Here is a 48,034-nt window from a genome sequence, read left to right as displayed (position 1 = left end):
CCGCAGCCTCGCTCACCTGATCCGCAATCTGATCGGCCACATCGGACATCTCAACCCTATGGTGCGGCGCAGAGGCGAGGGGGGAAACATGGGGGCCGGCCTCGCGCAGCATGGGCTCGCTTCCTGGAACGGGTGTGACGAGAAGATAGTTAATGACTCATTAATAGCCTTTTCTAACGAATTATCGACCCTGTTACAAGCTGCGCTATACCGGTAATCACAGTCTAACTTGCGTTCATATTATGCGGCTATGCAATGTAGCGAACGGGATTAGCGGCGGCATTGGCGGAAACGGCGGGGGGACGATGCTGTCATGGGCTGCAGGTTGGTATGTGTCGGTCTAGTGTCCGTATAGGCATGAGCCGGTTGAGAGCACCGCTTCCTTTGGTGCGGCGCACGCGAAGCGGACTTCCAGGGTCCGGTTTACCGCCCCTCGCTGGCCCAGACCTCGGGGGCGGCTGATGCTCAGCTTGCATGCGGGCTCGAGCGCCGGCGGCCGCGGCCGACGCGCCGCCTCGCTGAAAACTACGCACCCGCCTGAGGAGACGATGCCGGTGGTCGGCCGTGTCATCCGCGCCCGGCCAGACAGTTCTTCGTCGGGTCAGGCGTTTCGCGACGTGCGGTCGGTCCGTGCGGCGCGTGACCGGGCGCCATCCCTGCGGATCAAGCCGGCAGCGGGCCGCGCCGATGGTCGGGCCAGCCGTAAAGACGGCCTGACCGAGCGCCCCGGACCAGTGCCGATGGGCGAACCGCGACTTTGCTCTGTATAGGCGTGTCGACAAATCGAATTGTGCGGGTCGGGAGAGACGTGATGGCGGTTCTGGTGACGGGCGGGGCGGGGTATATCGGCAGCCACATGGTTCTGGCGCTGCTGGACGCGGGCCACGAGGAGATCGTGGTCCTCGATGACCTGTCCACCGGGTTCGACTGGGCCGTGCCCGAGGGCGTCAAGCTCGTGGTCGGCGACGTCGCCGACCAGGCGCTGGTCACCCAGACCATCCTCCAGCACCGGATCGACGCGCTCGCCCATTTCGCCGCCCGGATCGTCGTGCCGGACTCGGTCGCCGACCCGCTCGGCTACTACTTGGCCAACACCGTCAAGACCCGCGCCCTGATCGAGGCCGCCACCCGCGCGGGCGTGCGCCACGTGATCTTCTCCTCGACGGCCGCCGTCTACGGCGAGCCCGAGGTGGTGCCGGTGCCCGAGGACCTGCCGCTCAACCCGATCAACCCCTACGGCCGCTCCAAGCTGATGAGCGAGTGGATGATCGCCGACGCGGCGGCGGCCCACGGCTTCACGTACGTGGTGCTGCGCTACTTCAACGTCGCCGGCGCCGATCCGGCCGGGCGCTCGGGGCAGTCGACCCCGGACGCCACGCACCTGATCAAGGTGGCGACCCAGGCCGCGCTCGGGCGGCGGGCGCGGCTCGACGTCTACGGCACGGATTACCCGACGCCGGACGGCTCGTGCCTGCGCGACTACATCCAGGTCTCGGACCTGGCGGAGGCGCACCGGGTGGCGCTGGACCACCTGCGCGGGGGCGGCGAGAGCCTGACGCTGAACTGCGGCTACGGCCGGGGCTACTCGGTTCTGGAGGTGATCGAGGTGGTCAAGCGGATCTCGGGGCGGGATTTCGAGGTGCGGCTGTGCCCGCGCCGTCCGGGCGATCCGGCGCGGATCGTGGCCGAGGCCGGGCGGATCCGGTCGCGGCTCGGCTGGCAGCCCCGCCACGACGACCTCGACGCCATCGTCGCCCAGGCGCTCGCCTGGGAGGACAAGCTCAGTACGCGCAATCGGGTCTGAACGCCGCTAAAGCGTGCTAATACAGGCCACAAGACATGAATCCTGACAGAGGCCGGCTGAATGCGCGTTGCAATCGTACATTATTGGCTTGTGGGCATGCGCGGCGGTGAGAAAGTCGTTGAGGCGCTCTGCAAGATGTATCCGGAGGCCGATATCTTCACCCATGCCTATGCGCCGGATTCGATATCGCCGACCATAAAAGCCCATCGCATCCAGACGTCCTTCATCGGCCGGCTTCCGTTTTCGGCGACGCGCTACAAGTCCTATCTGCCGCTCATGCCCATGGCCCTCGAGCAGCTCGACCTGCGCGGGTACGATCTCGTGATCAGCAGCGAGTCCGGGCCGGCGAAGGGGATCATCCCGCCTTCGAACTCGACCCATATCTGCTATTGCCACTCGCCGATGCGGTACGTCTGGAACATGTTCCACGATTACCGCGAGCGGACGGGGTTCCTGAACCGGCTGCTGATGCCGCCGGCCGCGCATTACATCCGGAACTGGGACGCCATCTCGGCGAGCCGCGTCCATGAATTCGTGGCGAATTCCGCCACCGTGGCGCGCCGGATCGAGACCTATTACCGGCGCAGCGCCACCGTCATCTATCCCCCGGTCGATACCGATGCGTTCGGCGCCGTTCCCGAGCAGGAGATCGGCGATTACCATCTGATGGTCGGCGAGCTGGTGCGCTACAAGCGGCCGGAACTGGCCATCGAGGCGTTCAACCGCCTGCAGAAACCCCTGGTCGTGATAGGGGGCGGGGAAATGCTGCGGGAGTTGCGCGCCTTGGCCGGTCCGCATGTCACGATGCTCGGCCCCCAACCCTTCGCGGTGCTGAAACACCATTACGCCCGGTGTCAGGCGCTGATATTCCCCGGCGAGGAGGATTTCGGGATCGTGCCGGTGGAGGCCATGGCGAGCGGCCGGCCGGTGATCGCCTACGGGAAGGGCGGCGCCACGGAGACGGTGCAGGAGGGGCTGACCGGGACGTTCTTCCACGAGCAATCGGTGGAGGCGTTGATCGACGCGATCGAGCGGTGCAAGGCGATCGCGCCGAAACCCGCCGACCTGATCAGCCGAGCCTCCGAGTTCAGTGTCGAGCGTTTCACCGGCGCGATGACGCAGTTCATCGACGGTGTCCTCAACCGTGAGGATCACGGCCACCGTCCCGCGATGGCCGGTGGACAGCTGGATCTGTTACATTGAGTTTTAGCTGAGCGCCTTGTTTTAAAGCGAAAAGACCTTCGTTCGAAAGATTGATCTTGATGCCTGAGCCTATCGATACGGTCTATCCGATCATCCTGTGCGGCGGCACGGGGACGCGTCTGTGGCCGGCCTCGCGCGAGAGCATGCCCAAGCAATTCGCCCGCCTGGTCGATCCGCGGACCTCGACCTTCCAGGCGAGCCTCGAGCGCGTCGCGGAGGCGGGCGTGTTCGCCAAGCCCACCGTGATCGCCTCGGCCGAGGCCCGGTTCATCGTCGCCGAGCAATGCGGCCAGCTCGGGATCGCCGCCGACATCCTGCTGGAGCCGCAAGGGCGCGACAGCGCCGCCGCCGTGGCGGTGGCCGCGCTCCACGCCGCCGCGATCGATCCGCAGGCCGTGGTGCTGATCATGGCCGCCGACCACGTCGTGCCCGACACCAAGGCGTTCGTGGACGCCGTCAAGGCCGCCGCCGTGGGCGCGCGCGCCGGCTACACCATGACGCTGGGCATCGAGCCGACCCGCCCAGCCTCCGATTACGGCTATATCCGCCGCGGCGCCCCGATCCCCGAAGCCCCCGGCGCCGCCCAGGTGGAAAAGTTCGTCGAGAAGCCGGACCGGGCCGGCGCCGAGGCGCTGATCGCCGACGGCGCGCTGTGGAACTCGGGCTACTTCCTGTTCCGCGCCGACCTGATGCTGGCCGAGCTCGAAGCCTTCGTGCCGGACGTCCTCGACGCCGCCCGGTCCGCGCTGGACGCCGCCGTGACCGACCTCGACTTCGTCCGGCTCGACGGCGCCGCCTTCGCCAAGGCGCCCAAGATCTCGATCGACTACGCGGTGATGGAGCGCACCGCGCGCGCCGGCGTGCTGCCGGTGTCGTTCCCGTGGTCGGATGTCGGCACCTGGGACGCGGTCTGGCAGGTGCTGGACCACGATGCCGAGGGCAACGCGGTGCGCGGCCGGGTGTCTCTGGTCGAGACGAAGAACAGCCTGGTGCACAGCCAGGGCGGCGGCCTGACCGCGGTGGTCGGGCTGGAGGACGTGGTCGTGGTCTCGACCCCCGACGCGGTGCTGGTGGCGTCCAAGGCGCGCTCGGGCGAGGTCAAGCAGCTGGTCAACGCGCTGCGGGCCTCGGGCGAGCCGGAGGCGGACGCGCATCTGCGGATGTACCGGCCGTGGGGCTGGTACCAGCGGATCGACATCGGCGAGCGCTTCCAGGTGAAGCGGATCCAGGTGGTGCCGGGCGGGCGCCTGTCCTTACAGAAGCACTATCACCGGGCCGAGCACTGGGTGGTGGTGCGCGGCACCGCGGAGGTGACGGTGGATGACCGGGTGGTTCTGGTCCACGAGAACGAGGCGGTGTACCTGCCGATCGGCTCGATGCACCGGCTGAACAACCCGGGCAAGATCCCGCTGGAGCTGATCGAGGTCCAGGTCGGCTCCTACACCGGCGAGGACGACATCATCCGCGTCGAGGATATCTACGGACGTTGAGGCGCCCGGACGGCGCCTGCGACGCGATCGCCCCCGGGCGAGGCGGAACCTTGCGGCCTGCCGGGCGACTAACCCCCTGAGCGTGAACGCGCCGGCCCCCGTGGCCGGTCGCGGGGATCGCGGATGTGGGGAAGACCGATGAAGCACAAGCCGCTCAGCGAGCAGGTCGTGGTGATCACCGGCGCGTCGTCCGGCATCGGCCTCGCGACCGCCCGGATGGCGGCCGAGCGCGGGGCCCGGGTCGTGCTGGCCGCCCGCAGCGGCGAAGCCCTGGCGCGGATCCAGGCCGAGATCGAGGGCGTCGGCGGCAAGGCGCTCCACGTCGTGGCCGATGTCGGCAACCGCGCCGACGTCCAGGCGGTCGCCGACCAGGCGATCGCGACGTTCGGCGGCTTCGACACCTGGGTCAACGTCGCGGGGGCCTCGATCTACGGGCGCCTGCGCGAGATCAGCGACGAAGACCATCATCGCCTGATCCAGACCAACCTCTGGGGCACGATCTACGGGTCGCTGGTCGCCGTCGAGCACCTCCACAAGCAGGGCGGCGCGCTGATCAATGTCGGCAGCATCGCCTCCGACCTCGCCTTCCCGTTCCAGGGCATGTACGCGGCCTCGAAGCACGCGGTGAAAGGCTTCACCGACGCCCTGCGCATGGAGCTGATGGTCGAGGATGCACCGATCTCGGTGACGCTGGTCAAGCCGGCCTCGATCGACACGCCCCTGCCCCAGCGGGCCCGCAACTACATGGATCGCGAGCCGAGCCTGCCGCCGCCGATCTACCCGCCCGAGGAGGTCGCCAACGCGATCCTGCACGCGGCCGTGCACCCGCAGCGCGACATCTTCGTCGGCGGCGCCGGCAAGGCCTTCGTGGCCGGCAAGGAATTCGCCCCGGGCGCCTACGATTACATGGGTCCGGCGATCATCGCGATGCAGAAGCGCGGCATCCCGCCCCGCGACCCGACCGGAGCCCTGCACGCGCCGGTCCCCGCCGGCGCCACCCGCGGCGACCCGCCGGTCTACGTGATGCGCACCAGCGCCTACACGCGCGCGAGCCTTCATCCGCTCGCCACGGCGGCCGGGCTGGTCGGAGTCGGGACCGTGGCGGCCCTGGCGCTGCTCGGGACCGCTCCCGGCCGCAGGAAGCGCCTCTAATTGCCGGTCGCTGCGCATTCCCTCCCGGGGCCGGCCCGGCCGACCTCCGGGGAGCAGGCCGATCCCCGCATCGTCCCGCGCCGGTTCGTCCAGCTGCCTGACGAGCGGACGATCGCCTATGCGGAGACGGGTTCCGGCCCCGACCTCGTGGCGATCCACGGCACGCTGATGTGCCTGGAGGATCAGTGGCTCGGGCCGGTCCCGGCTCTGGCCGAGCATTTCCGGGTCGTCGCCGTCGATCGCCCGGGCCACGGGTTCAGCCTGCGGCCGCGGGGGCGCGGAGCCGATATCTGGGATCAGGCCACGCAGATCCGGGCAGCGGTCCGGGAGCTCGGCCTGGAACGGCCGGTCATCCTCGGCCACTCCTTCGGGGCGGCGATCGCCCTGGCCTACGGGATGCTCTACCCGGACGAGATCGCCGGGATCGTTTCCCTGGCACCGGTCTGCTTCCCGGAACTTCGCCTCGAGCACCTGCTGTTCGGGCCGCGGGCTTTGCCGCTCGGCGGCGATCTTCTGACCCGGATCCTGCATGCGTCGAGCGATCCGGCCCTGCTGCCGCTGCTCTGGAACGCGATGTTCCTGCCCCAGGCGATGCCGCAACAGTTCCGCCAGAACTTCCCGTTCGAGCTCGCCGGCCGGGCCGCCCAGATCACCGCCGAGGGCGAGGATGCCGGCTGGCTCTGGCCGGCCCTGACCCGCAGCGCCATGGGCTATTCCAGCCTCCGGGTGCCCACCCGCATCCTGTGCGGCGGCGCCGACATCGTGGTGAATTCCTACCTGCATGGCGTCGTCGCCGCCCGGTTGATCCCGGGCGCGAGTCTCGAGATGGTGGCGGGCGCCGGACACATGTTCCCGCATTCGCATCCCGAGGTCGTCGTAAGGGCGGCTCTGTCGCTCAGGAATTAGGTGTCCGAGCGCGGGCCGAGCAGCCAGCGCTCATCGATATCGGTGGCGTTGCGGTCGGCCAACGGTTGGGCCTCGTCACCCTCGGCGAAGATCACGACATCACCCGGCCCGACATCGCGGGTCGCGTAGAAATCCCAGCGGCGGTGGATCACCCGCGGGCCGCCGAAGATCCGGTAGGCGTTCCAGTAGCGGTCGTCCCGGAAGCCGACGTAATGGACCGACGGTGCGGACGACCCCTCACCCAAGCCAGAGGACCTTGCGCGCCTCGGCAAGCAGGACGGCGTGCTGCACGGCGGCCGGCCCCTCGTTCGGGATCGCGCTGCCCGCCTCGGCGATCAGCCGCCGGAACTTCTTGCGGTCGAGGCCGCGCCAGCTCTGGCTCGCGAGCACCGCCGCCAGCACGGTCTGGACCGCCTCCGTCCGATAATGGGCCTCCGCCAGCGCGAGCCGGGTGACGCCGGCCTGGGACGGGCGGTCGGCTGGGACGGCCCTCTCACGCGGCAGGCCCGGATCGGAGGCATCCTCGGGCATCAGGTTGATGTCCCAGCTGACATTCTCCCGAACGACCCGGGCCGGCGACCCATACGCCAACGCATTGGCCGGGATCACGCCGCTGACGATCGACTGGGCCCCGATGATCGAGCCGTCGCCGATATGCGCGCCCTTGAACACGCTGACATTGCGGCCGAGCCAGACCCGGTGGCCGACATGGATCGGTCGCGACGGGTTGATCCGGCGGCCGGATTCGAGGTCGATGATCGAATGAGCGTCGCTCACCCAGAAATTGACGCCCTCCGAGATCAGGCAATTGTGCCCGATCGTGATCGGCTTCGTCTCGTGGACGAAGATCTGGCCCTCGTTGGCGAAGGCGCTGTGATGGCCGATCAGCAGCTTCGAATGCGGGCACACGTAGATCTGCACCGAGGCCAGACGCACGCCGTGCCCGATATGCACGGTGGAGCTGGGGCCGCAGGTGAGCGACATCCGCTCGAACGCGTTGGCCCCATCCCCGATCAGGACGTGACTGCCATCGCCGTTGATGGTGATCGTCCCGTCCGAAGTGTCCAAAAAATCCTGCGCGATCTGGATCTTGTTATTGCCGTTGTTCAGCAGGCGCACAGGCACACGACATCTCCGGTGATCACTCTCGCCCCGGATATAGTGCCGGCGCGAAGCGGATCGACCGCGGTTGGTGAATCGTGCGGGAGACCGGGCCCCGGCCTGCTGGCGCGTGTCCGCTCGGCGTAAGCCGGGGACGGAGCCGCGCCGGTCTCCTTAGTCCGGATCAAGCCTAAGGCAGTGCCGCAAAGAGCGGATGATCTGCAGATCGGGCCGCCCTTTCGAGGATCCCGGAACCGAGCTGTATCGCCCTGGTGGGCGGTGAGGGACTCGAACCCCCGACCCTCTCCGTGTAAATGGGAAATCCCGAGTATTCAGGAGCGCTCGGGGTGCATCATAAGCGCCGAATTCGCTCCTGGACCTTCTCTGTGTTAGCGTCTCAGGGTTTCAGGAGGTTCCGAGAATTGCACCCCCACTGCACCCCGGATGCACCCCAGAATTCCACGGAGAGGGTCACGAATGGCACGCCGAGCCGCCGCCGATAACGTCCTCCGCATCACTCAAGCTGGGCTCGCACGTCTCGTTCTGGATCCGGGCCAGACGGATCGTGTGTGGTGGGATGCCGATCTTGCCGGGCTCGGGTATCGCCTCCGTGGCACGCGCGGGACATGGGTAGTGCGTCCGCCCCGGTTCGGTGGGAAGTCGGCCCTCATCACGCTTGGCGCCGCTGATGCCCTGAGCGTGATCGAGGCGCGCCGTCTCGCTCAGGCTCGAATCGGCATGGTCTCGAAGGGCGAAGATCCCCGAGCAGATCGCCGACGTGAGCGGAAGGCCCCGGCTCTAACCCTTGGAAAGGTTTTCGAGAGCTACACCGCCGCGAAGTCCAAGACGGAGGGTCGGAAGCCCAAGCTACGCGACTCCACGCTCGCCAACCTACGGACCCACGTCAACAAACACTTCGCCGACCTTCACGCCAAGGAAGTCGCCACGGTCACGCGGGCCGATGTCGCCAAGATGCTGCGCGACACGAGCGATAAATCCGGGGAGCAAGCCGCACTGCGCGCCCGCCGCACCCTGAGCACGATCTTCTCGTGGGCCATCGGCGAAGGCATGACCGAGACGAACCCCGTCATCGGAACGAACGCCCCGGCCGAGGATATCCGACGCGACCGGGTGCTGAGCCGGGATGAACTGATCGCGGTCTGGAATGCCTGCCCGCCTGATGGCGACTTCGGCCGAATCGTCCGCCTTCTCGTTTTGACCGGACAGCGCCGCGATGAAGTTGCCGGCATGCTGTGGTCTGAAGTTGATATCGACGCCGCTCTGTGGCGACTCCCGCCCGAGCGTACAAAGAACGGCAGGCCCCACGCCGTGCCGCTGAGCCCGGCCGCCCTCGCAATCTTGGAAGGGATGCCGCGCGTTGCCGAGCGAGACCACGCTTTCGGTTCGGGCGATGGCCCCTACCAAGGATTCAGCAAGGCGAAGGCCAGGCTCGACAAGGTGGTCAAGATCGCTCCCTGGCGGCTCCACGACCTGAGACGCACCACCGGCACCGGATTGGGCGAAATCGGCATCCTCCCCCACGTGATCGAACACGTCCTCAATCACGTGAGCGGATACCGGGCCGGCGTCGCGGGCATCTACCAGCGCCACAACTACGCGACCGAGATGCGCGAAGCCCTGATTCGATGGGCCGAACACGTCGCCCAGATCACCACGCCCTAGGGCAGGTTGTCGCAGGCAACGGGTGATTCGGTCTGATCCGTTTCGACCAATCGAAATGGCAAGTCCGATGTTTTGTCAGCATCGTCGGAGGTTTTGCTCAGTAAAAGTGCAGCTGTTTCGATTTATGCAAACTCAGATGCAGTACTAAAACGGTCTTGATCTTTCGGAACGTCGCGTAGATCTTCGTGGCGACGAAAGGATCGGCTACATGCCCTCTACTGCTTTTAGACCACTCCTGAATCCCCGCGACGCTGCGAAGGCGTTGTCGGTCTCGCCATCGACCTTGCGCCGACTCGTGGAGATGGGCCGCCTGCCGCCGCCCGTGCGTCTGTCGGAGCGCCGCATCGCGTTCCGTCCCGAAGACCTCGACGCTCTCTGCGACGCCAGCCGCGCCCCGAAGCGCTGAGCCCCACCAACGCCGATCACGCCTCTCTTCAAGGAATCATCATGACCAAGACCAAGACCGCCGCCCTGCCCGATCCCGGCACCGGTGAGCTGCACGATGACGACAAGCTTGTCATCGCGCGCTTTATCGCTGGTAATACTGATCATTCACCGTCGAGGTTGTTCGATGATCTGGTCGGAAAGATTGATGGACTGGCCGAGTTCCGCAACACCGTCGCCCCAGACCTCATCGACCAGCGTAACTACTTCCGGAAACTCCTGAGCTACGCGATTGAGATCGACGAGCCTCACGACGATGCTCGGAAGGCCCGAGAAGCCGAGCGCCGCGAACTGAAAGCCGCCGCCGCCCACTATACGCTCGATTCCGACATTCCCTTCTGAGCCTGAAATGAAAGAGGCCGGCTTGGGCGAAAACCCGAGCCGGCCAAGAGCCCGCACTCGCGATGCGGCCCCGTACACCAGCGCAGGGAACGCGCCGATGCCGATGAGTCTTACCACTATGCCCGCCGTGGCGCACCTTCGCCCGGCCTCCCCGACCATGACCACGAAGGAAGTCGCCGACCTCACGGGCAAGAAGAGTCACAATGTGATGCGGGACGTTCGCAGGATCGAAGCGGCGCTCGGAGGGGGTGGCCTCAAATCTGAGGCCACCTACTTGGATGAACAGGGAAAGGAGTTGCCCTGTTACACGCTCGACCGCAAGGCGATCATGGTCCTTGTCTCGGGCTACAGCATCCCCTTGCGCGCTTCGATTATCGACCGACTCGATGAGTTGGAGCGTGCCGCCGCCGCGCCCATGGTCCCGGTGGTTCCTCTCACCTATCCTGAGGCCCTGCGCCTCGCCGCCGACGCTTCCGAAGAGGCCGAGCGCCAACGTGCCTTGGCCGACGACCGTCAGCGGGTGATCGAAGCTCAGGCGCCTGCCGTAGCCGTGGTTGAGCGCATCCGGGCATCTGACGCCACCTTGTCCGTCACCGAAGCGGCGAAGATGCTCAAGGTTCAGACTAAGCCGCTGTTCACCTTCATGCAGGAGCGAGGTTGGATTTTCCGCAAGGGTGGTAGGGGACGCTGGCAGGGATCGTCCAAGATCCTCGCTCAAGGCTTGCTGGCGCACGACGGTTTCCCTGTCATGACCGCCACTGGTCCCGTTGAGGCTTACACGGTGAAGGTAACGCCCAAAGGCGTCGCGAGACTGGCCGCTCTGCTTGTCGGAGTACAGCTTGACCTTGGACTCGCTGCCGAGGGTGACTCCAATGCCGCGTGAAGCCGATCATCCCGACCACGGCGAAGAACTGTGCCGACTACTGTGCGACGCCCTCGATGGCGCCGGCACCGATCCCACCCGAGTCGCCCTGATGACCAAGCTGTTCATGCTCGACGCGGACGACGATCGGGATGCCGACCTTGCCCGGCTGCGTCAGTCCGGGCCGCTCGACGTGTTGTACAAGTCCTGATTTTCCTCCCGATTTATCTCGCTCGGATTTCATCGCTCTAGCGAGGCAGTTCTGCCGCCGATGTATTCGGTTCATCCATATAAACTGGATGAGGTAGGTTGACTTTTTCCGCGAATTGTGCCATAAAACGTATAAGATTCCTACTCACGCATCTGCCCAGCCCTCCGGCTAAATACCGGGGGGTTTTTTGCGTCTTTCCTCAGAAAGCCACCTACCCATGATCTCTGAAACGCTCCGGCTTCCGCCTGACGTTCGTGCCGCTTTGCGCGTACAGGCCAAGGCCCTTGGCCTCCGATACTCCGAACATCTCCGCAGTCAGCTTGTCGCCGTTTCTCGGAAGCCGATCGATATCCTGACCTCCACCCGAGAAGCCGTGACCCGATGAACCGCCAAGGCAACGACAAGCACAACCGCCCCCGCACCGAACTAAGGATCATGCTCGATCCTGTTGACTACGCCGATATCTGCTCGCTCGCCAAGGTTAGCGGTCTCGCGGCCAGTCAGTTCAGCCGACAAGTCTTGAAACGCTACCTCGCACGCATCCACGCGGCTGGCGAGACCAAGGAACAGAACACGTGACGAACCCAGACATTGCCGCGCTGAAGCGGGAGCTGGCCGAAGCCAAGGCTGAACTGGCCGCCACTCGACGCGCCCAGGCGATCACCGCCGCCATCGCCGGCCGCAAGTTCAAGAGCCCGGATGCCGTATCGGCCCTAGTCGAGAAGCAGGTCGCCTTCAACGAGAACGGGACCCTCGTCGCTGTCGATCAGGACGGTGTTTACCGCATCGGTCGGGCAGACGGCGCGTACATGTCCGTCAACGAACTGGTGGATGAAATCGAACGCTCCGGCGCCGAGACCGCCAAGACAGAGAACCGCACGACCCCGAAGCACAACCCGTTCATGGGGCCGCACAAGAACGTGACGGCTGCCATGCAGCTGTATCGCGACAACCCTGAACTGGCCCGGGAATACGCCCTGGAAGCTGGAATTAGACTGGACAACATTCGATGACTCAAGCTTCACCCACAATGACCAGCGGTTGGAAGGAGCGCCGCAACAAGGCCGACCGCACCGATTATCATGCTGAAGAGCGTGCCACCGTCCGCGCCATCCGCAACGCCGCCGCCGCAGAGAAGGCCGCCGCCGAACGTGTCGCCGTCGCTGCACGGGAAGCTGCTCTGGTCGCCGCTCGATGCGAGTGCCCCGTATGCCGGGATGGTCTCGTGACCCTCGATCTCGCCGAACGCGTCATCCGCGCATTGGCGAAGCTGCCGGCCGGCTCGCCCGTTGACCAGGACGTGCTTCAGACGCTCCGGGCTGCCATCGTGACCCACGCCGCCCCGACCGTCGATCCCGTCACCGACACGCGTGCGGCGATCACCCCCAAGGACGTGCCGATCATCGCGCAGAAGCTCCGCCGCCGGCCCTCGGCAGCCGAGATCTTCGCCGCTGGCGATGACGGCGTAGTGGACGGGCTGGACGACTGAGCGTGACGATCTTCTCCACGCTGGCGTACCTGCCCGAGACCATCATGCTCGGCCTCATCGTGGGACTGCACTTCCCCCCGTAGGATGCCAGGGCCGCCGATCCTCCCATGCCTCATTCACTGGAAGGGTGAACACACGCTCCAACCCGACCAACGAGATGGGAGTCGATGATCAGCGCCTCGCCGATATGCGGGGTGCCGGTCACCGGGAGGATCATAGGAGCATGGCGGCCCACAGCTTGGACGCCCCAACGATCTACCAGTTGGTAGGGTAACGTCCTGTCGCTCGATCGGCGTGCAGACGATCCGGAAGCGTGGAAATCCTGCCGTATCGAGACCTCCGATCGACAAAAAGGGAATTTAATTATTTTCGGATTGCTTCAAATCGAATTTGAGGCCGTCCGGACAAGCAAAAGCCCCGCATCCGGTTGGATACGAGGCTTGGCGCCGGCTGGGTTCCTATGAGGGGTTGCTGGCCGGTGCCCCTCTCTACCTCACGTGGACCTAGATCAGACCTCGATCAAGCCCACCGGGCCAACGCGGCTTCCGCTTCGACCGGATCGGCCTGCACGCGGTAGATTGTCTGCCGGGTCAATCCCGTCTCTCTCGCCACGGCAGCCACACCGGCACCCTGGCCGAGCATGCCAGAGATCACCGTGAGCTGGTCGCGCGTGTAGCTGGGCTTGCGGCCGCGGTAGGCGGTCTGCTCAGCCTTCGCTCTGGCATGGTCGATCCCGGCTCGCTGGGCTTCCCTAGTCGCCTCCAGCTCAGCTTCACCGGCCGCCGCCATGAAGGCGATCAGCGCATCCCGGATCGCCCGCTGCATCGGGTCTCTGGTGGCGCCGTCGAAGGTCATGTTGCTGATGATGGTCCGCACGATCACCCCGCGCTGCATCAACTCCCGCATGACGCCGGTCACGTCCTCATAGGACCGCCCGAGACGGTTGATCCAACGCACGACCAGAACGTCACCGGTGCGCAGCATGTCGTACAGCCGGCGCCCCTCGGGACGTTCGCGCAGAGGCTTGCGACCGCTCTCGCCATGGTCGGCCACGACAGCATCGAACACGAACCCAGCGGCCTCGGCTTGGGTCTGCTGGTGCGCCAGGGTCTGCTCAGCGGTGGACACTCGGGCGTACAGGATGGTGGACATGGGCTCGATCCGTCCGTTGAGATGGTGTACGCACATATGCATGTACGTTGACCACATGCAACCCTAACGGACAGGAAATCCGTACACTCCCACCGAGTCCGCACAGGCATGCCCTAATGGACGGCCGAAATATCGAAAAGGACCCCCAAGCCCACGTCATCTTCACCATTGGATGCGTCCACGGCTACTAGCGTCGCTCGGTGCATTGGACGAGGTCAGTAACTTGGAAGGCTTTATAGCTGCGTACCTCACCTGATCCCTAGTTCTCGGCCCCCACGCATAATTTATCCCACCATGCCCCCTAGTGAAGCCAACGTTAACCGGGCCGCCATCTGCAGCTTTCAACCCGTGGTACTGACCCCAGTAGCCATAAGGGTACCTGCCATGCGCTAGAGGTCCCTTAACTATCACTGCGACATGTCCATTTCCTGATGCTTCAAGACCTGCAATGACAAACTCGCCGTGTTCTGCGGCGTAAGCAGCATCTCGTCCCGACTGAATAACGCGCCATGGCTCGCTAGCATCCGAGATAATATTTCTGTATATTGAATTAGCATTTCCAACTACCAGAACTCCGAATTTACCTGCAACTGACTTAAGAAATCCAGAGCAGTCATTCGAAAAATTTTCAATCTCTTGATCGCATGTGCCGATTATCTGCTGAGACAACCCATCATCTGGCATATTATTTCTCCATAATACTTTCTTCTTACACTATAAAGCAGTTATAGAATCGCCTCAAGGCGAGCCTCGTACGTTGTGCCATACCTCAGCGGACGAGACATGGATCCTAGTTGGGACCAATAACCTAACGCATGGTCGGGCTGATCAATTCGGCAAGCAACCCCAAGATCATGGGTGTTCGTGCGGTGTTCGACCACGGCCACGGTCAGCACAGGCTCAGCGCGACGGCAATCAACGTGCCAGAATAATCGACCACCCCCCCTCTTTTTTATTAGACCCCCCACCCGGGGTAGCTGACACCAATATGCTGTATATCAATTTTCGCTCCGATTTACTTCTCATGAGCGCACAACGGAAAAACATTTAGGTCGGTTTCCAAATCGATCTCTGGTGTATCAAGTTTTTCGTTCGGATTTACCGGACCTAGCCCACCAATCCCGAAACAATCCGCACCGCATGCCGCGCCGATACTGAGCGCGAATGCAGCCGTGTGCCCAAACCACAGATGAAGACATGTCCGATAAAGTCGATATCAAAGTTAACCTCGACGTAGAGGTCAACGAGCTGGAGGAAGCCCGTGCCTTGCGCCGTGAGTTCGAGCTGATGGACCGGGAGCTTTCCCAGTTGGGTCGGGATCTCAAGGCGTTCGGCAACCCCATGGCGACAATCGGCCGGATGCGCGGCAAGATCGGCGCCGATGCCGTCCAGGCCGGACGAGAAGCGATCGGCATCGAAGGCGACGTGTATACCAACCTGCGCAAGCGCTTTGCTTTTGAAAAGCGAATGGCGGCCCAGCGCAAGGCACAGGACACCGACGCGGCACGACAGGTTCGGGACGACTCGAAGGAAACACAACGCGTCCTACGGGATCAGCTCGCCTTCAGCGCCCGCATGTCTCGCCAGCGCGCCCAGGCGGAAGCGGCGGCCGAAGCCGAAACAAGGCGTGAGATCTCGGCCACCGCCAAGATGAGGGATCGGGAAACCCGCAAGGCGATCTCGGATGCCAAGGCTCTAGAACGTGCTCGGACCCACGCGGCGTCACAGGCCCGTGCTGGTGCTGGTCAGATCCGATCGGGCGCCGGCCGCATCGCAGGAACCGCCGCCGCCACAGGCGCCGTCGCCGGTTACGGCCTGGAGCGTGCCGTCGAGCGGGGCGTGAGCACCCGAGCCGATATCGACGAACAGGAAACGAACCTCAAGATCTTCAGCGACACGGACGATGGCAAAGGCGGTCGCCGAAAAATCACCGACGCCGACATTCGCAAGCTTCGCCGTGGGCCTGCCGGTCTCGATCAGCTCGCCATCGGCACCGGCAACACCGTCGCGGATACCCTGCGCGCCTACAGCGAGTCATCCAAGGCCGGGTTGATCGACCCGATAGCGCAGACCCGCAACATCCTGAAGGCAGGATCTGCGCTAGAGCTGGATACCAGTAAGACCACCAAGCTCACCGGCACGCTAGCGCGCAATCTCGGCAGCAAGGCGACGCCAGACCGCATGTTTTCAATACTGAACGCCATTGGCGTCGGTGCGCGAGAAGATCCGACACAGAGTGACGAAATTGTCGAAGGCCTGAATAGATCTCAGGGCCTACTTTCAATGTCTAAGGGCTTTACCCCTGAGGACTTGGTGGCGATGGTCTCCGGAGGGCAGAGCGTTGGCGTGCAACCGGGCAAGGCCGGAACCTCGATCACAGCGCTTGCCAGCTCAATCCTCCAGGGTGGCAACAAATTTGTTGATCCGAAGAAGCGGAAGGAACTGAATTTCGCAGCCAAGAACCTAGGTTTTGGTTCTGCCAAGAATATGGCAGCCCAATTCGCAGGGGAGAACGGCAAGGCTGTATACTATCAAATCATGAAGGGCCTTCAGGGTATGGCCCCACAACTTCGTCAGCAAGTCGCAGATGCCTTGAGCGGCGGGCAATGGTCCGACGAAGATTTGCAAATCGTCCAGGGTATCGACGGCCAGATTAATACCGACCGTGAAATCCACGATCCGAAAAACGCAAACTTCATCAATGAGGCCAGCGCCGAGAAGATGAAGAGCTGGAAGATGCTCTGGCAGCAGTATCAAACTATCTTTTCACTGTTCTGTGAAAGTTTTGGCAAAGGGTTTGATGGCGTTCTTCGTGAGATCAATGGGTTTTTCCGCGATCTGCACTCAAAGTTCAACTATGACCAAGTCTCGCAATACGTTCGTGACGCTCTGGACGGCCTAAGACAAGGGCTCGGCTTTGAAAATTGGAAGCAAGCCCTGGAGGCCATTTTCCCTTCCAACATAGGGGGCCTCGGCAGGCGGATCGGCGAATTCAGCAAGGGCTTCGCATCCGGCATCCGCCAGATCGCCGGCGCAGTATCGTCAGTCGCCACCGTCTTTACAGGGTCTGGTGCCAGCGCTGAAACGGTCGGTCGGTTGGCAGGGCAGTTCCTGTCTCTCGGGGTGGCCTGCGTCGCGCTCGCCCCGGTCATGGGCGTCATCGGCGGCGTAGCAAGCCTTGTCCTCGGTATCGTCGGCATCGCCCGTGCGGCTGCCGGTGTGTTGGGAATAGGTGCGGCTGCCGCTGGTGCAGGGGGCGGTGCTGTTGCTGGCGCCCTGGCCGGCGTCGCAAAGCTGATGAGTGGCGGGTTCATCCTCGGGCTGGCCGGGGCCATCGGCTCGATGCGCGGTCCGATCTCGACGCTAATCTTGGACGCCGTTCGACCTATGGTCCAGGCGCTCTGGGACGGCCTGAAATCGGCATTCTCTCTGGAAGGGCTGAAGGCCGGCGGCAAGGCGCTGCTGAACGAGGTGATCCCCGCGCCGCTCCAGCGGTGGTTGGATGGTGACACGCCCAAGCCAACGGAGGGCACCACCGGATGGGTCGATCCCCCGACCAGGGCCAAGCCCGCAGAACAGGCCCCGGCCGAAAAGCTGAAATCGGAGCAGGAGAAGCAGACTCAGATCCTGGAGGACTCCCTCAAGGTACAGAGGGAGGCCCTGCGAAACGATAAGTCGCAAGCTCTGGCCGACAGCGCCAAGAAATCCCCTGCCAGCGCGATCACCAGTTCCATCAATGATTCCGCACGACAGGCATCATCGTCTGTCATGTCGGGAACGGTCGGCAACGTCGGCGGTGGCGGATCATCGGGCGGACCACTTGCCGATACCGGGATGCGCCGTAACGGGATCATCGGCGGTGGCGGTGCTCCCACGAACGCACAGGGTGCCGGCGGATCGGACACCGCATCTCCCGACCAGAAAAGCGGGGGAAGTAGATCTTGGAGAAACAACAACCCTGGCAATATTGAGTTCGGACCATTCGCTAAGTCTATGGGCGCTATCGGCTCAGACGGTCGCTTCGCCAAGTTCCCATCATACGAGGCCGGACGTAAAGCTCAAGAAAAGCTCTTGTTCGAGTCCAAGGGCTACAAAGATCTTACCCTTAGCGGCGCAATACGTCGTTGGGCGCCCGCCTCCGAAAATAATGTTCCAGCTTATCTAAAAGCCATGGGCGGCGATCCCGGCAAGAGAATGTCGGAATACTCCCCGGAGCAACGCGGTCGACTCCTCGACGCTATGCAGCAACACGAGGGCTGGAAGGTCGGCACGGTACGCGGCGGTGGTGGTGGTGGTGGCGGCAACGTTGCTGGATCGGCGACGCCCGGTTCTGCGGCCGGCGCCGTCGATACGATGTCTCGGTTCCTCGGCCAGAACGAATACCGGGACCGGGGCACTCTGTCGAAGTTCGTCGGCCACGACGTGGCGGGAAGCGTGAACGCGTGGTGCGCCCGCATGGTCAACGCCTCCCTGGCCTCTGTCGGGATCAGGGGCACCGGCAGCCCGGTCGCCAACTCCTACCAGAAGTGGGGAATTGGTGTTGACCCTAAGGACGTAGCGAAAGGCGACGTTCTGCTCGACACGCACGGGAAGGGCTACAACCAAACCGGTGGCCACGTCGGCATGTCGACCGGTCAGACCCGCGTCGATCCCCGCACCGGGAAGCTCCAGTTGGAGCGCATCGCGGGCAACCAGTCCGACAACGTGGCCAAGACGTGGGTGGACGCCGATCGTTTGATGGTCCGCCGCGCCCAGGAGTCCATTGCGCAGTCAAAGGCGCTGGCCCAGGACGCCGCACGATCAAAGACCCCGACCATCGGTGGCCAGTCTGCCGGCGCCGGGGTTGGCAGCTCAGGTTCTCCGGCTGGTCTCGGTCAGCTTGACGTGGCGCCGCCGAGGAGTGGCGGTCTCGGACAGTCCACCCCTCTAAGGGTCGGTGGAGGTGGTGCGGCTGGTGCTGGCGGCGGCGGCCGAGTGGGTCACACGATCAATGCGCCGATCAGCATATCCGGGCACAATCAGTCCCCGGAGGAACTTGCCAACACCGTCCAGCGCAAGCTCCAAGACTCCATGAACCGGCGAACCCACGATTATGATGGTTTCGCCTAACGCATAACTATCATGCATCCAGGACATGGCAATGTGATCTGGATGCAGCACCATACGCTCAGGTCATGTCTGAACGGTCAGTGCCCTATAGGGATGTTCCTGACGCCTAGCTCAATGAAATTATAGGCACAAGCTATCGATCGCGCTCAACACGATAAGCCTGTCTTGTTGGACAGGGCGGAACATAAGTGGTACAGGGCCTGTCGTTCGATTAATCGAATCGAACCGGCGCAATGCCCCTAACTGCGATCAGGGTACGCCGTCCGTAAAATCAGGTCAACGGAAAAATCCGTGGCCATCAGCCGCCCAAAAGGGGCACCCGGTCGCCGTCTCACTGAGCAGAGCTGACGGACGACCGGGCTGAGTCGTTGTATGCTTAAGAAACTTAGCACATGCTATATTGGTGCGCAAGGCTTCTGGGAAGATCCGGAGGCGAAGCGCGATATCCCTATGATGTTCCGGTGGGCAATGCCGGGATGCTTCCGCGATTACCGGGACCTGCCCTGGACCGGCAACGGCGACCGTGACCACGCCGTCGCGTCTATCCTGGCGGAAGCCATGTCGGTGGCCGGCACCGAGCAGCGTATCAGCGTTTCCCTGCGCAAAGAGTGGTACGTGAGGCGCAGCGGGATTGTCGGCCGGGGCTACACCTATCAACACGTTCGCGGCGCCCTGGAGAGCCTGCACGCAGCCGGATGGATCCATGTCCTGAAGGGCGTGGCGATGGAAGGCGGTTCGGGCATCCAGACGACGTTCTGGCCGACTCAGAAGCTGGTCGATCTGATCGGAGTCGAAGTCGCCCTGGTGTACGGCTTGCGCGACCCTATCGTGATGCGCGGCAGTGACGGGCAGATGATGCCGGTCCCGGATACGCGCGAGCTGGAGCGCAGGCGCCGCCATATCGAACGGCTGAACGAGGCCATGCGCGGTATAGTAGTCTCGCTCGACGCGCCGGACGTGGCCTGGACTCAGAACGCGCCGATGATGATCGACGGCCGGGTCTACGATCCGCGCCGGGATCAGGCACACGCGGTCTACAACATGACCACCCGCGCGGGCGGGAGACTGTACGGTCTGCCGTATCAGACGTTGTCTAATCGCCAGAAGGGCCGCCGGGCACAGCTCAGGATCGACGGCGCTCCCGTGGAGGAACCGGATTTCTCCGGGTGCCATCCGCGGCTGCTCTACCACCTGAGCGGCCTCGACTTCGACGGGGATCTGTACGCGGTCGCGCACCCGACCTTCGGCCGAACCGAGGCGAAGCTCGCGACCCAGATCCTGATCAACGCCAGCGGCGAGCGGTCGGGCCTGCTCGCGTTCTGCTACCGGCTCGCCACCCAGGCGGCCGGGGCGCAATTCGAGACCACCCAGATCCGCATGACCCAGGCCGAGGTCGACGCCATCGCCAAGGGGCATATGGCCGGCGCGAAGGCCTTATTCGAGGCGCTGAAGGCCAAGCACGCCCCCATCGGCAAGAGTCTGTTCACCGGGGCCGGCATCCGCCTCCAGTGGGAGGAGTCGATGATCATGACGGCGGCGGCCATGGCGTGCCTGGATAAGGGCGTCGCCACCCTGCCAATGCACGACTCGTCGATCACCAAGGCCGGGTCTGACGCCTCCCTGATGCGCGGTGCGATGCATGACGCCTACCTCCAGCGGGCCGGCAAAGCCCCCCTGATCGGAGGCCACTGAGGATCGGATGAGGCGTCGAAAACGGCCGGAAAACGGGTCCGGTCCGCGGCGCCTCATGTCGTTGTTTCCATTTATGATTTTTCCGGTTTGGTTCCACAGGTACTAGAAGGGGGGGGCCCCTTCTCTTCTCCCTTCCCTATCTCTTCTTCTCTTCCGGACCTCAGAGTTAGCCTTTGCTATACCTCTAGACTTGGCCATCGGGTTTCCTGACCTCATGACCTTCGCCTCGATCAGCTCTTGGCCCTCACCTCGGCTCAGTCTCACCTCTGGTCGGGTCGGCTCTGACCTCGACCACGGGTCTGTCGTGTCCGGTAGGGCTCCGAGACCGGCGGATTTCCTGATAATCAAGCAATATCAGTGACATAGTGGTATAATGGCCCCTACAGATCTAGGGGGCATGCCTCATGACCGACGCCGCCGACGTTTCGTCCACCTCACCGACCGGCCGGGATCTCGACCGTGCCCGCCGTGCCGCTCGTGCTCGTGCCCGCCGCGCTGCCAAGGGTGCCACGCCCCGGTCGCAGTCGTTCAAGGCGCAGCTCGACCAGATGGGGGTAAAGCCCTCGACCCACTACGCCCAACAACGTCGCCGTCGTCTCAAGCGTCTCGCTGATGATCAGACCGCCAATCCGGGGATGCACACGAATTCGTACCCCGAGATGCACACTAGTTCGTACCCCGAGGCGCACACGGTTTCGTACCCTGCACACGAATTCGTACCCGAGACCGCACCGACCACGGCTCCCGAGACCGTCCGGCTCTACTCGGATCTTTGGGGTGGTTGGGTTCCTGTCCCGCCGATCCGCACCCCGGCTGCCGCATCCGTCCAGCATGACCACGGCGTGTCCCGTGCGGACGCTCTGATCGCTGCCGTCGCCAATCTCCCTGGCGGGGATGACCCCGCTTTCCGTGCCTGCCTACGCCGCCTTGTCGAGGCCGCTGAGGCTCGCTGATCACCCGACCAAGAGGAAAACCATCATGACCACCGCTCCCCTACCCAGGCGGAAGTACGAGACGCGCCGACGCGGTTTTAAGAGCCGTCTCGACCCGAAGCATAAGACGATCGACACGAGTCAGTGGCTCCGGCCTACTTGGGTTCCGGCGCCGATCACCATGCCGACCCTGCCGGACCGGGGAATCACCGACCAGTGGCTTGGTCTCGATCCCAACGGGGCCGCCAGGGCCGAAGCCTTCCTATCCGCTGCGGTCGGGAAATGGCTCCGGGACGACGCTAAGGCTCGACAGGCTGCCCGGCTGGCCGCCTGATGCCGCACGACGCCTATGTGGCGGATTGGCAAATATTGCGGGAGCTGACCCGGATCATCGCCCGGTCCCCGCGCCGATCACCGGAAGCCGCAGTTTCGGGGGGAATCCCCCGAGAAATCCGACCACTAGACCAACCGGTAGCGCTCTCCGAACCGACCCCCGTCGACTCAGACCGTCGTGCTCACATGGGCGCCGACGATCACCATAATGCGGAAGCTTGACCGTGGTTCCCGGTGAATATGCTTTTCGCCTGAGAACCCGCTGTGCCGCCGATCAGGCGCTCGACAGCACAGCGGGGAACCAGCGTAGCTGAGGGATAAAGCTCGCCGGCCTTCGCTAGATAGCGCCTAATTAAATTGCGCTCAACCGGTCTGATTGCGGATGACCCGCATCGGCTGCCCCATTCACCCGCATGGTCGGGAATCCCCTAACTGATCCAACCCACGAATCGACCTATGACCTCGACACCCTTTGCCGCCCGCCCCTCCCGCACCGTTGGCGTTGTCCTCGATGACCTCACCCTCGATGCCGTCGATCTCATCCGCCTCGCCGATCCGTCTGAGCCCTCACGCTCAAAGGTACTGCGGGATTTGATCCAGTTCGCCCTAGCGATGGTCCTTGACCCCGCCGCAGCCGACGCGTTCGTGGCTGAGCATATCGGCCAGGACGACGATCACGCCACGACACCGCTTAAAGATGCCGTGCCAGCCGGCCGAGCCTAAGCAAAACGTCGGTATCACCGCCCTTATCCCGATTCTCAGATCCTGCCGGGTGCCGCGGGGCCAATGGTGCGTGCCACGTATGTTTTGCCTGAGCCGCCGCCGGCCGTGATCCATACTTGACCCTGATCAAGTTAGAACCCGCCGCCGACGGTTGGCCTATTCCTTGGCCGGGCCTTCTCTGTGCCTTCGGCGCTCTCGGATCTGCCGCAAGACCACCACGCAGGCTGAGACTACGCTGGCCGCCCGAGCGAGGTACGTCGTCACGCTGTCCAGATCCATCGGTCACCCCTCAGCCCATTCGATAAGGGTATCGTGACCGTGAACTCGCTAATGCCGGCTAAACCCGTTCATCATTTTTTAACCGCGCTCTGATCCCGCCCGCCGATCACTCGGATGCTGTCGGCACGAACCGGACCTTTCGCGTCCTGCTTTGTTCGGACGCTGGCGCGAACCGCACCGTGCGCGTCCTGCCATGCTCTGGGGCCGACGCGACCATCTCCTTAGTGTTCGCCACTGCTCGATCGCTCCTCCGGTCTAACCACCGCTGTTGAAGCGCTCGACGCGGTGATGCTGATCGCCCCGACCGACACGCTCGATGGAGTGGATCAGGGCATTCTGCGAGAACCGCGCCTGACGGCCATGCCGCCGGCCCGTTGGCGGGTTGCTGCCGCCTGAAATGCGGGAAATTCCCGTCTCTCGGATCGTGAGCTTTCGGGGGCATCCCCCCCCGAGAAATCGACCCTGTAGGCCAGCCGGTAACGTCCCCTGAATCGACCTTCGCCGAACCGGACTATCGTCGCTCACATAGGCGCCAATGATCCAAAACGCGTAAGCTTGGCCGTGGTTCCCAATCCACTGTCTGCAAATCTGACGGTGACAAATCTGTCACTACGGGATCTCCCCGCACAGCCCCGCCAAGCCTCCAATTCGACCCGCGACGGCGACGACTTGTTTCCGGCACCCCGAACCACCGGCCGAGACCACGAACGCCGCCAGCGGCCCGCTTATGCGCTCTCAGGGCACTACCAATAGAAATGGTAGTGGAACGCCCGCACCGGCCGCCCCCATTCACCCCCTGGATCGACAACACCGCCGGATCCGCAACCCTCACCGAATCCGATGCCCCTCCCCCTAAGTGCCCGTGCATCCCGGCAATGCTCTGTGATCCTCACCAACGACGATCTCGATGTCCTCGACAATCTCAGTGCCATGTTGGGCGTGTCGCGATCCGAGCTAATGCGCACGTTCATCCGCATGGGCACCGACCTCATGACCGATCCGATCACCGCTTTGCCGGCGCTTCTGGAAGGCTTGGAGAAGAACCTCGCGACGATAGCCAGTCTCGATGACGACGTCGCGTGACCGGCGATCCCGTCTAGGACGACCCTGTTTCTTCAGACGAATCCCCACGCCCTAAGTTATCCTGTTCCTTCCTCGAGCGGCGCTGAGCCTCACTTTAAGCCATGGCTCACGTTTCGATCACACGATATCACCCCATCTTCAAATTCGTACCTGCGGGGGCATATCGAAGGTGGCATTCACGCTTGATATAAATGGACCGCCTTATCAGATGGATCGCCTTGTCACAGACGATGCATCGTCCGTTTTAAGTCCTATCGGATATGACACCGAAGCCAAGCGTATCTATTTGGTCATTGTATCCCTATACAATTGGCAGGAGTTTGGCTGCTCCTTGATATCCCGTCGTGTCGACACAGGAGAAGAAGCCGAGTTTACTAGCGGACTTGCAACCAAATCCTTCCTGACGGGAACGGATCGCGCAGCCGTGTTGGACGTTATCCTCGCAGCCACGGATAATCTGATATGCTGGACCCAGCCTCATACCTTCAAGCGCATCACGAGCGACGCCAACCTGACAGCCGCAGCGATTGCGAAGCACGAGGCCATCGGCCGGGTCTTCACTCGGAACGGCTATCGCGTGATCGCGGAACAGGGCTTCCATGGCCAAAGGGTCTGGCGAGTTTCACGCTCTTGATTGTTGCAATTGGAGCGAGTAGAATGATCGACATTATGAAGGCGAATGTTGAAGCAGAGGCTCGCCGCAAGGCTCTTGTTGCCAGTGCTGACGCAAGGCGTCGCGCTGCCTCCAGTCGCATTCGAACCTCGGCCCCGTACAATGACCTCATGGCCAAGTATGAGGCTCAAATGGCCTCAAAGCTCGCGCATGAGCCGGCATAGAGCCGGAAACAGTTCGTGACCGATTGGCCCCGCTTCGGCGGGGTTTTTTGTTGCCGCGCGACCACTGAGGTCGGACCATCTTGCTATCCATAACGCAAGCCCCGCCATGCTTTAGGTCCGAGACGGCGGGGCCTGGAATGCCACTCAATCTGTCGATGTGAGGCGAGCTGCTTCCGCAGCCTGCATGGCCGCGAGACGACGCGCTTCGTTCTCGCGTACGAAATTCTCCCCGAACTCTAACTGCTCACGGCTCATATCTGCCGACATCGCCTTGTTGAGATCAGCCTCGAGCGAACCTTCGACGCCGGCGAATGACATGTCGTTTTGGAGGCCATTCTTCATCGCGTAGTTCAGCAACTCCCCGGATCGATTTCCGATCTCTTTGCCGTCAAGGGTGCGCTTAAACAGCCAAAGAATGACATCGATCACCTGAAGTCCTGCGCTATTCTGTTCGGTCGACATCTTGAACTCGCTGCCGAGAACCCGACCGAAGCGATATGGCCGGTCCTCCCCAGGCAAATGCAAGGGCCTCTCGTCTTTTCGCGAGCTATCACTGATGATCGCATGCCATTTGGTGAGGGTTTTTCCGAACTGGGACTGCTCGTCGTGGACAATCTGTCTGACAGGCCGATCCCATTTCTTGGAATGATGTTCGATTCCATCTAGTAGATTCGTGAACGCCACGAAATTTGGAGCGTTTAGAAGCCGGTCGACTTTACTTTTTACGAACGTCGTGAAAGCCTGCGGATTGTCTCTAGCCCACGTCAAAGCGTCCGTTGCGAGTTGTCGAGACCGAGCATCATGCAGCCGATCTACATGTTCAAGCATGGCCTCCGCACCTTGAACGAATAACTCCTTCGAGGTTCGCTCGTTCGGAGCTGTCAAACAGTCCCATACGATGCTTGCCACTTCATCAGTGACAACCGCGTGAGACAGTTTGAACATCAGCAAAAGCTTTAAGTGCTTTACCCAGTAAACATGCCATGGCACCGCGACATTCTCGCCCGCATCGAAGTATGTATCGAAAACCTTGGCAGTCGCGAGATAGCGCTTCTCGAGCCTTGAAAAGAAAAACCGCGACGGGCTCTTTTTCAGAAGACGATGGATATCCAGCGCGATGGTTTCGATTTTTGCGACGCCAAGCTCGTTCGCGTGCAAGGCATCACTGTCAACTTTGCGTGAGATTTTGAATAAAGCATATTTGTTCAATAAATCGAAGTTAGTCTTGGATATCAGGGCAGCTGTGATGTAATGAGGCTGGTTTGGGTCGAATATTTTGTTCCCAGTATTCCCGCTTTCGTCGACATACGCCCACATATAACGCCTCGTCGGTCCACCGATCTATTTCAACTGGAGCTTGTAGCGGCAGAGATCGTCAAGCGGCAAGGCGAACCCGGCCAGACCCTCGGTCTCGCGGCCTTACGCTCGATCACGGTCAAACCGCATTGATGATCAACGCGCGGCTGGACATCTTGGAAGGGGATCACGCCAGCTCCGGCGCGATATGTGGAACGCCGCCTTGACCGAGGCTGAAGAGCAGGGCGCTGCCTGAGCGGGGGAGTGTACGTGGGCCGCCCCGAATGTCACGGCTGTATGCTGTTGTCCCCTCTGAGCGTGCGCTTCACGCCCGAAAGACAGAGAATCTGATCCTGGCGAAGGTAGACCTCCTTTTGATCGAGCGCCTCTTCCAGCAGCGGCTTGCTATTTAGTTCGTTGAAGGGATTTGACCCGAACGGGACACTGCCATCCTTGGGATGCGTCGCCAGCTTCCTGGCCGTCTCGAGCGCGCAATACTCAACCCAATCCGTCCCGAGTTCGAGACGCTTTGCTTGCTCCCCAACCGCGGCCCGCACGCGCTTGTTCATAGCGATTATGGCTCGTCCTACATCGGCGCGACTAAGGTCCTGAGCGACGGACACAGCAGGAGCGGAACATAGCGCGGTCGCCGCCAGCATCAGCCGGAAGTAGGGGGGCATCATCGAATCCTTCTTCGATCGGGGCCAGCATCGCTCCATCACCCTCGCCCTCTGCCAGAAAGGGACTCAAGAGGCGAACCACAGCTTCTACACTGCCTTTCCCTGAGCGCTTCCACGCGAACCTTACGGTAGTGGCCCAGGCCCAAGCCGAATTCGAAGCGGCCGCTTCCCAGCTATCGCTCGGCATTGATCAACTGGCCAAATCGCCCCCGGATATCGATCGCTCGCGTAGCTCGCTTCCTCGAACAAGCACAGCGGCAGGGCCTAAAGCTGCGCCCTGGCAATTGTGGATCGTATGATGTGGAGCAATGCCACAGACATAGATTGCGATGAGGACACAGCCGCCTGTCGTCCCAAGATAAGCGAGTGTTTCCGTTGCTCGCCGATTTCAATCTTCACCTTATCGATGAGGAATTTACGGCCTAGTGTAAGGTCATCGAGATAGGGCCTTACGTCCGATGTTCCATTAAGGACGATCTGAGCGGACACCGTTTCGGACAGGGATAACTTGGACAGCTGCAAGCTAAGGAATCGGCATCGTTCACCGACCTGATCGCCGATCAGCGTTCCCCAAACCAATGGGTTGATATCCATTGCCTGGAGCGCCAAAGCATCGTCGCACGCCTCGGATAGAAGATTCAGAAACATCGTCGTCGATCTAGGCGGGTTGATGATCTCGAGCCCGTGATCGCCGTCAGTCGCACGGAATTCAGCGACCCGAAATTCGACTCGATCGAATAACTGTTCTCCCCCGAGCGGATTGACCACCCGCTCTGAGACCGACACTCGCTCTACGAACCTGCCCTCGACGATATCGGCGCGAGCACGATCCAAGATAAAGCCGGTTCGGGCATCCGACTTATATTCGAGCTTGCCTAGCCGGCTTGCGAGCGTCCGCATATCGATCGGCCACTGCGCTCGAATCCAACGATGCCGGATCACGGCTTATCTCCGCGCTCAGGTGGGTTAGTTTTGATATCCGCCAGAACCTGCTGAGACGCCGTCTCGATCATGCGCCATATGCTCGGTTGACGATGGACTTCCAAGGGCTTGAAGTCGCTTGTTGGATTCCCGTTCTGAAGTCGTCGAGCGATTCTGGCATTGAACCGAAACCCTGTGCCTTCTCGAGCGCGCTTAAACGACGCGTCAAATTGCAAAACATCGCGTGGTTCGGCCTGCTGCTCAGATTGCCATGTCATCGAGGTGATGAAAAATCCGCTTCGCCGAAGATTTTGATACTCCGCGGATTGGAGAAGGTTATTTCCCGAAAGAACGATGCTGTTTACACGGCCCACCAATTCCGGCGCGGCAGCAACGTCATTATCCTTATCAATGTCGATCCCTTGTTCCAGATCTTGATCATCACCCTCAGACGCAATACGCATGTTTACGACAGTCATGAGGCGATATTCTGGAAGGCTCCTGATCAGCGCTAGAAAGAAACGCGATCGCTGCTCCGAGGACAGCCCCTCAAGACTGATAGAAACTGGCGTGATGTTGACGCGCTTGAGATCTTCGATCTTCCTTGTGATTGCCGCAACGACCTCATCGGCTTTCGTGGTTGACTGACTTCGTATAATCGTTTTGCCGTTCTCGAAGCTGAACTCGATTTCCGTATCTCGTCGAGTTCTCTGCATGAGTCGCGTTTTAGAATAGTCAACCTCATCATAGGCAATGTTAACCGTCACGCCAGTAGCGCGCTTATGATGAATTGTAAGCTCATCTTGATAGCCCGGCTCACTCTTATAAACGTTCAGAACAAGGTCGAGTTCTGGGAGATCCAATTCAACAGGTAACGTCGTGAATGTTCTCTTCTCTTGCCGAGCAGGCGCCTCGCGGGCATCGATTAATCTGACAACGGAGCCGTAATCGTGCGGCAACAACGAAATTGCGTCGCATAGATACTCACGATCAGATCGCTCCGAGTATAATATTCCCCGCTCTAGGGCTATCGAACGCAGAGCCTTTTCCGAAATTCTCTGCTTTGCAGACATCAAAAGGTCGAAAAGATCTTTGTCGCTGGCGCTCCGAAACTTTAGATTATCGGGCATATTCCATTCCAATTTGTTCGTCCACAAACTTCACCGCGATGCTGTTCACTGGTTCAATAACGATTCTTCGAACCGCGGCAGCAAGACTATCAGGATCGGTGAGCGATTTTGCGACGAGTTCCGCATACTGTTGCTGCGCACTCTGAAACGTAGAGGAAGTCGCAGATCCGTTTTCAATGTATCGAATCCTGATTTTGTCGTGATCGGCCAGCATGCCATAGCGACGCATATAATCTATAAAATACAAAAAGTCGTCAACTGACGCTTCATCATCGCGATAGTAAATTATGTATCCGTTCTGACGCATTTCTTCATTACGATACCTTATTATAATCCACGGCCCCGTTAAAACCTCCAATATAGCCGCACATTTCTTAGAACCAAGAACTTGAATTCCTCTATCGCCCTGCGGATAAAAATAAGTGCAATGTTCGGCGCTGGGCAATTTGTCATCTTCTGAGCTTCCTCGTAGCCATTGCATGTCGTGGCTAACATTATGGAGCCAGCGGATCTCCATAGGTCCTAAAACGAAGATGCGGCGATTTCGCGGGATGTCTAGCCCGTCGAGTTTGAGGCGCTTGAGTTCATCGCTGAAGTCACGATCATATCCCACATCGTGGTTGTAAACAAAGAGCATGCCCACTATTTCGCTCGTCCTGTGGGCATGTGTGTAGTCTTTCTGGTATTCGGCACTTACTTCAGCGCAGCTGATCTGCTCGGCGAGGCTTCTAATTGCGGCCTCTAGCTTGGAGCGAACGATCGACCCTGTTTTATAGCTTTTAAGATCCGTCTGGACGTATGTCCTAACATCGCGATACGGTTCATCATAGAAAAAGACAACATCGGTTGGATGGGTCTCTTTACCGTGCTCGCCTTTTTTGACACAGTCCCAGTTGTGATCTGTAGGCCCACGCTTCTGCCACATGAACATCGAGAAGATCTGATTGGAGATCTTCGTGGCCATGGCTGCGATGTGAACGGTCTCGGCCATCTATCCGCTGAACCATCTTATAACAATTGCATGCACCCTGCTTTCGATCAGGGTGCAAACTCATAGTACATGGATGGGCATCTCAGGTAAGGCGGGCCGAGCGCCGAGGGCTCTTTGTGGTTGCGCAATCCACACCGGCTTTCGCCCTGAGGGCGCATCGCCGCGCGCCCCCCCCTGTAGCTCAGGCTTACCGTTGCCCCCCCCCGTGTGGCGACGATAGCAGGAGAACGTCGACTGAGGCGGTTGGTGATGCCGACCCAGGGCAAGACGGGGTTGGCCCGGCGCCCAGCGCGATAGCTTACCGAGTCAAGACCTTGTCTGTCGATCGGCTGAACCCGATCTCGAGGCCAATGACAACAGATGCGTAGAAGGGCTGAGACGATGGGTGCGGCAGCGGTACGGAAGGCTCAAGAGGCGGCCTGGCTGAACGGGCTGACGAGCGACGAGCAGCAAGTCGTCACAACCGCCCGGCGTCTGACCGAGATCCTGCCGCTCCAGGGCGCCTGCTACCGGGCCTCGCTCTTCCTGAAATACCATCTCGAGATCGTTCACGGCATCGTCGGCACGGCGGTCGTCGGTTTCGTAAACGACGGCACGGACGACATTGATTGCTCGCATGCATGGTTCGAGTTCGGCGGGCACATGACCGATCTCGGGCTTGTCCGGCCGCTCAATCCGCAGATCCAGCGCGCCGGTCCCCTGATCATCCACGGACGCGAATTCCGCTCTGGCCACCGATGGAACTACCAGCCCACACGCAGCGTCGCGGGCCTGGCGCAATTCGCTCAGCTGCTCGCCGATCCGAAATATGCAGTGAAGATGCGTCAGGCCGATCAGTTGCACCGGACGATGGTCGCGACAGCACAACGCAACGATCTAATTCGAACGTATCTGGATAACGCGCCGGACGGCGGAACCTACGACGTGATCGCCGGGCGCCTCTAACTCTTCTCGCGATATCTCCACCCGATCGGCTCGACCGATCACTCGTTGGCTTAGCCCGCGAGCTAATCCGTCGGCTTCTTGAGCACGCGACGGCGGTTGATTCGATCTCGAAAGTACCGTTCTGCGGGGAAGACAGAGGCCGATCTCTGATCCACGCCCAGACAGCACACCGAGCGCTTTGCACCCCGTATGCACCCCAAATTGAATCAGTGGAGTGCAGATACGCAGTCAAAAACCAGATAAGCGTGCGATCTGATACACTTGATGGTGGGCGGTGAGGGACTCGAACCCCCGACCCTCTCCGTGTAAAGGAGACGCTCTACCAACTGAGCTAACCGCCCGGCGGCCGACCGTTACGGCATGGGGTCGGTGCGATGCAAGGGGGCGCCGTCGGGGGCGGCGAGGCGGCGGGCCAGCGCAGGCGCGAGGCCGGTGCTTTCGACCGGAACCGGGCGCGGTGGCGGCATGGGTGGCGCCCCCGTGGCGGCCAGGACGGCCCTTGTGCCGGCCTCGACCGAGCAGATCAGCGGACACGGGACCTGCCCGGCGATGCGTGGGGCGAGGCCCGCCAGGCCGGCCCCGCCGAGGATCACCGTTTCTGCACCCGCCGCGTGACTATCCCGGCAGGCCTGCGCCAGGGCGCCCAAGGCGCGATCCGGATCCGCGGCGATCTCGCCGCCGCTCGGGGCGATCGTGGTGATCGCTGCGAGACGGTCGGCCAGGCCGATCGTGCCGACGAACTCGCTCAGCATGGGACCCCAGGCCGCGCCGCCGGTGACGATCCCGAATCGCCCTGTGGCGGCGGCCTCGTGACAGGCCGCCTCGGCCATGCCGATCACCGGGACCGGGGACAGTTCCCGCAGGGCGAACAGGCCCGGATCCCCGAAGCAGGCCAGGTAGACCGCATCGCACCCATCCCCGTGCTCCGCCAGGGCGTCGAGAGCGGCGTGGGCCGCGATGGCCGAAGCCGCGCGGCTCGCGATGTAGCGGGCGCCGAAGCGGCCGGTCACCGCCCGCAACGCGGCCCGTTCGCCGATCTGGCGGCGGACATGGCCAGCGACGAGGTCGGTCACGGCCTGGCTGGTATTGGGGTTGATCAGCAGGATGCGCATGGCGGGCTCGTCCCACGAAAAAGCCCCCGGAGCGGGCTCCGGGGGCTTGTCTCATCGGATCACGGAGCGGGTCAGTGGGCGATGAACGCCGCGCCGTCCTCTTCCGTCCGGGCGGGCTTGGCCACGGGCAGCGGCTCCTCCCACTCGATGGCGACCGGCGCACGCACCAGGGCCTTCTCCAGCACCTGATCCATCCGGGAGACCGGGATGATCTCCAGCCCGTTCTTCACGCTGTCGGGCACCTCGGCGATGTCCTTGGCGTTCTCCTCGGGGATCAGCACGATCTTGATGCCGCCGCGAAGCGCGGCCAGCAGCTTCTCCTTCAGGCCGCCGATCGGCAGGACCCGACCGCGGAGCGTGACCTCACCGGTCATCGCGATATCGCGGCGGACGGCGATGCCGGTCAGCGTCGAGACGATGGCGGTCGCCATGGCGATGCCGGCGGACGGGCCGTCCTTCGGGGTCGCCCCTTCAGGCACGTGGACGTGGATGTCGCGACGTTCGAACAGCGGCGGCTCGATCCCGAAATCGATCGCCCGCGAGCGCACATAGGATGCGGCCGCCGAGATCGACTCCTTCATCACGTCCTTCAGGTTGCCCGTGACGGTCATCTTGCCCTTGCCGGGCATCATGACACCCTCGATCGTCAGCAACTCGCCGCCGACCTCGGTCCAAGCCAGACCCGTGACCACGCCGACCTGATCGTCCGCGTCGATCTCGCCGTAGCGGAACTTCGGCGGGCCGAGGAAGACCGGAAGGGTTTCCACGTTCACCGCGACCGACTTGGTCTTGGTGATCAGGATCTCCTTCACTGCCTTGCGGATCAGGTTGGACAGCTCGCGCTCCAGGTTGCGGACGCCGGCTTCCCGCGTGTAGCGGCGGACCAGCATCATCAAGCCATCGTCGTCGATCGACCACTCGTGGGTTCCGAGGCCGTGCTTCTTCAGGGCGTTCGGGATCAGGTGCTTGCGCGCGATCTCGACCTTCTCCTCCTCGGTGTACCCGGCGATGCGGATCACCTCCATCCGGTCCATGAGCGGGCCGGGGATGTTGAGGGTGTTGGCCGTGGTCACGAACATCACGTTCGAGAGGTCGTAATCCACCTCCAGGTAGTGGTCGTTGAAGGTGCTGTTCTGCTCAGGGTCGAGCACCTCGAGGAGTGCCGCCGACGGATCGCCGCGGAAATCCATGCCCATCTTGTCGATCTCGTCGAGCAGGATGAGCGGGTTCGAGGTCTTGGCCTTGCGCATCGACTGGACGATCTTGCCGGGCATCGATCCGATATAGGTTCGGCGGTGACCGCGGATCTCGGCCTCGTCACGCACGCCGCCGAGGGACATGCGCACGAACTCGCGACCCGTCGCCTTGGCGATGGACTTGCCGAGCGAGGTCTTGCCGACGCCGGGGGGACCGACGAGGCACAGGATCGGGCCGGTGAGCTTGTTCGCCCGCTGCTGAACGGCGAGGTACTCGACGATCCGCTCCTTGACCTTGTCCAGGCCGAAATGGTCGTTGTCCAGCAGGACCTGGGCGCCGAGCAGATCCTTCTTGATCTTCGAGCGCTTGCCCCACGGGATGCCGAGCATCCAGTCCAGATAGTTGCGCACCACCGTCGCCTCGGCGGACATCGGCGACATCTGCCGGAGCTTCTTCAGCTCGGCGGTGGCCTTGTCGCGGGCTTCCTTGGTGAACTTGGTCTTCTCGATCTTCTCCTCGAGCTCGGCCAGCTCGTCGCGGCCATCCTCGGAGTCGCCCAGCTCCTTCTGGATCGCCTTCATCTGCTCGTTGAGGTAGTACTCGCGCTGGGTCTTCTCCATCTGCCGCTTGACGCGGGTCCGGATGCGCTTCTCCACCTGGAGCACGGAGATCTCGCTCTCCATCAGCGACAGCACGCGCTCGAGGCGCTGCGCCACCGTGGGGGTCTCAAGGATGCCCTGCTTGTCGGAGATCTTGACGAGGAGGTGCGAGCCGATCGTGTCGGCGAGCTTCGAGGGCTCGTCGATCTGGGTCACGGCCGAGACGACCTCCGGGGAGATCTTCTTGTTCAGCTTGACGTAGTTCTCGAACTCCGAGAGCACCGAGCGCGCGAGCGCCTCGGCCTCGACGCGGTCGCCGAGCTCGTCGTGCAGGGCTTCGGCGGTGGCCTCGTAATACTCGTCGGAGCGGGTGAAGCCCGTCACCTTGGCGCGGCCGATACCCTCGACCAGAACCTTCACGGTGCCGTCGGGCAGCTTCAGCAGCTGCAGCACGGAGGCCAGCGTCCCGATCTTGTAGATGGCGTCGGTCGCCGGATCGTCGTCACCCGCATTGATCTGGGTGGCGAGCAGGATGTGGCGATCGGTGCGCACGGCCTCTTCGAGGGCGCGGATCGACTTTTCGCGTCCGACGAACAGGGGCACGATCATGTGCGGGAAGACAACGATGTCGCGCAGGGGCAGAACGGCATAGGAGCCCGTCGAACCCGGGACGACCGGCTGGCGCGATTTCGACTGTGTCATGGGGGACTTCCTCTCAGGGACGCCCGGCTTCGGTTCCCCCGGAGATGGGGCGAACCGACTGCCAGTTGCCGACCGGGCCGCGAGGGTCGGGATGGTCGTGAACTTTGCGGCTGGCGACGCGGACCGTTCCTCGAAGGAGCGAGCGGCCACCGCGATGAGCCTGAGGTGGCTGCGGGGGGCAGCGTTTTCAAGATGTTCCCCGCAGCGCGCCCGGCCGGAGCCGGGCGCTTAACGCAACCCTACCAAGCGCTTACGCGCTCACGCTGGCGGGCGCTTCCTTGTTGCGGTCGCCGTGGATGTAGAGCGGGCGCGACTTGCCCTCGACCACCTCGGGACCGATCACGACCTGCTCCACGGATTCGAGACCCGGCAGATCGTACATCGTGTCGAGCAGGATCGTCTCCAGGATGGAGCGCAGGCCGCGGGCGCCGGTCTTGCGCTCGATCGCCTTGCGGGCGACGAGCGAGAGCGCGTCGTCCTGGAACGTCAGGTCGACATTCTCCATCTCGAACAGCCGCTGGTACTGCTTGACCAGGGCGTTCTTCGGCTCCTGGAGGATCTTCTTGAGCGCGGCCTCGTCGAGGTCCTCGAGGGTCGCCAGGACCGGCAGACGGCCGACGAACTCGGGGATGAGGCCGAATTTCAGCAGATCCTCGGGCTCCACCGAGCGGAAGATCTCGCCGGTGCGGCGGTCGTCCGGGGCCTGCACGCTCGCGCCGAAGCCGATCGAGGTCCCCTTGCCGCGCTGGGAGATGATCCGCTCCAGGCCCGCGAAGGCGCCGCCGCAGATGAACAGGATGTTGGTGGTGTCGACCTGCAGGAATTCCTGCTGCGGGTGCTTGCGGCCGCCCTGCGGCGGCACGGAGGCGACCGTGCCCTCCATGATCTTCAGGAGCGCCTGCTGCACGCCCTCGCCCGACACGTCGCGGGTGATCGACGGGTTGTCGGACTTGCGCGAGATCTTGTCGATCTCGTCGATGTAGACGATGCCGCGCTGGGCCCGCTCGACGTTGTAGTCCGAGGCCTGGAGCAGCTTGAGGATGATGTTTTCCACATCCTCGCCGACATAGCCCGCCTCGGTCAGGGTCGTGGCGTCGGCCATGGTGAACGGCACGTCCAGGATGCGGGCCAGCGTCTGCGCGAGCAGCGTCTTGCCCGAGCCGGTCGGCCCGATCAGCATGATGTTGGACTTGGCCAACTCGACGTCGTTGTGCTTCGTCGCGTGCGCGAGCCGCTTGTAGTGATTGTGCACCGCGACCGAGAGGACCTTCTTGGCGAAGTCCTGGCCGATGACGTAATCGTCGAGGACGCGCCGGATCTCCTTCGGGGTCGGGACCCCGTCACGGCTCTTCACCAGCGAGGATTTCGACTCCTCGCGGATGATGTCCATGCACAGCTCGACGCACTCGTCGCAGATGAACACGGTCGGGCCGGCGATCAGCTTGCGGACCTCGTGCTGGCTCTTGCCGCAGAACGAGCAATACAGCGTGCTCTTGGAGTCGTTGCCGCCAGTCTTGCTCATATCGGTCTCCGATTCGTCGCGTACGCAGCCGGCTAAGGGCGCACGCGCATCGCTTCAACGTAAGGGGGCCCGTTTAAAGAAACAGTATGCTGCGCGCCTTTGACCGATGGGCCCTGTCATCGGATGCAAACACGCTGCCGCGGCGGGATCAAGGCCACGCCGCGGCGGTCAGGCGACGCAACCGTCAGGCGGCTGCGGGCTCGGGACGCTTCTGGATGACCTCGTCGATGAGGCCGAACTCCTTGGCCGCATCCGCAGTCATGAAATTGTCGCGCTCCAGCGCATTCTCAATGGCCGCATAATCACGGCCGGTATGCTTCACGTAGATCTCGTTCAGGCGCCGCTTCAGCGCCTCGATCTCGCGGGCATGGATGAGGATGTCGGTGGCCTGGCCCTGGAAGCCGCCGGACGGCTGGTGGACCATGATCCGGGCGTTCGGCAGGGCGAACCGGTGGCCGGGCTCACCGGCGGTGAGCAGCAGGGAGCCCATCGAGGCGGCCTGGCCGACGCAGAGCGTGGTCACCGGGCAGCGGATGAACTGCATCGTGTCGTAGATCGACAGGCCCGAGGTGACGACGCCGCCGGGGGAATTGATATAGAAGGAAATTTCCTTCTTCGGATTCTCGGCCTCGAGGAACAGCAGCTGCGCCACGATCAGCGACGCACCGTAATCCTCAACGGGACCGGTGAGGAAGATGATGCGTTCGCGCAGGAGGCGGGAGTAGATGTCGAAGGCGCGCTCGCCGCGGCTCGACTGCTCGACGACCATCGGCACGAGTGCGTTGTTATAGACGTCGATCGGATCTCTCATCTCGTCCTGCCCAGAGTGAGGCCCGGGGCTGCCGCGAATCAGGGCAGCCCGGGCATGTCAGCGAACACCGGCGATGCTTAACCATCGCCTAACCCTATGCCCGCCGTCCTGGGACAGTGCGGGGCTCAGTCGGCCTTTGCCTCGGTCTTGGCCTCGGCCTCGGCCTTATCTGCCGGCTTCTCGCCGGTCGTGTCGTCGTCATCCTCATCGGCGAAAAGCGTCTCTTTCGAGACCGGCTCCTCAACGAGTTTGACCTGACCGAGGACGTGGTCAACCACCTTCTCCTCGAACAGCGGCGCCCGAAGCTCGGCGAGCGCCTGCGGGTTCTTACGGTAGAAGTCCCACACCTGCTGCTCCTGGCCCGGGAACTGCCGGACCCGGGCGATGAGGGCCTGGTTCACCTCCTCGTCGGAAACCTTGATATCGGCGCTCTCGCCGACCTGCGCAAGCACGAGACCGAGACGGACGCGACGCTCCGCGATCTTCCGGTAGTCGGCCTGGGCCTTCTCCTCGGTGGTGTCCTCGTCCTCGAACGATTTGCCGCGGGCCTTCAGGTCCTGCTCCACCTGCGCCCAGACGCTGGCGAATTCCTGCGCGACGAGGGTCGGCGGCAGCTCGAAAGCGTACTTGCCGTCCAGCGCGTCCAGGAGCTCCTTCTTGAGCTTGCGGCGCGACGCCGCCTCGAAATCGCCGCCGATCGCCTTGGCAATCGCCTCGCGCAGCTTCTCGAGGGATTCCATGCCCAGCGACTTGGCGAACTCGTCGTCGATCTTGGCCTCGCCCGGGGCCTGGATCTTGGTGACGGTCACGTCGAACTCGGCATCCTTGCCGGCGAGATGCTCGGCGCCGTAGGCCTCGGGGAAGGTCGCCTTCACGACGCGCTTGTCGCCGACCTTGGCGCCGACCAGCTGCTCCTCGAAGCCCGGGATGAACGAGCCGGAGCCGAGCTCCAGGTCGATCCCCTCGCCCTTGCCGCCCTGGAATTCCTCGCCGTCGATGCGGCCGACAAAATCGATGGTGACCCGGTCGCCGTTCTGGGCCTCGGCGCCCTCCTCCCGCTCGGTGAACGGACGGCTCTGGCCGGCCATGCGCTGCAGGGCCTCGTCGACCTCGGACTCGTCGGGCTTGGCCACGAGCTTCTTGAGGCTGACGTCGGAGAGGTCGGCCAGCTCGAAATTCGGCATCACCTCGAGGGCGACCTTGAAGGCCAGGTCGGCCTTAGCGTCGAGCGCCTTCTCGACCTCGGCCTGGTCGGTCGGGAACTCGACCTGCGGCTCCAGCGCCAGCTTGAGGCCGTTATCGGCCACGATCTTGCGGTTGGCCTCGTTGACTGCGTTCTGCACCACCTCGGCCATGACCGAGCGGCCATAGACCTTGCGCAGATGCGCGACCGGGACCTTGCCGGGGCGGAAGCCCTTCAGCTGGACCTTGTCCTTCATGCCGGAGAGCTCGGTCGTCAGGCGCTCCTCGAGTTCCTGGGCGGCCAGCAGCACCTGAAACTCGCGCTTCAGACCCTGGGCGTTGATCTCGGTCACCTGCATCGTCGTCGTCGCTCTTCAAAAAACCTTGTGGTCGCCGGCCGGGCCGGCGTCGTGCGGCTTGGTCGCGCGGTCCGGGAAACGACGGTGTCGGATACGGGGATGAGACGGCCCCGAGCGGGGCCGCGCCATCTCGAAGCGTCCTGGTGCGGGCGGAGGGGCTCGAACCCCCACGTCTTGCGACACTGGAACCTAAATCCAGCGCGTCTACCAGTTCCGCCACGCCCGCGCGTGCCGACACCCGGCGCGTCGCCGGCCGCCGGAAGCGCGCCCTATAGCATGGGCCGCACGGCTCGCAGCAAAAAACTTAACCTCCCGTGCCGGCGGTGGCGCGCGCCCGGGCACGCGGCTATCTACCCAGGCCCGCTGCGAGCCGCCGTCGAGACCCCATGACCTCATTCCGCCCCGTGCCGCCGACCGATCCGCGCGGCGGAACGCCGTCGCGCCGGACCCTGCTCGCCACGGCGGCCGCGTTCGGGCTGCTGCCGGAGGCGGTGCAGGCGCAGGCGACCGCGCCCGAGAAACCCGCGACGCCGGGTTCGGCACCGGCCGAGGCTGCGCCCCCGAGCCTGCCGGCCACCCCCGGCAAGGTCCGGCTGCGGCCCGAGCCCGCGGCCGAGACGCCAATCTGGTGCTTCGACGGCAAGACCGTGCCGCCGCTGGTGCGGATCAAGCTCGGCCAGCCGGTCCGACTCAAGATCGAGAACCGCACCGACAAGCCGCTGTCGCTGCACTGGCACGGGGTCCGCAACGTCAACGCGATGGACGGGGTGGGCGGCGTGACCCAGGCGCCGATCCTGCCGGGCGCAGACTTCCTGTACCAGTTCACGCCCCCGGATGCCGGGACCTACCTGATCCGCCCCCTCGTGGTCGGCGGGTCGAGCGAGCCGTCCGGCCGGGGACTCGCCGGCATGCTGATCGTCGAGGAGGCGAATCCGCCGGTGGTCGATGCCGATGTCGGGCTGGTGATGCAGGATTGGCGGCTGGAAGACGATGCCGGCCTGATGCCGTTCGGGCAGCCGCTCTTCGCCGCCACGAACGGGCGCCTCGGCAATCTCGTGACGGTCAACGGCAAGCCGGTGCCGGACACGTTCGAGGCGCGCCCGGGCGCGCGGGTGCGCCTGCGCCTCGGCAATGCCTGCAACGCCCGCGGCACGCGGCTCCGGTTCGAGGGCGTGAAGGTCTATGTCGCGGCCGTGGACGGGCAGCCCACCGATACGTTCGAGCCCCTGCGCGCGACCCTGCCGTTCCCCCCGGGCACCCGTTACGACCTTATGGTCGACCTGCCCGAGCAGGAGGGCGCCACCTGCTCGATCATCGCGCTGGTCGGCCAGGGCCTGACCCTGGCCACCGTCACCACCAAGGGCGCCAAGATCACCGAGAAGCGGCCGCCCATCGGGCCGATCGGCGAGAACAAGCGCCTGCCCGCCGAGATCAAGCTTCAGAACGCCCTGCGGCGCGACGTGGTGATCACCGGCGGCGCCTTCGTGCCCAAGGCGGCCAAGGAGGCCGCCAAAGACGCGCCGAAGGACAAGCCGGCGCCAGAGCCGGTCTACACCGGCGATCCCCAAAAAATCTGGTCGGTGAACGGCACCAGCGCGAGTATGGGCCTGCAGCCGATCTTCACGGTGAAGCGCGGGCAGGTGGTGGTGCTGGCCCTGCGCAACGAGACCGCCTTCCCGCAGGCCCTGCACCTGCACGGCCATTGCTTCCGCCTGCTCCATCCCTTGGACGACGGCTGGGAGCCCTACTGGCTCGACACGTTCCAGCTCCTTGAAGGCCGCACCGCCCGCATCGGCTTCCTGGCCGACAATCCGGGGCGCTGGCTGATCAGCGCCACGGTGCTGGAGCGGTTCGACACCGGCCTGTGGACGATGTTCGAGGTTACCTGAGCCCGGCTTCGACGAGGCTCCCGAGCGCGGCGGGCATCAGCTCCGGGATGTCCTCGGCGATCAGGCCCGGCCCATGGCGGAGCCCGGCATCGCCGTGGAGCCAGACGCCGGCCGCCGCAGCCTCGAAGGCCGGCATGCCCTGGGCCAGCAGCCCGGCGATCAGCCCGCCCAGCACGTCGCCCGAGCCTGCGGTGCCGAGATAGGGGCTGCCGTGATCGTTGATCGCGGCGCGCCCGTCGGGACTCGCGATCACGGTGTCGGATCCCTTCAGAACCACGACGGCGCCGATGAGCGCGGCGGCGGCGCGGGTGCGGGCGACCTTGTCGGCCCCCTCGGCGGTAGCTTCCGTCCCTTTGAACAGCCGTGCGAACTCGCCTTCATGCGGCGTGAGCACCGCCTGCGCGTCGCCATCCGCGAGATGGGCGGCGAGCAGCGGCGCCTGTCCGGCAAAGCTCGTCAGCGCGTCGGCGTCGAGCACGAGGCTGCGCCCGGCAGCCGCGGCCACCGCGACGCGCTCACGGGTCGGCTCGCCGGTGCCGAGGCCCGGGCCGGCCAGCACGACGTTGAGCCGCTCGTCGGTGAGCAGATCGTCGAGGTCGTCCGCCGTCTCGCAGGGGCGCAGCATGATCGCGGTGAGCTGGGCGGCGTTCTCGGCCAGGGCCGTTTGGGGCGAGGCCAGGGTGACCAGGCCGGCCCCGACCCGCAGGGCGCCCCGGGCGGCGAGCCGGGCCGCGCCGGTCTTGGTGGCCGGACCCGACAGGACCAGGGCGTGGCCCCGTGTATATTTGTGGCTCTCCCCGGTGAGCCGGGGAAAGGTTTTCGCCCACAGGTCCGGCCCGTTCCGGTAGATCGGTGGCGTCGCGGCACCGAGACCGACCTCCAAGGCCGCCGCGCCCGTCCCGATATCGGCCAGATGGCGGTGGCCGCACAGGCCCCGGCCGGGCTGGAGCAGGTGTCCCGGCTTGAACGCCACGAAGGTCACGGTCTCCACGGCCCGGATCGCGACGCCGCGCACGGCACCGGTATCGCCGTCGACGCCGCTCGGCACATCCACAGCGAGCACCGGACCACCGCCGGCATTCACGGCCTCCACCAGGGCGCGGGCCGCACCGTCGAGATCGCGCGACAGGCCGGCGCCGAACAAGGCATCGATCACGAGGTCACATGACGGCAGCGCGTCGGCGGCGGCCGGGTGCACCGGACCGGTCCAGGCCTCGGCCGCGAGGGCGGCGTCGCCCGTCAGCGCCGCGCGCTCGCCGAGCAGGAACAGGTCGATCGCATAGCCGCGCTCGGCCAGCAGCCGCGCGGCCACGAACCCGTCGCCGCCATTGTTGCCGGGTCCGCACAGGACCACGACCCGCCCGCCCGCCGGCAGCCGCGCGGCGGCGCGCCCGGCGACCGCGGCCCCGGCCGCCTCCATCAGCCGGATGCCCGGTACCCCCCCCGCGATCGCCGCCGCATCGACCTGCCGCATCGCCGCGACCGTCAGCACCCGCATGCTCATCTCCACGTCTGCCCGTGCACCGAACACCGGTGATTAAAAATGCGCCACAAATTCATCGAAAGCCCGAAGGATGTGCGTAGCCTGCGCGCCGAATGGGCACTAACGTGGCGCCCGTCGCGAAAACGGCGTGGCGGAGGCTTCACGACGATGTTAGAAATATCCGGCAGCGCAGCGCAGGCCCGAGCGGCATGAAGAAGATCGAAGCGATCATCAAGCCTTTCAAGCTCGACGAGGTGAAGGAGGCGCTCCAGGAGGTCGGCCTCCAGGGCATCACCGTCATCGAGGCGAAGGGCTTTGGCCGTCAGAAGGGCCATACCGAGCTCTATCGCGGCGCCGAATACGTGGTCGACTTTCTGCCCAAGGTGAAGCTCGAGATCGTCCTGTCGGACGCGCTCGTCGAGGGCGCCGTCGAGGCGATCCGCAAGTCGGCCCAGACCGGCCGCATCGGCGACGGCAAAATCTTCGTCTCGACGATCGAAGAAGCGATCCGCATCCGCACCGGCGAGACCGGCACCGACGCGATCTGACGGCTGATCCGCGCGGCTTCGCGCCGGCGGATCTTGTGCCCTGATCCCGGAAGCGACCAGCATTCCGACGTCCCGCGCGGGCGTTTTCCTGCTCCGCCACCGTCCTGCCTAAGAATTCACGCTGCACGAATGTCCGGCATCGACGTGCCAGGGCATGGAGTGTTGCGCCGGCAACCCCACATCCTCTGGAACGGACGGCCGATCGGCCGCCTCGAATCCATTCAGGAGGACCATGTGATGGCCGGAACCGACGGGCGTGACACCGCCAAGATCTATGAATTGTCGGCGTTCCGGCGCGCCCGACCGGCACCGCGGGCGGCGGAGAAGGCCAAGCCCGCGCCGATGCCGAGCTTCGGCGGCGCCTGGTACCACGAGGCCGCGATCCGCGACGACGAGCGCCCGCGCCGGACGTGAAGACGGCGAAGCCGGGCGCGCGGGCCCGGCTCCGGAACGTCTCATCGGAAGGCCGAGGCTCCCGTTCCGCCTTAGGCGGCGACAGCGGCCTCGGTCGGCACCGAAGAGATCGTCTTCAGCACCTGCGAGGCGATCTGGTAGGGGTCGCCCTGCGAGTTCGGGCGGCGATCCTCCAGATAGCCCTTGTAGTTGTTGTTCACGAAGGAGTGGGGCACGCGGATCGAGGCGCCGCGGTCGGCCACGCCGTACGAGAATTCGTGGATCGAGGCGGTCTCGTGCTTGCCGGTCAGCCGCATGTGGTTGTCCGGGCCGTAGACCGCGATGTGGTCCTCGCGGGCGTTCTTGAACGCCTCCATGAGCTTCTCGAAATAGGCCTTGCCGCCGTGCTCACGCATGAACGCGGTCGAGAAGTTGCAGTGCATGCCCGAGCCGTTCCAGTCGGTGTCGCCGAGCGGCTTGCAATGGTACTCGACGTCGATGCCGTATTTCTCGCACAGGCGCTGCAGGAGGTAGCGGGCCATCCACATCTCGTCGGCGGCCTTCTTGGAGCCCTTGCCGAAGATCTGGAATTCCCACTGGCCCTTGGCCACCTCGGCGTTGATGCCCTCGTGGTTGATGCCGGCGTCGAGGCAGAGGTCGAGATGCTCCTCGACGATCTTGCGGGCGACGTCGCCGACATTCGAATAGCCGACGCCGGTGTAGTACGGGCCCTGCGGGGCCGGGAAGCCGCTGGCCGGGAAGCCGAGCGGGCGGCCGTCCTTGTACAGGAAGTACTCCTGCTCGAAGCCGAACCAGGCCCCGGCGTCATCCAGGATGGTGGCGCGCTTGTTGGACTCGTGCGGGGTCTTGCCGTCCGGCATCATCACTTCGCACAGGACCAGGACGCCGTTCTTGCGGGCCGGGTCGGGGAAGTGGCGCACGGGCTTGAGCATGCAGTCGGAGCTGCCGCCCTCGGCCTGCTTCGTGGACGAGCCGTCGAAGCCCCACATCGGGAGCTGGTCGAGGGTCGGGAAGCTGTCGAATTCCTTGATCTGCGTCTTGCCGCGCAGATTCGGGACCGGCGTGTACCCGTCGAGCCATATATACTCGAGCTTATATTTCGTCATTCCGGTTCTCTCGTCCGTTGTCGATGCGCGACCTGGTCAAATCCCGGGCGACGCGAACGGCTTGCCGCCGCCTCGACGGCCGCTGCCGCCTTTGCATGGAGCATGCCAGAAACCGCCTCGCCGGACCCCGGATGGGGCCAATTCCCTCCGAACGGCGTTCACGCTATCGAGAGCGCGCGGCCCGCATGGGCCAAACCTCTCGCTCCGTGAGCGATTCCCCGTCTGCCCGGGTGGCAAGGCGGCCCCGCGACGGATATCAAGCGGCGCGGCCGGTGCGGCCCGACCCAAGGTGGACGCCCCGCGCGAGAATCCCCGACGCCTTTCCTGGAGGATGCCCACGATGACGACTGCGGCCGAGGTTCTGAAGACCATCCGGGACAACGACGTACGCTACGTGGACTTCCGGTTCACAGACCCCCGCGGCAAGTGGCAGCACGTGACGTTCGACGTGTCGCTCATCGACGACGAGATCTTCGCCGAAGGCACGATGTTCGACGGCTCCTCGATCGCCGGCTGGAAGGCGATCAACGAGTCCGACATGCTGCTGATGCCGGATCCGTCCACCGCCTGCCTGGACCCGTTCTTCTCGGCCTCGACCCTGTCGATCGTCTGCGACGTGCTCGAGCCCGCTACCGGCGAGCCCTATTCGCGCGATCCCCGCGGCACCGCCAAGCGCGCCGAGGCCTATCTGCAGCAGACCGGGATCGGCGACACGATCTATGTCGGCCCCGAGGCCGAGTTCTTCGTGTTCGACGACGTGAAGTTCGCGGCCGACCCGTACCGAACCGGCTTCGAGCTCGACTCGAACGAGCTGCCGACCAACGGCTTCACCGATTACGAGGGCGGCAATCTCGGCCACCGGGTCCAGACCAAGGGCGGCTACTTCCCGGTCCCGCCGCAGGATTCGGCCCAGGACATGCGCGGCGAGATGCTGGCCGCGATGCAGTCCATGGGCGTGAAGGTCGAGAAGCACCACCACGAGGTGGCCAGCGCCCAGCACGAGCTCGGCATGAAGTTCGACGTGCTGACCAAGCTCGCCGACCACATGCAGATCTACAAGTACTGCATCCACAACGTCGCCCAGAGCTACGGCAAGTCGGCGACCTTCATGCCCAAGCCGGTCTACGGCGATAACGGCTCGGGCATGCACGTTCACCAGTCGATCTGGAAGGACGGCAAGCCGGTCTTCGCCGGCGATAAGTATGCCGGCCTCAGCCAGGAATGCCTCTGGTACATCGGCGGCATCATCCGCCACGCCAAGGCGCTCAACGCCTTCACCAACCCCTCGACCAATTCCTACAAGCGGCTGGTGCCGGGCTACGAGGCGCCGGTGCTGCTCGCCTACTCGGCGCGCAACCGCTCGGCCTCCTGCCGGATCCCGTGGACCAAGAGCCCGAACGCCAAGCGCGTCGAGGTCCGCTTCCCCGACCCGATGGCCAACCCCTACCTGGCCTTCTCGGCCCTGCTGATGGCCGGCCTCGACGGCATCCGCAACAAGATCGATCCGGGCCCGGCCATGGACAAGGACCTCTACGAGCTGCCGCCCCGGGAGCTGAAGAAGATCCCGACCGTGTGCGGTTCGCTCCGCGAGGCGCTCACCAGCCTCGACAAGGACCGGACCTTCCTCAAGGAAGGCGGCGTGTTCACGGACGACCAGATCGACTCGTTCATCGAGCTGAAGATGACCGAGGTGCTGCGTTACGAGATGACCCCGCACCCGATCGAGTTCGTGCAGTACTACTCGCTGTGATGTGAGAGGGGGCCGGGCGTGACGCCCGGCCCTCGACTGTGAGAGGTGAGGTGGAATCGCCCGTGGCCTACTCCAAAGTCGATTGTCGAACAAAACAAGAACAAGCTTGACAAATAAGATTATTAGCCTATGAATGACCCGGTCGCAGGCGGGGTGATTCATGGTCACGAAAGAGATCGTCGTCACCCGGTTCCGGTGGCAGCTGGCAGCTCTCAGTGTTGAGGTAAAGCTGCTTCGACTCAGCCTCGTCTTTCGCGCCTACAATCCCGGCCAACCGCGGGTCCCCGCCGGACATCCGGACGGGGGACAGTGGACGAGTGACGACGGTTCAGTTCGGTCTGAGAACGACAACACAGCGCACATATATAATGTCAGCAACAAAGATAAATATCAATATAACGTAGTTTTAGAAGAAGAGGAAAAACTCGGGGGACATACAATTGAGTCACACGTCGGAAAGACCGACGAAGAGATGATGGAACGCGTGCGGAAGAGCCAATGGGGAAACCTGTTGGCTCATGGCGGACTGCAACGCGACGGCTCGTTCGACTCCCGAGAGTCAGCTAACGACCTCGTTAATCGAACGTTGGAAATCAACGCCCAGCGCGTTGATGGAGTGGCATCTGGGGAGAAAGACCGCGCCTACTTTACAACGCGGTTCGGATATCGAACTGGCCGCGAGGCATACATTACCAAAGATGGCGTGATGTACATGAGAAATACGTATGGCGTAGCCATATACATAGTCCGCGATCGACGGTCGTCGCGAGGTTATCACGTACAATCAGCGTTTCCTTACAATGAAGGAGATTAATATGGCTACACATCCAGAGTTCGACGAATTGACCGAACGCTTTTTTCAAGATGTCGATCTAATTTTTAGCACGGAAGCGGAACTTTTGGAATTTGTCATAGAGCCGTTTTCGCAAGAGCGCCGTTTATCTCTGCGTGATTATCTATCTCTTATCACAAGCGATGATTTCGACGGCAAGGAATTATTGGATATCTGGAACGACTCAAAAGCGCATTGGTTGTTCCATTCTGCACCGCCACTAAGATTGTTGCTTAATAATATTCGCGATCGATTATGATTATAGGATATCTGAATGATCATGTTATTTTTTCTAATTGTTGTATTTACTAAGCTCAATACTGATGAAGTCGATATTTTAAAACAAGCCTTCCGCCCTGAAATCATCATCCAATCGGCTTCACGTCCGTCGGTAAAATCGTCAGAATTTGACACATTCACACGTCAATTCCACCAAGATCTTATGGAGGATTTTTCTACTGAAGACGCGGTAATTCAATGGATTCTTTCCCCTTTCAAGGACGAAACCGAACGAGGCCGCCTGAAAGCCTATCTTGACACCCTCACGCAGGACGATGTCTCGGACGAGGAACTGCGAAAGCTGTGGTGGTCGTCGGAGGCAGACATCGTGTTCTACGATGGCGCCGAACTCAGAGCCTTCCTCAAGAGAGTGCGAGACAGATTGTGACGCGAAAGCAGTCGTGAGCCGGCAGAGCAAGCTGCGGAACCGGGCGCGGCGGGAATCGGGACGGATGCCTGCGACACCGGAATTCATCCGCTTCGGTGAGCGGTTCAATCAGAGCATCGACGATCAGGACGCGTCGTTCGAGGAAGCCACCGCCGCGAGTCTTGGCTGCTTCAAGGGCGAGGATCGCGCCGCTTGCGCGATTTCATAGGCGCGGTGCTGGGGAGCGACCTAACACCGGAGAAACGGATGAAATTCCGGGCCACCGCCTGCACCGACTTGCGCTTCCTTGATCCGGAGGACCTTCGACGCTTGCTTATCCAGGTTCATCTCGACCTGCGGAAGGGCATGTGACACGCGGACGTCTCGATCGTTCAAAGCGGCAGATGCACGGATGCTCACCCTCGACCACCTCGTCGTCGTGGCCCCCGACCTCGCGGAGGGCGTGGCCCATGTCCGGGCCTGCCTCGGCCTCGACATGCCGGAGGGCGGGCGCCATTCCGAGATGGGCACCCGCAACCATCTGCTCCGCCTCGGCGCATCGACGTTCCTCGAAGTGATCGCCGTCGATCCCGAGGCAGCGCCGCCGCCCCGCGCCCGCTGGTTCGGCCTCGGCGATGCGGCGCGGGTGCGGGCGGAGTGGGAGGCCGGGCGGCGGCTGCGCGGCTTCGTCGCCCGCACCAATGACATCGACACTCTGCTCGCCGCCCATCCCGACCTGCTCGGCGCGGCGGCGACGCTGACCCGGGGCACGCTGTCGTGGCGCTTCGGCCTGCGCCCGGACGGGACCTGGCCGGCAGACGGCGCCGCGCCCTACGTGATGGACTGGGGCGACCGCCCGCACCCGGCCGGGACGATGCCGGATTTCGGGGCGCATCTCGATGATTTCTCGCTCACCCATCCGGAGCCGGAAGCGGTGGCGGCGCTCCATGCGGACCTCGGCCTCACCGACCCGCCGCGGATCGAGCCTGGCCCGGCCCCGCGCTGGACAGCCCGGATCGCAACGCTGTCGGGCCTGCGGACCCTGACCTGAGGACGGACCCTCCTCGCCGGCCTGATCGGGTGGGTGACCGG

The 48,034-nt window shown here is 63.4% G+C and carries 44 protein-coding genes and 2 tRNA genes; 29 read left to right on the top strand and 17 right to left on the bottom strand.

Features of this window, described 5'->3' with window-relative positions:
- Nucleotides 1-811: 811 nt before the first annotated feature.
- From galE to LGR69_RS24290, 5 genes are all read left to right on the top strand, one after another.
- Nucleotides 812-1,804, top strand: a complete 993-nt coding sequence (gene galE / locus LGR69_RS24310; RefSeq protein WP_230367616.1) for a UDP-glucose 4-epimerase GalE — start codon at nucleotides 812-814, stop codon at nucleotides 1,802-1,804.
- 60 nt (nucleotides 1,805-1,864) lie between these two features.
- Nucleotides 1,865-3,007 (top strand): glycosyltransferase, encoded by a 1,143-nt coding sequence (locus LGR69_RS24305; RefSeq protein ID WP_091865654.1) that lies wholly within the window; start codon nucleotides 1,865-1,867, stop codon nucleotides 3,005-3,007.
- Between the two features lie 59 nt (nucleotides 3,008-3,066).
- A complete protein-coding gene (locus tag LGR69_RS24300) occupies nucleotides 3,067-4,497 on the top strand; it encodes a mannose-1-phosphate guanylyltransferase/mannose-6-phosphate isomerase (RefSeq protein ID WP_230367615.1) in 1,431 nt (476 codons plus the stop codon).
- 138 nt (nucleotides 4,498-4,635) lie between these two features.
- Entirely contained in the window at nucleotides 4,636-5,649 is a 1,014-nt protein-coding gene (locus LGR69_RS24295; protein ID WP_230367614.1) for an SDR family oxidoreductase, read from the top strand.
- A complete protein-coding gene (locus LGR69_RS24290) occupies nucleotides 5,650-6,555 on the top strand; it encodes an alpha/beta fold hydrolase (RefSeq protein ID WP_230367613.1) in 906 nt (301 codons plus the stop codon). It begins immediately after the preceding gene.
- On the opposite strand, the gene LGR69_RS24285 is transcribed toward LGR69_RS24290, so the two are convergent.
- Together LGR69_RS24285 and LGR69_RS24280 are read right to left on the bottom strand one after the other, a co-directional pair.
- Nucleotides 6,552-6,800, bottom strand: coding sequence for a hypothetical protein (locus LGR69_RS24285; RefSeq protein ID WP_230367612.1), 249 nt, complete (start codon nucleotides 6,798-6,800; stop codon nucleotides 6,552-6,554). The genes LGR69_RS24290 and LGR69_RS24285 overlap by 4 nt on opposite strands.
- Entirely contained in the window at nucleotides 6,793-7,680 is an 888-nt protein-coding gene (locus LGR69_RS24280) for an acyltransferase (protein WP_230367611.1), read from the bottom strand. The genes LGR69_RS24285 and LGR69_RS24280 overlap by 8 nt, the downstream gene beginning before the upstream one ends.
- 453 nt (nucleotides 7,681-8,133) lie before the next feature.
- On the opposite strand from LGR69_RS24280, the gene LGR69_RS24275 reads away from it, so the two are divergent.
- The 8 genes from LGR69_RS24275 to LGR69_RS24245 all read left to right on the top strand — a co-directional run bounded on the left by LGR69_RS24275 (nucleotide 8,134) and on the right by LGR69_RS24245 (nucleotide 12,687).
- The gene (locus LGR69_RS24275; RefSeq protein WP_230367610.1) at nucleotides 8,134-9,339 is read left to right on the top strand and encodes a tyrosine-type recombinase/integrase; all 1,206 of its coding nucleotides are present in this window, start codon (nucleotides 8,134-8,136) and stop codon (nucleotides 9,337-9,339) included.
- Between the two features lie 208 nt (nucleotides 9,340-9,547).
- Nucleotides 9,548-9,745, top strand: coding sequence for a helix-turn-helix transcriptional regulator (locus tag LGR69_RS32230; protein WP_307355617.1), 198 nt, complete (start codon nucleotides 9,548-9,550; stop codon nucleotides 9,743-9,745).
- Nucleotides 9,746-9,786: 41 nt separating this feature from the next.
- Nucleotides 9,787-10,125 (top strand): hypothetical protein, encoded by a 339-nt coding sequence (locus LGR69_RS24270; protein WP_230367609.1) that lies wholly within the window; start codon nucleotides 9,787-9,789, stop codon nucleotides 10,123-10,125.
- Nucleotides 10,126-10,282: 157 nt separating this feature from the next.
- Nucleotides 10,283-11,008, top strand: coding sequence for a Rha family transcriptional regulator (locus LGR69_RS24265; protein WP_230367608.1), 726 nt, complete (start codon nucleotides 10,283-10,285; stop codon nucleotides 11,006-11,008).
- On the top strand, nucleotides 10,998-11,198 hold the full coding sequence (locus LGR69_RS24260) for a hypothetical protein (RefSeq protein WP_230367607.1): 201 nt from the start codon (nucleotides 10,998-11,000) through the stop codon (nucleotides 11,196-11,198). Before LGR69_RS24265 ends, LGR69_RS24260 begins: the two co-directional genes overlap by 11 nt.
- Nucleotides 11,199-11,579: 381 nt before the next feature.
- A complete protein-coding gene (locus tag LGR69_RS24255) occupies nucleotides 11,580-11,777 on the top strand; it encodes a hypothetical protein (RefSeq protein WP_230367606.1) in 198 nt (65 codons plus the stop codon).
- Entirely contained in the window at nucleotides 11,774-12,211 is a 438-nt protein-coding gene (locus tag LGR69_RS24250) for a hypothetical protein (RefSeq protein ID WP_230367605.1), read from the top strand. The genes LGR69_RS24255 and LGR69_RS24250 overlap by 4 nt, the downstream gene beginning before the upstream one ends.
- Nucleotides 12,212-12,228: 17 nt before the next feature.
- Nucleotides 12,229-12,687: a hypothetical protein gene (locus tag LGR69_RS24245; RefSeq protein WP_230367604.1), complete on the top strand. Its 459-nt coding sequence runs from the start codon at nucleotides 12,229-12,231 to the stop codon at nucleotides 12,685-12,687.
- A 519-nt stretch (nucleotides 12,688-13,206) separates the two neighbouring features.
- On the opposite strand, the gene LGR69_RS24240 is transcribed toward LGR69_RS24245, so the two are convergent.
- Complete coding sequence (locus tag LGR69_RS24240; RefSeq protein ID WP_230367603.1) at nucleotides 13,207-13,839, bottom strand: recombinase family protein; 633 nt, start codon at nucleotides 13,837-13,839, stop codon at nucleotides 13,207-13,209.
- A 1,197-nt stretch (nucleotides 13,840-15,036) separates the two neighbouring features.
- On the opposite strand from LGR69_RS24240, the gene LGR69_RS24235 reads away from it, so the two are divergent.
- From LGR69_RS24235 to LGR69_RS24215, 5 genes are all read left to right on the top strand, one after another.
- Complete coding sequence (locus LGR69_RS24235; RefSeq protein ID WP_230367602.1) at nucleotides 15,037-18,948, top strand: hypothetical protein; 3,912 nt, start codon at nucleotides 15,037-15,039, stop codon at nucleotides 18,946-18,948.
- A 372-nt stretch (nucleotides 18,949-19,320) separates the two neighbouring features.
- Complete coding sequence (locus tag LGR69_RS24230; protein ID WP_230367601.1) at nucleotides 19,321-20,640, top strand: hypothetical protein; 1,320 nt, start codon at nucleotides 19,321-19,323, stop codon at nucleotides 20,638-20,640.
- Between the two features lie 1,721 nt (nucleotides 20,641-22,361).
- Nucleotides 22,362-22,628, top strand: coding sequence for a hypothetical protein (locus tag LGR69_RS24225; protein WP_230367600.1), 267 nt, complete (start codon nucleotides 22,362-22,364; stop codon nucleotides 22,626-22,628).
- A 1,161-nt stretch (nucleotides 22,629-23,789) separates the two neighbouring features.
- Nucleotides 23,790-23,990, top strand: a complete 201-nt coding sequence (locus LGR69_RS24220) for a ribbon-helix-helix protein, CopG family (RefSeq protein WP_230367599.1) — start codon at nucleotides 23,790-23,792, stop codon at nucleotides 23,988-23,990.
- A 208-nt stretch (nucleotides 23,991-24,198) separates the two neighbouring features.
- Complete coding sequence (locus LGR69_RS24215) at nucleotides 24,199-24,624, top strand: hypothetical protein (RefSeq protein WP_230367598.1); 426 nt, start codon at nucleotides 24,199-24,201, stop codon at nucleotides 24,622-24,624.
- Nucleotides 24,625-24,971: 347 nt separating this feature from the next.
- Here LGR69_RS24215 and LGR69_RS24210 read toward each other — a convergent pair whose 3' ends face one another.
- The 5 genes from LGR69_RS24210 to LGR69_RS24190 form a co-directional block, all read right to left on the bottom strand.
- On the bottom strand, nucleotides 24,972-26,144 hold the full coding sequence (locus LGR69_RS24210) for a DUF3800 domain-containing protein (RefSeq protein ID WP_230367597.1): 1,173 nt from the start codon (nucleotides 26,142-26,144) through the stop codon (nucleotides 24,972-24,974).
- 266 nt (nucleotides 26,145-26,410) lie between these two features.
- Nucleotides 26,411-26,803: a hypothetical protein gene (locus LGR69_RS24205; RefSeq protein ID WP_230367596.1), complete on the bottom strand. Its 393-nt coding sequence runs from the start codon at nucleotides 26,801-26,803 to the stop codon at nucleotides 26,411-26,413.
- 264 nt (nucleotides 26,804-27,067) lie between these two features.
- A complete protein-coding gene (locus tag LGR69_RS24200; protein WP_230367595.1) occupies nucleotides 27,068-27,745 on the bottom strand; it encodes a hypothetical protein in 678 nt (225 codons plus the stop codon).
- Complete coding sequence (locus LGR69_RS24195) at nucleotides 27,742-28,854, bottom strand: hypothetical protein (RefSeq protein WP_230367594.1); 1,113 nt, start codon at nucleotides 28,852-28,854, stop codon at nucleotides 27,742-27,744. Before LGR69_RS24195 ends, LGR69_RS24200 begins: the two co-directional genes overlap by 4 nt.
- The gene (locus tag LGR69_RS24190; protein ID WP_230367593.1) at nucleotides 28,844-29,845 is read right to left on the bottom strand and encodes a hypothetical protein; all 1,002 of its coding nucleotides are present in this window, start codon (nucleotides 29,843-29,845) and stop codon (nucleotides 28,844-28,846) included. Before LGR69_RS24190 ends, LGR69_RS24195 begins: the two co-directional genes overlap by 11 nt.
- Nucleotides 29,846-30,226: 381 nt before the next feature.
- On the opposite strand from LGR69_RS24190, the gene LGR69_RS24185 reads away from it, so the two are divergent.
- Nucleotides 30,227-30,790 (top strand): hypothetical protein, encoded by a 564-nt coding sequence (locus LGR69_RS24185; protein ID WP_230367592.1) that lies wholly within the window; start codon nucleotides 30,227-30,229, stop codon nucleotides 30,788-30,790.
- Between the two features lie 265 nt (nucleotides 30,791-31,055).
- Here the strand turns inward: LGR69_RS24185 and LGR69_RS24180 are convergent.
- The 7 genes from LGR69_RS24180 to LGR69_RS24150 form a co-directional block, all read right to left on the bottom strand.
- Nucleotides 31,056-31,131, bottom strand: a tRNA-Val gene (locus LGR69_RS24180).
- Nucleotides 31,132-31,143: 12 nt separating this feature from the next.
- Complete coding sequence (locus LGR69_RS24175; RefSeq protein WP_230367591.1) at nucleotides 31,144-31,902, bottom strand: aspartate/glutamate racemase family protein; 759 nt, start codon at nucleotides 31,900-31,902, stop codon at nucleotides 31,144-31,146.
- 71 nt (nucleotides 31,903-31,973) lie between these two features.
- Nucleotides 31,974-34,400, bottom strand: a complete 2,427-nt coding sequence (gene lon, locus LGR69_RS24170; protein ID WP_007567159.1) for an endopeptidase La — start codon at nucleotides 34,398-34,400, stop codon at nucleotides 31,974-31,976.
- Nucleotides 34,401-34,650: 250 nt separating this feature from the next.
- Nucleotides 34,651-35,922: an ATP-dependent Clp protease ATP-binding subunit ClpX gene (gene clpX / locus LGR69_RS24165; RefSeq protein ID WP_007567156.1), complete on the bottom strand. Its 1,272-nt coding sequence runs from the start codon at nucleotides 35,920-35,922 to the stop codon at nucleotides 34,651-34,653.
- A gap of 184 nt (nucleotides 35,923-36,106) precedes the next feature.
- Nucleotides 36,107-36,733, bottom strand: coding sequence for an ATP-dependent Clp protease proteolytic subunit (locus LGR69_RS24160; protein WP_007567155.1), 627 nt, complete (start codon nucleotides 36,731-36,733; stop codon nucleotides 36,107-36,109).
- Between the two features lie 125 nt (nucleotides 36,734-36,858).
- Nucleotides 36,859-38,274 (bottom strand): trigger factor, encoded by a 1,416-nt coding sequence (gene tig / locus LGR69_RS24155; RefSeq protein WP_230367590.1) that lies wholly within the window; start codon nucleotides 38,272-38,274, stop codon nucleotides 36,859-36,861.
- A 141-nt stretch (nucleotides 38,275-38,415) separates the two neighbouring features.
- A tRNA-Leu gene (locus LGR69_RS24150) sits at nucleotides 38,416-38,500 on the bottom strand.
- Between the two features lie 160 nt (nucleotides 38,501-38,660).
- On the opposite strand from LGR69_RS24150, the gene LGR69_RS24145 reads away from it, so the two are divergent.
- Nucleotides 38,661-40,163 (top strand): multicopper oxidase family protein, encoded by a 1,503-nt coding sequence (locus LGR69_RS24145; RefSeq protein ID WP_230367589.1) that lies wholly within the window; start codon nucleotides 38,661-38,663, stop codon nucleotides 40,161-40,163.
- Here LGR69_RS24145 and LGR69_RS24140 read toward each other — a convergent pair.
- Nucleotides 40,156-41,661, bottom strand: coding sequence for an NAD(P)H-hydrate dehydratase (locus tag LGR69_RS24140; protein WP_230367588.1), 1,506 nt, complete (start codon nucleotides 41,659-41,661; stop codon nucleotides 40,156-40,158). The two genes, LGR69_RS24145 and LGR69_RS24140, sit on opposite strands and share 8 nt — an antisense overlap.
- Before the next feature lie 194 nt (nucleotides 41,662-41,855).
- On the opposite strand from LGR69_RS24140, the gene LGR69_RS24135 reads away from it, so the two are divergent.
- Together LGR69_RS24135 and LGR69_RS24130 are read left to right on the top strand one after the other, a co-directional pair.
- Nucleotides 41,856-42,194, top strand: coding sequence for a P-II family nitrogen regulator (locus LGR69_RS24135; RefSeq protein WP_003600526.1), 339 nt, complete (start codon nucleotides 41,856-41,858; stop codon nucleotides 42,192-42,194).
- A gap of 237 nt (nucleotides 42,195-42,431) precedes the next feature.
- Nucleotides 42,432-42,608, top strand: a complete 177-nt coding sequence (locus tag LGR69_RS24130) for a DUF2735 domain-containing protein (RefSeq protein WP_007567143.1) — start codon at nucleotides 42,432-42,434, stop codon at nucleotides 42,606-42,608.
- A gap of 71 nt (nucleotides 42,609-42,679) precedes the next feature.
- Here the strand turns inward: LGR69_RS24130 and LGR69_RS24125 are convergent, their stop codons facing one another.
- Entirely contained in the window at nucleotides 42,680-43,714 is a 1,035-nt protein-coding gene (locus LGR69_RS24125; protein WP_007567141.1) for a glutamine synthetase beta-grasp domain-containing protein, read from the bottom strand.
- Between the two features lie 340 nt (nucleotides 43,715-44,054).
- Between LGR69_RS24125 and glnA the strand changes: the two genes are divergently transcribed.
- From glnA to LGR69_RS24090, 7 genes are all read left to right on the top strand, one after another.
- A complete protein-coding gene (gene glnA / locus LGR69_RS24120) occupies nucleotides 44,055-45,464 on the top strand; it encodes a type I glutamate--ammonia ligase (protein WP_007567139.1) in 1,410 nt (469 codons plus the stop codon).
- A gap of 160 nt (nucleotides 45,465-45,624) precedes the next feature.
- The gene (locus LGR69_RS24115; RefSeq protein ID WP_230367587.1) at nucleotides 45,625-46,278 is read left to right on the top strand and encodes an RNase A-like domain-containing protein; all 654 of its coding nucleotides are present in this window, start codon (nucleotides 45,625-45,627) and stop codon (nucleotides 46,276-46,278) included.
- Nucleotide 46,279: 1 nt separating this feature from the next.
- On the top strand, nucleotides 46,280-46,555 hold the full coding sequence (locus tag LGR69_RS24110; RefSeq protein WP_230367586.1) for a hypothetical protein: 276 nt from the start codon (nucleotides 46,280-46,282) through the stop codon (nucleotides 46,553-46,555).
- 15 nt (nucleotides 46,556-46,570) lie between these two features.
- Nucleotides 46,571-46,963, top strand: a complete 393-nt coding sequence (locus LGR69_RS24105; RefSeq protein ID WP_230367585.1) for a hypothetical protein — start codon at nucleotides 46,571-46,573, stop codon at nucleotides 46,961-46,963.
- Between the two features lie 13 nt (nucleotides 46,964-46,976).
- A complete protein-coding gene (locus LGR69_RS24100; RefSeq protein ID WP_039903853.1) occupies nucleotides 46,977-47,171 on the top strand; it encodes a hypothetical protein in 195 nt (64 codons plus the stop codon).
- Nucleotides 47,156-47,314 carry a hypothetical protein gene (locus tag LGR69_RS24095; protein ID WP_007567135.1) on the top strand — a complete coding sequence of 53 codons (159 nt, stop codon included), beginning with the start codon at nucleotides 47,156-47,158 and terminating at the stop codon, nucleotides 47,312-47,314. The genes LGR69_RS24100 and LGR69_RS24095 overlap by 16 nt, the downstream gene beginning before the upstream one ends.
- Before the next feature lie 40 nt (nucleotides 47,315-47,354).
- Nucleotides 47,355-47,993, top strand: coding sequence for a VOC family protein (locus LGR69_RS24090; protein ID WP_122162262.1), 639 nt, complete (start codon nucleotides 47,355-47,357; stop codon nucleotides 47,991-47,993).
- Nucleotides 47,994-48,034: the final 41 nt, after the last annotated feature.

This window comes from Methylobacterium brachiatum (assembly GCF_020523825.1).
In the GTDB taxonomy this organism is placed as follows: Bacteria; Pseudomonadota; Alphaproteobacteria; order Rhizobiales; family Beijerinckiaceae; genus Methylobacterium; species Methylobacterium brachiatum.
Note: the sequence above shows the minus strand (reverse complement) of the source record. Positions and strands in the feature narration are given on the sequence as shown.

Bases quoted from the DNA above. Each gene is read 5' to 3' on its own strand.
- galE (WP_230367616.1), top strand. From the start codon at position 812: ATGGCGGTTCTGGTGACGGGCGGGGCGGGGTATATCGGCAGCCACATG.
- LGR69_RS24305 (WP_091865654.1), top strand. From the start codon at position 1,865: ATGCGCGTTGCAATCGTACATTATTGGCTTGTGGGCATGCGCGGCGGT.
- LGR69_RS24300 (WP_230367615.1), top strand. From the start codon at position 3,067: ATGCCTGAGCCTATCGATACGGTCTATCCGATCATCCTGTGCGGCGGC.
- LGR69_RS24295 (WP_230367614.1), top strand. From the start codon at position 4,636: ATGAAGCACAAGCCGCTCAGCGAGCAGGTCGTGGTGATCACCGGCGCG.
- LGR69_RS24275 (WP_230367610.1), top strand. From the start codon at position 8,134: ATGGCACGCCGAGCCGCCGCCGATAACGTCCTCCGCATCACTCAAGCT.
- LGR69_RS32230 (WP_307355617.1), top strand. From the start codon at position 9,548: ATGCCCTCTACTGCTTTTAGACCACTCCTGAATCCCCGCGACGCTGCG.
- LGR69_RS24270 (WP_230367609.1), top strand. From the start codon at position 9,787: ATGACCAAGACCAAGACCGCCGCCCTGCCCGATCCCGGCACCGGTGAG.
- LGR69_RS24265 (WP_230367608.1), top strand. From the start codon at position 10,283: ATGACCACGAAGGAAGTCGCCGACCTCACGGGCAAGAAGAGTCACAAT.
- LGR69_RS24260 (WP_230367607.1), top strand. From the start codon at position 10,998: ATGCCGCGTGAAGCCGATCATCCCGACCACGGCGAAGAACTGTGCCGA.
- LGR69_RS24255 (WP_230367606.1), top strand. From the start codon at position 11,580: ATGAACCGCCAAGGCAACGACAAGCACAACCGCCCCCGCACCGAACTA.
- LGR69_RS24245 (WP_230367604.1), top strand. From the start codon at position 12,229: ATGACCAGCGGTTGGAAGGAGCGCCGCAACAAGGCCGACCGCACCGAT.
- LGR69_RS24240 (WP_230367603.1), bottom strand. From the start codon at position 13,839: ATGTCCACCATCCTGTACGCCCGAGTGTCCACCGCTGAGCAGACCCTG.
- LGR69_RS24235 (WP_230367602.1), top strand. From the start codon at position 15,037: ATGTCCGATAAAGTCGATATCAAAGTTAACCTCGACGTAGAGGTCAAC.
- LGR69_RS24230 (WP_230367601.1), top strand. From the start codon at position 19,321: ATGCTTAAGAAACTTAGCACATGCTATATTGGTGCGCAAGGCTTCTGG.
- LGR69_RS24225 (WP_230367600.1), top strand. From the start codon at position 22,362: ATGACCTCGACACCCTTTGCCGCCCGCCCCTCCCGCACCGTTGGCGTT.
- LGR69_RS24215 (WP_230367598.1), top strand. From the start codon at position 24,199: ATGGATCGCCTTGTCACAGACGATGCATCGTCCGTTTTAAGTCCTATC.
- LGR69_RS24210 (WP_230367597.1), bottom strand. From the start codon at position 26,144: ATGTGGGCGTATGTCGACGAAAGCGGGAATACTGGGAACAAAATATTC.
- LGR69_RS24205 (WP_230367596.1), bottom strand. From the start codon at position 26,803: ATGCCCCCCTACTTCCGGCTGATGCTGGCGGCGACCGCGCTATGTTCC.
- LGR69_RS24195 (WP_230367594.1), bottom strand. From the start codon at position 28,854: ATGCCCGATAATCTAAAGTTTCGGAGCGCCAGCGACAAAGATCTTTTC.
- LGR69_RS24190 (WP_230367593.1), bottom strand. From the start codon at position 29,845: ATGGCCGAGACCGTTCACATCGCAGCCATGGCCACGAAGATCTCCAAT.
- LGR69_RS24185 (WP_230367592.1), top strand. From the start codon at position 30,227: ATGGGTGCGGCAGCGGTACGGAAGGCTCAAGAGGCGGCCTGGCTGAAC.
- LGR69_RS24175 (WP_230367591.1), bottom strand. From the start codon at position 31,902: ATGCGCATCCTGCTGATCAACCCCAATACCAGCCAGGCCGTGACCGAC.
- lon (WP_007567159.1), bottom strand. From the start codon at position 34,400: ATGACACAGTCGAAATCGCGCCAGCCGGTCGTCCCGGGTTCGACGGGC.
- clpX (WP_007567156.1), bottom strand. From the start codon at position 35,922: ATGAGCAAGACTGGCGGCAACGACTCCAAGAGCACGCTGTATTGCTCG.
- LGR69_RS24160 (WP_007567155.1), bottom strand. From the start codon at position 36,733: ATGAGAGATCCGATCGACGTCTATAACAACGCACTCGTGCCGATGGTC.
- tig (WP_230367590.1), bottom strand. From the start codon at position 38,274: ATGCAGGTGACCGAGATCAACGCCCAGGGTCTGAAGCGCGAGTTTCAG.
- LGR69_RS24145 (WP_230367589.1), top strand. From the start codon at position 38,661: ATGACCTCATTCCGCCCCGTGCCGCCGACCGATCCGCGCGGCGGAACG.
- LGR69_RS24140 (WP_230367588.1), bottom strand. From the start codon at position 41,661: ATGCGGGTGCTGACGGTCGCGGCGATGCGGCAGGTCGATGCGGCGGCG.
- LGR69_RS24135 (WP_003600526.1), top strand. From the start codon at position 41,856: ATGAAGAAGATCGAAGCGATCATCAAGCCTTTCAAGCTCGACGAGGTG.
- LGR69_RS24130 (WP_007567143.1), top strand. From the start codon at position 42,432: ATGGCCGGAACCGACGGGCGTGACACCGCCAAGATCTATGAATTGTCG.
- LGR69_RS24125 (WP_007567141.1), bottom strand. From the start codon at position 43,714: ATGACGAAATATAAGCTCGAGTATATATGGCTCGACGGGTACACGCCG.
- glnA (WP_007567139.1), top strand. From the start codon at position 44,055: ATGACGACTGCGGCCGAGGTTCTGAAGACCATCCGGGACAACGACGTA.
- LGR69_RS24115 (WP_230367587.1), top strand. From the start codon at position 45,625: ATGGTCACGAAAGAGATCGTCGTCACCCGGTTCCGGTGGCAGCTGGCA.
- LGR69_RS24110 (WP_230367586.1), top strand. From the start codon at position 46,280: ATGGCTACACATCCAGAGTTCGACGAATTGACCGAACGCTTTTTTCAA.
- LGR69_RS24105 (WP_230367585.1), top strand. From the start codon at position 46,571: ATGATCATGTTATTTTTTCTAATTGTTGTATTTACTAAGCTCAATACT.
- LGR69_RS24090 (WP_122162262.1), top strand. From the start codon at position 47,355: ATGCTCACCCTCGACCACCTCGTCGTCGTGGCCCCCGACCTCGCGGAG.